The sequence below is a fragment of the Paenibacillus radicis (ex Xue et al. 2023) genome (assembly GCF_024722015.1).
In the GTDB taxonomy this organism is placed as follows: domain Bacteria; phylum Bacillota; class Bacilli; order Paenibacillales; family NBRC-103111; genus Paenibacillus_S.
Genome location: NZ_JANQBD010000022.1, coordinates 115,344 through 170,046, shown reverse-complemented (window position 1 = coordinate 170,046; position 54,703 = coordinate 115,344). Strand labels below are relative to the sequence as shown.

Annotated in this window: 50 protein-coding genes and 1 pseudogene (1 of these 51 running past the window's edge); 39 read left to right on the top strand and 12 right to left on the bottom strand. The window is 44.7% G+C overall.

What is annotated here, in order from left to right; translation table 11 throughout:
• Positions 1 to 1,420: 1,420 nt before the first annotated feature.
• On the bottom strand, positions 1,421 to 1,600 hold the full coding sequence (locus NV381_RS27060; RefSeq protein WP_258216417.1) for a YjzC family protein: 180 nt from the start codon (positions 1,598 to 1,600) through the stop codon (positions 1,421 to 1,423).
• 243 nt (positions 1,601 to 1,843) lie between these two features.
• Between NV381_RS27060 and rpsF the strand changes: the two genes are divergently transcribed.
• The 12 genes from rpsF (at position 1,844) to NV381_RS27000 (ending at position 14,386) form a co-directional block, all read left to right on the top strand.
• Positions 1,844 to 2,128 carry a 30S ribosomal protein S6 gene (gene rpsF, locus NV381_RS27055; protein WP_258216416.1) on the top strand — a complete coding sequence of 95 codons (285 nt, stop codon included), beginning with the start codon at positions 1,844 to 1,846 and terminating at the stop codon, positions 2,126 to 2,128.
• Positions 2,129 to 2,169: 41 nt separating this feature from the next.
• On the top strand, positions 2,170 to 2,640 hold the full coding sequence (ssb, locus tag NV381_RS27050; RefSeq protein WP_171652947.1) for a single-stranded DNA-binding protein: 471 nt from the start codon (positions 2,170 to 2,172) through the stop codon (positions 2,638 to 2,640).
• Between the two features lie 21 nt (positions 2,641 to 2,661).
• The gene (rpsR, locus tag NV381_RS27045; protein ID WP_171652946.1) at positions 2,662 to 2,949 is read left to right on the top strand and encodes a 30S ribosomal protein S18; all 288 of its coding nucleotides are present in this window, start codon (positions 2,662 to 2,664) and stop codon (positions 2,947 to 2,949) included.
• 477 nt (positions 2,950 to 3,426) lie between these two features.
• Positions 3,427 to 6,033 carry an Ig-like domain-containing protein gene (locus NV381_RS27040; protein ID WP_258216415.1) on the top strand — a complete coding sequence of 869 codons (2,607 nt, stop codon included), beginning with the start codon at positions 3,427 to 3,429 and terminating at the stop codon, positions 6,031 to 6,033.
• A gap of 214 nt (positions 6,034 to 6,247) precedes the next feature.
• Positions 6,248 to 6,664: a CBS domain-containing protein gene (locus tag NV381_RS27035; RefSeq protein WP_258216414.1), complete on the top strand. Its 417-nt coding sequence runs from the start codon at positions 6,248 to 6,250 to the stop codon at positions 6,662 to 6,664.
• A gap of 20 nt (positions 6,665 to 6,684) precedes the next feature.
• Entirely contained in the window at positions 6,685 to 6,828 is a 144-nt protein-coding gene (locus NV381_RS27030) for a MazG-like family protein (protein ID WP_379374470.1), read from the top strand.
• 5 nt (positions 6,829 to 6,833) lie between these two features.
• Positions 6,834 to 7,760 carry a YybS family protein gene (locus NV381_RS27025; protein ID WP_258216413.1) on the top strand — a complete coding sequence of 309 codons (927 nt, stop codon included), beginning with the start codon at positions 6,834 to 6,836 and terminating at the stop codon, positions 7,758 to 7,760.
• 23 nt (positions 7,761 to 7,783) lie between these two features.
• The gene (locus NV381_RS27020; RefSeq protein WP_258216412.1) at positions 7,784 to 9,745 is read left to right on the top strand and encodes a DHH family phosphoesterase; all 1,962 of its coding nucleotides are present in this window, start codon (positions 7,784 to 7,786) and stop codon (positions 9,743 to 9,745) included.
• Entirely contained in the window at positions 9,742 to 10,188 is a 447-nt protein-coding gene (gene rplI / locus NV381_RS27015; protein ID WP_258216411.1) for a 50S ribosomal protein L9, read from the top strand. Before NV381_RS27020 ends, rplI begins: the two co-directional genes overlap by 4 nt.
• A gap of 107 nt (positions 10,189 to 10,295) precedes the next feature.
• Positions 10,296 to 11,633, top strand: coding sequence for a replicative DNA helicase (dnaB, locus tag NV381_RS27010; protein WP_171652988.1), 1,338 nt, complete (start codon positions 10,296 to 10,298; stop codon positions 11,631 to 11,633).
• Between the two features lie 366 nt (positions 11,634 to 11,999).
• A complete protein-coding gene (locus NV381_RS27005) occupies positions 12,000 to 13,286 on the top strand; it encodes an adenylosuccinate synthase (protein WP_258216410.1) in 1,287 nt (428 codons plus the stop codon).
• Between the two features lie 215 nt (positions 13,287 to 13,501).
• A complete protein-coding gene (locus tag NV381_RS27000; protein WP_258216409.1) occupies positions 13,502 to 14,386 on the top strand; it encodes a hypothetical protein in 885 nt (294 codons plus the stop codon).
• A gap of 5 nt (positions 14,387 to 14,391) precedes the next feature.
• On the opposite strand, the gene NV381_RS26995 is transcribed toward NV381_RS27000, so the two are convergent.
• Positions 14,392 to 14,649, bottom strand: coding sequence for a hypothetical protein (locus NV381_RS26995; protein ID WP_258216408.1), 258 nt, complete (start codon positions 14,647 to 14,649; stop codon positions 14,392 to 14,394).
• 188 nt (positions 14,650 to 14,837) lie between these two features.
• On the opposite strand from NV381_RS26995, the gene NV381_RS26990 reads away from it, so the two are divergent.
• From NV381_RS26990 to NV381_RS26965, 6 genes are all read left to right on the top strand, one after another.
• Positions 14,838 to 16,409, top strand: coding sequence for a M23 family metallopeptidase (locus NV381_RS26990; RefSeq protein ID WP_258216407.1), 1,572 nt, complete (start codon positions 14,838 to 14,840; stop codon positions 16,407 to 16,409).
• A 343-nt stretch (positions 16,410 to 16,752) separates the two neighbouring features.
• Entirely contained in the window at positions 16,753 to 17,475 is a 723-nt protein-coding gene (gene yycF, locus NV381_RS26985) for a response regulator YycF (protein WP_258216406.1), read from the top strand.
• Positions 17,476 to 17,478: 3 nt separating this feature from the next.
• The gene (gene walK / locus NV381_RS26980; RefSeq protein WP_258216405.1) at positions 17,479 to 19,314 is read left to right on the top strand and encodes a cell wall metabolism sensor histidine kinase WalK; all 1,836 of its coding nucleotides are present in this window, start codon (positions 17,479 to 17,481) and stop codon (positions 19,312 to 19,314) included.
• Entirely contained in the window at positions 19,311 to 20,609 is a 1,299-nt protein-coding gene (locus NV381_RS26975) for a YycH family regulatory protein (RefSeq protein ID WP_258216404.1), read from the top strand. Before walK ends, NV381_RS26975 begins: the two co-directional genes overlap by 4 nt.
• Before the next feature lie 36 nt (positions 20,610 to 20,645).
• Complete coding sequence (gene yycI, locus NV381_RS26970; RefSeq protein WP_258216403.1) at positions 20,646 to 21,386, top strand: two-component system regulatory protein YycI; 741 nt, start codon at positions 20,646 to 20,648, stop codon at positions 21,384 to 21,386.
• 87 nt (positions 21,387 to 21,473) lie between these two features.
• Positions 21,474 to 22,277, top strand: a complete 804-nt coding sequence (locus tag NV381_RS26965) for an MBL fold metallo-hydrolase (RefSeq protein ID WP_258216402.1) — start codon at positions 21,474 to 21,476, stop codon at positions 22,275 to 22,277.
• On the opposite strand, the gene NV381_RS26960 is transcribed toward NV381_RS26965, so the two are convergent.
• Positions 22,246 to 22,467: a hypothetical protein gene (locus tag NV381_RS26960; RefSeq protein WP_258216401.1), complete on the bottom strand. Its 222-nt coding sequence runs from the start codon at positions 22,465 to 22,467 to the stop codon at positions 22,246 to 22,248. The genes NV381_RS26965 and NV381_RS26960 overlap by 32 nt on opposite strands.
• 151 nt (positions 22,468 to 22,618) lie before the next feature.
• Here NV381_RS26960 and NV381_RS26955 point away from each other — a divergent pair, with 151 nt between their 5' ends.
• From NV381_RS26955 to rlmH, 3 genes are all read left to right on the top strand, one after another.
• On the top strand, positions 22,619 to 23,848 hold the full coding sequence (locus NV381_RS26955) for a S1C family serine protease (RefSeq protein ID WP_258216400.1): 1,230 nt from the start codon (positions 22,619 to 22,621) through the stop codon (positions 23,846 to 23,848).
• Positions 23,849 to 24,041: 193 nt separating this feature from the next.
• The gene (locus tag NV381_RS26950) at positions 24,042 to 24,209 is read left to right on the top strand and encodes a CxxH/CxxC protein (protein WP_258216399.1); all 168 of its coding nucleotides are present in this window, start codon (positions 24,042 to 24,044) and stop codon (positions 24,207 to 24,209) included.
• A gap of 91 nt (positions 24,210 to 24,300) precedes the next feature.
• The gene (rlmH, locus tag NV381_RS26945; protein ID WP_258216398.1) at positions 24,301 to 24,780 is read left to right on the top strand and encodes a 23S rRNA (pseudouridine(1915)-N(3))-methyltransferase RlmH; all 480 of its coding nucleotides are present in this window, start codon (positions 24,301 to 24,303) and stop codon (positions 24,778 to 24,780) included.
• Positions 24,781 to 25,364: 584 nt separating this feature from the next.
• On the opposite strand, the gene NV381_RS26940 is transcribed toward rlmH, so the two are convergent.
• The 4 genes from NV381_RS26940 to NV381_RS26925 all read right to left on the bottom strand — a co-directional run bounded on the left by NV381_RS26940 (position 25,365) and on the right by NV381_RS26925 (position 31,022).
• Positions 25,365 to 27,563 carry a PQQ-binding-like beta-propeller repeat protein gene (locus tag NV381_RS26940; RefSeq protein ID WP_258216397.1) on the bottom strand — a complete coding sequence of 733 codons (2,199 nt, stop codon included), beginning with the start codon at positions 27,561 to 27,563 and terminating at the stop codon, positions 25,365 to 25,367.
• Positions 27,564 to 27,819: 256 nt separating this feature from the next.
• Positions 27,820 to 27,948, bottom strand: coding sequence for a hypothetical protein (locus NV381_RS26935; protein ID WP_258216396.1), 129 nt, complete (start codon positions 27,946 to 27,948; stop codon positions 27,820 to 27,822).
• Positions 27,949 to 28,121: 173 nt separating this feature from the next.
• Positions 28,122 to 28,817, bottom strand: coding sequence for a copper amine oxidase N-terminal domain-containing protein (locus NV381_RS26930; protein ID WP_258216395.1), 696 nt, complete (start codon positions 28,815 to 28,817; stop codon positions 28,122 to 28,124).
• A 159-nt stretch (positions 28,818 to 28,976) separates the two neighbouring features.
• Positions 28,977 to 31,022, bottom strand: a complete 2,046-nt coding sequence (locus tag NV381_RS26925; protein ID WP_258216394.1) for a helix-turn-helix transcriptional regulator — start codon at positions 31,020 to 31,022, stop codon at positions 28,977 to 28,979.
• A gap of 242 nt (positions 31,023 to 31,264) precedes the next feature.
• Here NV381_RS26925 and NV381_RS26920 point away from each other — a divergent pair, with 242 nt between their 5' ends.
• The 7 genes from NV381_RS26920 (at position 31,265) to NV381_RS26890 (ending at position 41,085) form a co-directional block, all read left to right on the top strand.
• A complete protein-coding gene (locus NV381_RS26920) occupies positions 31,265 to 33,088 on the top strand; it encodes a sensor histidine kinase (protein WP_258216393.1) in 1,824 nt (607 codons plus the stop codon).
• A gap of 1 nt (position 33,089) precedes the next feature.
• Positions 33,090 to 34,154, top strand: a complete 1,065-nt coding sequence (locus tag NV381_RS26915; RefSeq protein WP_258216392.1) for a response regulator transcription factor — start codon at positions 33,090 to 33,092, stop codon at positions 34,152 to 34,154.
• A gap of 107 nt (positions 34,155 to 34,261) precedes the next feature.
• Positions 34,262 to 35,221, top strand: coding sequence for an ABC transporter permease (locus NV381_RS26910; protein ID WP_258216391.1), 960 nt, complete (start codon positions 34,262 to 34,264; stop codon positions 35,219 to 35,221).
• 4 nt (positions 35,222 to 35,225) lie between these two features.
• A complete protein-coding gene (locus tag NV381_RS26905) occupies positions 35,226 to 36,092 on the top strand; it encodes a carbohydrate ABC transporter permease (protein ID WP_258216390.1) in 867 nt (288 codons plus the stop codon).
• Positions 36,093 to 36,131: 39 nt separating this feature from the next.
• The gene (locus tag NV381_RS26900) at positions 36,132 to 37,691 is read left to right on the top strand and encodes an extracellular solute-binding protein (protein WP_258216389.1); all 1,560 of its coding nucleotides are present in this window, start codon (positions 36,132 to 36,134) and stop codon (positions 37,689 to 37,691) included.
• 8 nt (positions 37,692 to 37,699) lie between these two features.
• A complete protein-coding gene (gene argH, locus NV381_RS26895) occupies positions 37,700 to 39,214 on the top strand; it encodes an argininosuccinate lyase (RefSeq protein ID WP_258216423.1) in 1,515 nt (504 codons plus the stop codon).
• 491 nt (positions 39,215 to 39,705) lie between these two features.
• Entirely contained in the window at positions 39,706 to 41,085 is a 1,380-nt protein-coding gene (locus tag NV381_RS26890; RefSeq protein WP_258216388.1) for an FAD-binding oxidoreductase, read from the top strand.
• A 160-nt stretch (positions 41,086 to 41,245) separates the two neighbouring features.
• On the opposite strand, the gene NV381_RS26885 is transcribed toward NV381_RS26890, so the two are convergent.
• Complete coding sequence (locus tag NV381_RS26885) at positions 41,246 to 41,746, bottom strand: VOC family protein (protein WP_258216387.1); 501 nt, start codon at positions 41,744 to 41,746, stop codon at positions 41,246 to 41,248.
• Between the two features lie 94 nt (positions 41,747 to 41,840).
• Here NV381_RS26885 and NV381_RS26880 point away from each other — a divergent pair, with 94 nt between their 5' ends.
• The 5 genes from NV381_RS26880 to queF all read left to right on the top strand — a co-directional run bounded on the left by NV381_RS26880 (position 41,841) and on the right by queF (position 45,250).
• A complete protein-coding gene (locus NV381_RS26880; protein WP_258216386.1) occupies positions 41,841 to 42,773 on the top strand; it encodes a helix-turn-helix transcriptional regulator in 933 nt (310 codons plus the stop codon).
• A gap of 416 nt (positions 42,774 to 43,189) precedes the next feature.
• The gene (locus NV381_RS26875) at positions 43,190 to 43,696 is read left to right on the top strand and encodes a MerR family transcriptional regulator (RefSeq protein WP_258216385.1); all 507 of its coding nucleotides are present in this window, start codon (positions 43,190 to 43,192) and stop codon (positions 43,694 to 43,696) included.
• Positions 43,693 to 44,142 carry an SRPBCC family protein gene (locus tag NV381_RS26870; RefSeq protein WP_258216384.1) on the top strand — a complete coding sequence of 150 codons (450 nt, stop codon included), beginning with the start codon at positions 43,693 to 43,695 and terminating at the stop codon, positions 44,140 to 44,142. The genes NV381_RS26875 and NV381_RS26870 overlap by 4 nt, the downstream gene beginning before the upstream one ends.
• Positions 44,139 to 44,579 (top strand): SRPBCC family protein, encoded by a 441-nt coding sequence (locus NV381_RS26865; protein ID WP_258216383.1) that lies wholly within the window; start codon positions 44,139 to 44,141, stop codon positions 44,577 to 44,579. The genes NV381_RS26870 and NV381_RS26865 overlap by 4 nt, the downstream gene beginning before the upstream one ends.
• Positions 44,580 to 44,749: 170 nt before the next feature.
• Positions 44,750 to 45,250 (top strand): preQ(1) synthase, encoded by a 501-nt coding sequence (queF, locus tag NV381_RS26860; RefSeq protein WP_258216382.1) that lies wholly within the window; start codon positions 44,750 to 44,752, stop codon positions 45,248 to 45,250.
• 63 nt (positions 45,251 to 45,313) lie between these two features.
• Here queF and NV381_RS26855 read toward each other — a convergent pair whose 3' ends face one another.
• The 4 genes from NV381_RS26855 to NV381_RS26840 all read right to left on the bottom strand — a co-directional run bounded on the left by NV381_RS26855 (position 45,314) and on the right by NV381_RS26840 (position 49,810).
• A complete protein-coding gene (locus tag NV381_RS26855) occupies positions 45,314 to 47,266 on the bottom strand; it encodes an FtsX-like permease family protein (RefSeq protein WP_258216381.1) in 1,953 nt (650 codons plus the stop codon).
• Positions 47,256 to 48,017: an ABC transporter ATP-binding protein gene (locus tag NV381_RS26850; protein ID WP_258216380.1), complete on the bottom strand. Its 762-nt coding sequence runs from the start codon at positions 48,015 to 48,017 to the stop codon at positions 47,256 to 47,258. The genes NV381_RS26855 and NV381_RS26850 overlap by 11 nt, the downstream gene beginning before the upstream one ends.
• Before the next feature lie 100 nt (positions 48,018 to 48,117).
• The gene (locus NV381_RS26845; RefSeq protein ID WP_258216379.1) at positions 48,118 to 49,122 is read right to left on the bottom strand and encodes a sensor histidine kinase; all 1,005 of its coding nucleotides are present in this window, start codon (positions 49,120 to 49,122) and stop codon (positions 48,118 to 48,120) included.
• A complete protein-coding gene (locus NV381_RS26840; protein ID WP_258216378.1) occupies positions 49,115 to 49,810 on the bottom strand; it encodes a response regulator transcription factor in 696 nt (231 codons plus the stop codon). Before NV381_RS26840 ends, NV381_RS26845 begins: the two co-directional genes overlap by 8 nt.
• Positions 49,811 to 50,022: 212 nt before the next feature.
• Here NV381_RS26840 and NV381_RS26835 point away from each other — a divergent pair, with 212 nt between their 5' ends.
• The 6 genes and pseudogenes from NV381_RS26835 to opp4B all read left to right on the top strand — a co-directional run.
• A complete protein-coding gene (locus NV381_RS26835) occupies positions 50,023 to 50,973 on the top strand; it encodes a D-2-hydroxyacid dehydrogenase (RefSeq protein ID WP_258216377.1) in 951 nt (316 codons plus the stop codon).
• Position 50,974: 1 nt separating this feature from the next.
• Positions 50,975 to 51,076: pseudogene (locus NV381_RS26830) on the top strand (PhnA domain-containing protein); the annotation flags it as partial.
• 1,105 nt (positions 51,077 to 52,181) lie between these two features.
• Positions 52,182 to 52,559: a response regulator transcription factor gene (locus NV381_RS26825; RefSeq protein ID WP_258216376.1), complete on the top strand. Its 378-nt coding sequence runs from the start codon at positions 52,182 to 52,184 to the stop codon at positions 52,557 to 52,559.
• Between the two features lie 121 nt (positions 52,560 to 52,680).
• Entirely contained in the window at positions 52,681 to 53,700 is a 1,020-nt protein-coding gene (locus NV381_RS26820; RefSeq protein ID WP_258216375.1) for an ABC transporter ATP-binding protein, read from the top strand.
• On the top strand, positions 53,687 to 54,613 hold the full coding sequence (locus NV381_RS26815; RefSeq protein WP_258216374.1) for an ABC transporter ATP-binding protein: 927 nt from the start codon (positions 53,687 to 53,689) through the stop codon (positions 54,611 to 54,613). The genes NV381_RS26820 and NV381_RS26815 overlap by 14 nt, the downstream gene beginning before the upstream one ends.
• Before the next feature lie 39 nt (positions 54,614 to 54,652).
• Positions 54,653 to 54,703, top strand: the 5' end (the start) of a protein-coding gene (opp4B, locus tag NV381_RS26810; RefSeq protein ID WP_258216373.1) for an oligopeptide ABC transporter permease. The gene runs 918 nt beyond the window's last position; 51 of the gene's 969 nt are visible here — the first part of the coding sequence; the start codon lies at positions 54,653 to 54,655; the stop codon falls past the right edge of the window.

Genomic DNA, 54,703 nt, shown 5'->3' with positions numbered 1-54,703 from the left:
TGACCGATAGGTTAGGCGCAGCAAAGAAAGAGGTAGCAGAAGGCAGTAAAGTAGAACTGTAAGAGGGAACGGGTGTGGGATGGAGGAGCGATAGCGTCCGCCTTTGAAGCTTGTGTTCCTCCCGCTGCAAGCCTTCCATTCAAAGGAACACGACTTCAACAGCGGCCGGAATCCCATACCCGATTCCCTCCCCACGCACAAACGTAGATTGTACACCGAGGACGCCGCAAGGCGTTTTTCTTAAGGAATAAGGGTTAGCTGGAATGATTTTGGTAAGAACTCGAGAAGCAGCGCGTAGTTTCAACAAGTCGTCAGGCGGGGGGAACAGGGATGCGCTATTTGGATATGCACACGTAAACATTCAAGTGAAACGGAAGTACGATCACTTATTTGCTTGAAATAAGGGCAATTCGGCAGCTTATAGACGAAATAACGGATCGTAGTTCCGTAGAATGATGAATTCGAAGGAATGTAAGACAAATAGAGGAATGACGTTCCGTAAGAGGAAATTATGAGCTAGAGGGTTGCACATGCACACAAGAAAACCGCCAGGAAACAATTTTCCCTGACGGTTTTCTTAAGGGACGAGAAAGTATAAGTTTGAGGGGTTCACCCAGTACTACAAAGAGATGCATGGCTTTGGAATACCGGATCGAAGAACGGTTAGGGAATAAGGAAGTAAGGTAAAGCACAGAGTAGAACAAAAGAGGGCATGGGTGTGGGGTGGAGGAGCGATAGCGTCCGCCCTGGTCGTCACCTCCGGTGACTGCTCGGGTATGCAACCTACCTTTGAAGCTCGTGTTCCCACCGCTGCAAGCCTATAATTCGAGGGAACACGAGCTTCAACAGCGACCGGAATCCCACATCCATCCCTCCCCACGTACAAACGAAAGGGTACACCAAGGACGCCGCAAGGCGTTTTTCTTATAATATCAGATTCCATAAGGTTTCAGGAAAGCTGAACTGAGTAAAGTCTGATTTTGCAAGAAAACCTGCCGCTATTCTTTATCGAAATCGAAAGCGCTTAGAGTGGAAGCTGTTCTTATAAAACCGTTAAAGATCCATTCAAATAAGATCACAAAACGATCAGTGAGACCTGGTTCTTCTCCGTACAGTGAAACGATCGACTACATAGCCTATTAACGCCCAAGACGCAATGGTGAGGACATATAGCAGTGCTGCATTGACATTTGTATAAGAAAAGAAAGGGTAGAACCACGCTGGTACACTGAGCGCGTAAAATATAAGGTAGATGGGTTCTGAATCGTGACCAATGTAATGCATAAGGCAAAGGGCTGCGCCGAGTGCCGTGCAGAACAGGGTGGCTGTATATCGCATGGTAGTGGCTCCTTTTTGTAAGTGAAGTTAGAGCCCTCTCAGGGGCTTAAGCTTGGGCTTTGCCCATGAGAGGGAGGAGAGGCTAGTATTTACGTTTCCATTTGCGGTTGTGGTTGGAGGTATCCGGGAATGTTTCACCTTTTTTCAAAGTAATGATAGTAGGATCGTTGATTCCCATATGGAAGGCATTTTCCCCCATTTCCATGTACTCGCCATCGTTGGGAGCTTTGTCACCTGGTCTAAATTGACTCCATTCGCCCATTTCTAGTCACCTCCTGTTATGAAGTGTAATGTTAGTTTTCCCCAAGGAGAGAAATGCATGAGCATAAATATTTACCATTAAAGGAGCTGACAAGTAAGGTGGAATTTAAAACTTGTTATTGGGCAGCAGTTTTGCTATAGTATTATAGTGCGAGTTTTGATAACCAAGTATTACTCGCTCCTTGCTCCGTTCGGTGATATGCCGTACACAGTGGAGCCGTTTAGTCCAAAAGGAGGTGAAACCATGCGCAAATATGAAATCATGTACATTATTCGTCCGGATCTTGAACAAGAAGTTGTTCAATCTACGGTAGAAAAATTTCAAAACATCATCAACAACGGTGGAGAAATTACGAAGCATGATGTTATGGGTAAGCGTCGTCTTGCGTATGAGATCAACAAGATCCGTGATGGTCATTACGTGTTAGTTCATTTCAACGCTAACAATGATGTTATTACTGAGCTTGACCGTGTAATGAAGATTTCTGATGAAATCATTCGTTACCTGATCGTTAAAGATGTAGCTTAAGGCATCAAATGCCGTAATTGACATGCTGGGAGGGTTTAAGGTTGCTAAATCGTGTGATTCTGATTGGAAGGCTTACTCGTGACCCTGAATTGCGCTATACACCTGCAGGAGTTGCCGTAACTACATTTTCGTTGGCCGTGGATCGTCCTTTCACGAACCAGCAAAAGGAACGGGAAGCAGACTTTATCAATATTGTAACATGGCGTCAGCTTGCTGAAACATGTGCCAATTACTTGCGTAAAGGACGCCTGGCTGCAGTTGAAGGCAGGATTCAAGTTCGTAACTACGATAATAACGAGGGTCGCCGCGTATATGTGACAGAAGTTATTGCCGATAATGTTCGTTTCTTGGAATCTGCAAATAGCGGCGGTGGTGCGAATGCAAGCCGTGAAGATGGAATGGGTGGCGGCGGTAACAGCCAACAACGTAACAGCGGACCACGAGACAATCAAGATCCGTTCCAGGATGATGGAAAACCGATTGATATTTCCGATGATGATTTGCCATTTTAACGTAGAAAGGACTGAATAACGATGGGATTCCAAAGAAGAGATAATAACAGCGAAGACCGTGGCGAACGCAAGTTTGGCGGCCGTAAGGGCGGCAAAGGCGGAAAGCGCCGTAAAGTTTGTTACTTCACTGTGAATAAAATTACTCACATTGACTATAAAGACATCGAAACGTTGAAGAAGTTTATCAGCGAGCGTGGTAAGATTCTTCCCCGCCGTGTAACAGGAACTTCGGCTAAATACCAACGTGCCTTGACGATTGCGATCAAACGCTCACGTCAAATCGCGTTGCTGCCATACACAACGGAATAGTAACGTAATAAGGAGACAACCGGTTGGGTTTATACCAACCGGTTGTTTTTTTATATCAGACTTTAAAAGTTACCAGCGGGGCTGAACAAATCTAATATTACAAGAAAAGCCACCGCTTAGACATGGATGTATCTTCATCGAGAGTGCTGGTATGAGCCATATGCAGAAAAACAGAGAGACAACGGAATTAGCTATTCCGTTATCTCTCTGTTTTTTTGAGTTTTCCAAGTGGTAACGGAATATACACTTCCTCTATTGTCTTTCTTTTCGTGGACACAGCAAGCTATTAATAGGAGAAAAGGGGGATTGAACTCATCGTAGTCATTGACTTAATGTTATTAATAAAATTATATTAGTGGTAGTATAAATTTTTTCGACAATATAACCGATATTTAGTAGACGACCTATTTAGATGGATGAAAGTGCGCAATCAAGTATGAATTTAACTAGAGATCCATACAACGGAGGTAAGAGTTTATGTTTAGATTTACCCGAATAATGCTATTATTAACTATTATTCTAGTAGCTACAAGCAATTTGACCCGTACGAATGTGTTTGCCGCTGATGAGATTTCAAGCCTAGTGCTGAATAAAAATGAAGTTTCACTGGAAGTCGGGGCAACTACGAATTTAACAGCTACAGCCGTATTCGTATCTAATTCAACTGAGAATGTAACCGTGAAAACAGATTGGGTTTCCAAGGCTGAGGATGTTGCAACTGTATATGCAGGTGTAGTGACCGGTAAAAAGGAAGGCACGGCTGTTCTTACTGCCACTTATTTAGGGAAAACCGTCTTTGTAAATGTAACAGTAACGAAGCGTGTAAAAACAATGACAAAGGACAAACAGTCGATAGACTTAAGGCTCGGAGGAACTGAAAATATCAGTCTTACAGCTTATTATGATGACGGAACCGATCAGATCGTTACAACAAAAGCGGATTGGACAAGCAATAACAATTCGGTTGCAACAGTGACTAACGGCTTGGTTAAAGGTCTTAGCTCAGGAACGGCGATTATTACAGCTAAATATAACAATCAAACATTGAGCTTGCCGGTTAATGTAGAAATAGTGAAGCGTATTGATGCCAAGAAATCACAAGTATCCTTATTGTTAAAGGGAGAAGAGAAAGTTGAATTGATTGCTACATATCCTAACGGGGATAAAGTGGATGTAGCGGACAAAGCAGAATGGGAAACAGACAAAGGGACTGTAGCTGATGTATTGAACGGGGTAATTACGGGCTATGGACCAGGTAAAGCGACAATAACAGCATCTTATGGTACTCAAACAACAACGATTAAGGTTGATGTAGATAATGCTATCAAGCTCGATATCGATAAACAAAATGTTTTCATGAAAAAGAATGGTAAAGAGGCACTTAAGCTTTTTGCGACCTATGCGAATACTGGAAATGGGGCACCTGAAGATATTACTGAACGTGCAGAGTGGACATCAAGCAATGAAAATATCGTTTATGTCTACAAAGGAAATTTAACTGCAAATTCTATTGGCGAAGCTACAATTACCGCTAAATTCGGGGAAAAAACGATCACAACGGTAGTTGATGTAGATGTGCCTAGAAGATTGGAATTAGATAAGGAGGTCTATTCTCTACAAGTAGGAACTCCTGGGCAACTAAAGCTGTATGCTACATATGCGGATGGCTCAACAAATAACGATGTTACTGATAGTGCGGAATGGTCAGTAGATAATGATGCCATCGCATTTGTCACAAAAGGGAAAATTACGACCTATAAGTCAGGCGAAACCAAGGTTACGGCTACTTATGGTGGGAAAAGCATAACTGCCAAAGTGCTAGTGGATATTCCAACTTCACTAGAATTATCGAAGAAGACCGTTAACTTCCAGGTGGGAGCTTCTGAACAAATTACTCTTTATGCGGTTTATCCGGATGAGAGAGGCAAAGTGGATATAACAAGCAAGGCTGAATGGCTCTCTAGTTCAGTTGAAACGGCTAGTGTAAATAACGGTAACATAACGGGAATTGCAACAGGAGCCGCGTCGGTCTCTGCGAAATATGGAACAAAGACGGCAACAGTTAAAGTATCGGTGGGCGTTATAGATAGCCTGACTACTACGGAGAAAACCAATGTGGTCATGAAAAAAGGTGGTAATCAGCAGCTTGTCGTTACGGCTAAATATACAGACAGCACCACCAAAGAGGTAACAACAGAAGCTGAATGGACCAGCTCTAATCTGAAGGTTGCAACAGTGGAAGATGGTAAGGTTACGGCAATTGGTTCAGGTGAAACACAAGTTACGGCTACAGTAGGTAATAAATCGATCACGTTTAGTGTGCAAGTGGACACGGCTAATAAATTGGTCGCCAATATTCCATATTTGATTTTTGATTTAGGCGAAGTGAAACAAATTACGCTGTCCGCAACTGATTCATTAGATGCATCCCATGATGTTACTAGCGAGGCGGAATGGAAATCAAGCAATCCTCTTATTGCGCAAGTGTCGAATTCAGGGGTAGTAACTCCTGTTACACGCGGCAAGGTTACTATTACAGCAACCTATGGAGGAAAAAGCATCACCATTCCTGTTGAAATAGGAGTTGTTCAAAAGCTGGAGGTCGATCAACGTTTTATCGCAATGAAAACGGGGCAATCGGTTCAAGTTAGATTGACAGCGACACTTTCGGATGGAAGCACCAAAGATGTTACGGAGGATGCGGCATGGAAAACCTCCAATTACAAAATTGCGGATGTCATTGGTGGCTTATTGACAACCACTGCTCCTGGAAAACTAACCTTGTCAGCCAATTTTGGCGGTAAAACAATTACAGTCCCAGTAGAAATTGGCACACTTAAATATTTAAAAACCAATGTGGTGAAGCTGGATCTCAAAGAAGGCGAAGCCGGAGAAATCCAGGCCATTGCCACTTATACGGATGGGTTTGAAGAGGATGTAACCAAGCCTGCGATGTGGACCAGCTCCAATATTATGATCGCAGATGTAAAAGACGGGATTATAAAAGCTACTGGAAAAGGAACGGCTACAATAACGGTGAGCTTTTCTAACTTGAAGACTAAGGTCAGCGTTACTATTAAGTAGCAGTTATATTAGCTTTGTATAAGAATAGGACAGCTGAGCTTCGTGCATCAGCTGTCTTTTTATCTGATTAGAACCCGGTTAATGGGGATGAGCCGGGTTCTTTATTTTAGTACAATAAAAGGATATACAGTTGTATATCTTCCTTGGGAATCATAGTGTATTATGAAGTAGGGTAAAGGTAGTATGGAATTATTACTTCGAAAGGGTGGCTTAGGTGAATATTGCTTTTTTTCTTGTTCCTAAAGAAGACGTTATTTATTTATCTCCTAATTCTACAATGCGCCAGGCGCTGGAACGTATGGAATATCACCGCTATTCGGCGGTTCCTCTTGTTAACGAGGATGGCAAATATGTGGGTACGATTACGGAAGGGGATCTTTTGTGGAAATTAAAGCATTCCCCCGAGATAGGTTTTGACAACGCACATAAAGTCCATCTCCGGGATGTGGCTCAGCATATGGCTATAAAGCCTGTACGTATTGACCAGCAAATGCAGGATTTAATTACATTGGCGACCAATCAAAACTATGTGCCTGTAATTGATGACAGTGAGGTATTTATTGGAATTATCCGTAGAAGAGAGATCATTGATTATTGCTTCAAGCTGTGGCAAGCCGAACAAAAGGTTTAAAATTGTGGTATAATTAACTAATGGCTCGAAAGATAGACATCTCATTTCGCAGTTTAGATGAAGCAATTTTGGAAAAAATGAAGAAGCATAAAGCTGAAGGTCACCAATTGGAACAATGGTATGGCGATATATCTGCTTTGGAAGAACATATGCGTAAGAGGTGAATGTGTTGGGGAAAGGTTCCGCAAAAAGTATGCTTGGCTGGAGCTTGCTGACTGTTGTTTTGCTCCTGTCGATTTTATCACCATTAAATATCATTACATTAAGCTTGTTGATGATTCCTGTACTGGTACAATACGTCAAGCTTGAGACGAAACGATTTCTGATCTATTATGGTATCAGCTTGGCTGCTCTCTATGTTGCAGCTTCCGTTCTCATAACGGGCTGGGTAGGTGTGGTGCTAATAGCCATTTCCCTGTTCTTTCTGCCACCGGTTATTCAAATGGGTAATTTGTATAAGAAACGCGCCCCGGCTAGAACGGTTTTGACCATTGGTACTATAACAATGCTTGCTGAAATGCTGCTGAGTATATTGGTTGCTTACATGTTCGGACTGAATCTGATTAGCAAAATGAAGCAGTTTATGCTAGAGGTTCTGGAAACAATGCCTGCGCAGCTAAGAAGTATGATAGCAATCGATCCGGATACGCTGGTACAATTAATGAGCCAGATGCTTCCGTTTTATATGATTGTATCTTCTCTGTTCCTTATCGTGGTAACGCATTGGTTAGCCAGAAAGCTGTTGAATCGCTCGGGTGAATCTATACCGGCGTTCAAACCTATACGTGATTGGATGCTGCCGAGGTCATTCGTCTGGTATTACGTAATTGCTCTGTTCATGGAGTTTTTTGTAAGGGATTCAAATTCGATCTTCTTTACGTTGCTGTTAAACTTATTACCGCTGCTTACGGCTGTGTTTGCTATACAAGCAATAGCGTTTCTATTCTATGTAGCCCATTCGAAGCAATGGAACCGGACGCTGCCTATCATCGGCATTATAGCTTTGTTGATTTTTCCGCCGGCTTACTTTATGTTCAGTCTGCTTGGTGTGTTTGATGTAGCGTTCCCGATCCGTGAACGCATGACTGGAAAATAATGTATGGATTAGGGGCGAGATGAATGCCGAAGTTCCTGCTAAAGCGTTGGCACGGCTTGCATATCGTATGGATATTTGCTTTAATACTCATTTTGATTTTTATATTGCTTATGTATCAATGGGTAATCAGTGTGATTGCCCTGTTTCTATGCGGGATATTGGCGTATTTTACTTTGAAGGCAGAGCAGGCGTTCCGCAAGGAATTGAACCATTATGTAGCTACACTGTCCCATCGAATCAAACGTGCCGGAACGGATGTTATTCACGAGCTTCCGTTAGGGATTCTGCTCTATAATGAAGAGAAGGTTATCGAATGGCATAATCCATTTGTGGCGAAGATGCTCAGTAAGGAATCATTGATAGGCGAGCAGTTGTTGGAGCTTTTCCCTTCTTTGAAGTCACGTAAGGAGAAGGATCTGAAGCTGGAAATTGCGATCGGCAAAAACTTGTACATGGTGCAGCTTAAGCAGGATGAAAGATTGTTGTATTTTACGGATATAACGGCTTTCAAACAATTATCGATACGCTATGAAGAAGGCAAGCTTGCTATAGGGATCGTCACCATGGATAATCTGGACGAGGCTACTCAGGGAATGGATGACCAAACCCGAAGCATTATGATGGCTAGAGTAACTGGAGAAATTACAGAGTGGGCTCTGAAAAATAACGTGTACTTACGCCGGACAGCATCTGACCGTTACCTGATTTTAATGGATCAGAAGGGTTTGAAGGCATTGGAGCAGTCGCGTTTTGAGATATTGGACGAGGTACGAGACTTAACTATTGAGCATAAGCTGCCACTTACACTTAGTATCGGGATTGCTTCCGGCAGTGATTCATTAACGGAGCTTGGGCAGCTGGCGCAAACGAGCTTGGACATGGCATTAGGCCGTGGCGGCGATCAGGTTGCTGTAAAGATTGGAGAGAGGCTGTCTTTCTATGGCGGACGTTCTAACGCTGTTGAGAAAAGGACAAGGGTACGTGCAAGGGTTATCTCTCATGCGCTGCGCGATCTGATCAAAGAATGCGATAAAGTTATTATTATGGGCCACCGGTATCCGGACATGGATGCAATCGGAGCAGCAATTGGAGTATTGAAGGCGGTACATGTAAGCAATAAAGAAGGATATATAGTGCTGGAAGGAGTTAATCCTTCGATTCAAAAGCTGATGGATACGATCTCTGAGGACGAGAAGCTTAATCGTTGGTTCATTACGCCGGAGCAGGCTATGCAGATTACGAACCAACGAACGCTTGCGGTTGTTGTGGACACGCATAAGGCATCTATGGTGGCTGAGCCCAAGCTGCTGCAGCTGACGCAGCGCAAGTTCATAGTTGACCATCACCGCCGAGGTGAGGAGTTCATCCAGGATGCGACGCTTGTGTACATGGAGCCTTATGCCTCCTCTACCTGTGAACTCGTGACGGAGCTGCTGCAGTATTTCAACGACCGTTTAACGATGGGAGTGTTAGAGGCAACGGCTCTGTTGGCGGGAATAGTAGTGGATACGAAAAGCTTCAGCTTGGCTACTGGCGCAAGAACATTTGAAGCTGCATCTTTCCTTCGCCGCAATGGTGCGGATTCATCGCTCGTACAGCGACTGCTCAAGGAAGATCTGAATGCATTTATCCAAAAGTCTGAGGTTATTAAAAACGCGGTTGTTATTTATGATCACATCGCGCTTGCTGTAACTGAACCAAATCGCAAATATTCTCAGTTGCTCATTGCGCAGGTTGCTGATACATTGTTAACTATGACAGGTATAATGGCTTCTTTCGTCATTAGCGAACGCCCGGATGGCTTAATCGGTATTAGTGCCCGGTCACTAGGGCAAATGAATGCTCAGGTTGTTATGGAACGAATGGGAGGCGGAGGGCATTTAACTAATGCGGCTACCCAATTCGAAGGAACGATTTCAGAGGCGACACAAAGATTGAAACAAATACTAAGTGAGATGCACGCAGAGGAGGGGCTTTTCGAATGAAAGTTATTTTATTGAAGGATGTTAAAGGACAAGGCAAGAAGGGCGATGTTAAAGAGGTTTCTGAAGGATATGCAACGAATTTCCTATTCCCTAAACAATTGGCCGCGGCGGCGAGCGAGTCGTCTGTTAAAATGATAGACAATCAGAAAAAGGCAGAGCAAAGGAAAAAGGATCAAGAGAAGGAAGAGGCCGTAGAGCTTGGCAAGAAGCTGGGGGCTCTGACCGTCGAGCTGAAGGCTAAATCAGGCAAGGATGGACGTTTATTCGGAGCTATTCCTAGCAAGCAGGTAGCTGAAGAGCTGGAGAAGCAGCAGAAGATTAAGCTGGACAAACGGAAGATCCTTATGGAGGATCCGATTCGTACACTAGGCGTGACTGAGGTTGGTGTAAAGCTTCACCCTGAGGTTACTGCGAAGCTAAAGATTCACGTTACCGAAGAGTAATCTTTAAGAAGACAGTTAGTGCATGCTCTAAAATCTATTAGATTAGGCTTACGATGTAAGTTTCGCTAAACCGGAACTCTTAGGAGGAGACGAACTTGAACGAAGGTATGTTTACAGATCGCATCCCTCCGCAAAATTTGGAAGCCGAGCAGGCCGTGCTCGGCGCTATTTTGCTTGACAGCGAGTCACTCGTAACCGCGATGGAACGCATTTCAAGCGATGACTTCTATCGCACATCGCATCAACGCATCTTCGAGTCGATGATTGAGCTGGCGGAGGAGAATGAGCCGATTGACTTGATCACGCTGACCGCGCGACTGCAAAATAAGCAGGAGCTGGAGGAAATAGGCGGGATTAAATATTTGTCGGAGCTCGCGAATGCGGTGCCGACAGCGGCGAATATCAACTACTATGCGCAGATCGTCGAGGAGAAGTCGATGCTGCGGCGGTTAATTCGCGCCGCAACGAATATCGTAACGGAAGGGTACTCCAGTACCGACGAGATCGGTGATTTGCTGGGTGATGCGGAGAAGCGCATCCTTGAGATTTCGCAGCGCCGTTCGAACACTGGATTTATCGCCATCCGCGATGTGTTAATGGAGGTATTCGACAAGGTCGAATTTCTCTATAACAATAAAGGTGGAACAACAGGAATTAAATCAGGGTTTCTTGATTTGGATAAAATGACCGCTGGCTTCCAGCGGTCAGACTTGATTATTGTGGCGGCGCGTCCTTCTGTTGGTAAGACAGCGTTCGCCCTGAACATCGCACAAAATGTTGGAGTACGTGAGAAGCAAACGGTCGCCATCTTCAGTCTGGAGATGGGTGCCCCGCAGCTTGTACAGCGGATGATTTGCGCAGAAGCGAATGTAGACGCCACTCGTATGCGGACTGGCTTTCTGGAGCAGGACGATTGGGAGAAGCTGACGATGGCAATTGGCGCCTTGTCAGAGGCGAACATCTATATCGATGATTCTCCTTCAGTAACGGTGGCTGATATCCGCGCCAAATGCCGCAGGCTGAAGCAGGAGAGAGGCCTCGGGATGATTCTGATCGATTATTTGCAGCTGATTCATGGACGTGGCAAAGGGGATAACCGTCAGCAGGAGGTATCCGAAATTTCACGTACCTTGAAGCAAATTGCCCGTGAGCTGGATGTTCCGGTAATTGCCTTGTCTCAGCTTAGCCGGGGTGTAGAGCAGCGGCAGGATAAACGGCCGATGATGTCCGACTTACGGGAATCCGGTTCGATCGAGCAAGATGCGGACATTGTAGCTTTCTTGTATCGTGATGACTATTACGATAAAGAATCGGAGAAAAAAAATATAATTGAAATTATTATAGCTAAGCAGCGTAACGGACCGGTAGGTACGGTGGAGCTGGCTTTCTTGAAAAATTTCAATAAGTTTGTTGGTTTGGACAGGACGCATCAAGAGGTAGGATAGCGCAGATATCCCCTTCTTGCTACTTATAGCTTGCTAGACTAGGCAAGATCAATACAGCCTAATAAAGAGGTTAACAGAGGGAATGTGGATGAGAATGAACGGGCATCCACATTCCGGTGCTGCTACAGAATCACGGGTCCTTTATTTCGCTTAGGCGGAACAAAGGACTTATTCTGGTGCAAGAGTTAGCTTGAACAGGGCTTTTTCATAGAATTCATAACATGTACAAATTCCGAACGTTAAAAGATAGGCCCTAAGTATTGTTCGTTTTTATTGACTTTGCATTGTGGTACTGCTAAACTATTCATGGTGCTTTAGGCCTTTTGACTAATTATAGGTGAGTTTCACCTGATGGGGGTTATGTAGATGTCGACGGTAGTGGTTGTCGGAACCCAATGGGGCGATGAAGGTAAAGGGAAAATAACGGATTTTCTCGCTGAATCTGCTGAAGTGGTGGCGCGTTATCAAGGCGGTAACAATGCCGGCCATACCATTTTGATTGATGATAAGAAATACAAATTAACAATGATTCCATCGGGCATTTTTTACACGGATAAAGTCTGCGTAATCGGTAACGGTATGGTAATTAATCCAGGTGCGCTGCTCGAAGAAATTCAATACATTCATGATAATGGTTTTACAACAACGAATTTGCGTATCAGTGACCGGGCTCATGTTATTATGCCTTACCATCTGCTGTTGGATGGACTGGAAGAAGAGCGCAAAGGTGACAATAAAATTGGAACGACCCGCAAAGGGATCGGTCCTTGCTATATGGATAAAGCAGCTAGAAGCGGTATCCGGATCGCTGATCTGATGGATGCTGAGGAGTTCAAACGTCGGGTGCGTCAAGTCGTTGCCGAGAAAAATGTACTTATCGAGCAAGTATATGGCTCCAAGGGCTTGGATGCAGAAACTGTGATTGAAGAATATCTCGGTTATGCAGACCGGATTCGTCCTTATGTTACGGATACTTCCGTAATTCTTAACGATCTGATCGATGCCGGGAAGAAAGTGCTGTTCGAAGGCGCTCAAGGCGTTATGTTGGATATCGACCAAGGTACGTATCCTTATGTAACTTCATCCAATCCTTCTGCCGGTGGTGTATGTATCGGTTCCGGAGTAGGCCCGTCGAAAATTCGTCAAGTTATCGGGGTAGCCAAAGCTTACACAACTCGTGTTGGCGATGGTCCTTTCCCTACAGAGCTTCATAATGATACTGGAAGCTGGATTCGTGAAAAGGGACATGAGTACGGCACTGTTACTGGCAGACCGCGTCGTGTAGGTTGGTTTGACAGCGTTGTTGTGCGTCATGCTCGTCGGGTCAGCGGTATTACAGGTTTATCCCTGAACTCGCTGGACGTATTAGCGGGTCTGGAAACAGTGAAAATTTGCACAGCTTACAAAATGGGCGACAAAATCATCGAGCATTATCCTGCGAGCTTGAACTTGTTGGCACAATGCGAAGCGGTGTACGAGGAGCTGCCGGGCTGGAGCGAGGATATCACAGGAGTACGCAAGCTAGAGGATCTGCCGACAAACGCACGCCGTTATGTTGAGCGTGTATCTGAGCTGACCGGCATTCCGATTGCTATCTTCTCAGTAGGACGTAACCGTGAGCAAACAAATCTTGTAAATCCGATTTACAGCTAATTGTTGCTGTTAAGCTGAACGCTTTATAAATGACAAATAACCTCTCACAAGCCAGAAAGTTGGGGCTTGGAGAGGTTATTTTTTTGTTGATCATGAAGGGAATAGGTGTCGAAACCCGGCTGTTCTTTTTCCAGACAATGGTTGGTTTGCGCTAAAATCGTCAATACTGTGGGGAGAAGCTGCAAACATGAGGACTATGGGAGTTGAGGCACATAATGAAAACAATGGAATGGCTGTCCAAGCTTATAATAAGCGCTATAATTACTTCAATGATTTGTGTGGCGTCGACTTTTTGGGTTGTCAACACGTATGTGGATATGATTCTGGAGCAGTATAATTTAAAATCAGCTGTTAATACGACTCCGGATTGGTCTAAATTTATGCAGCATGCCAGCAAGCAGTTGGGGGCGTTTCGTCTGTTCGGTAATGAGGCGGGGGCGGTAGACCCAAGCGGCCGTTCGGGCAAAAAGGGCGCAGAGACGCTGCCTGTATTTGGTGAACAACCCGGGACTGGCTTGAGCGGGACCGATATGACGAATAGTGGTGGAGAAAGCGGGAAATCGGGCTCTGAGCAGCCGCCTAGCACGGGAAGTACATCCCAGAGAAAGCCGCCCGAGGACGCTGTAGCCGTATTTGGCCATCAAAACACAATGACAGAGGGATCAAACCGGGAAGCGGGAAGCAGCACAAGAGGGACGGCCAGCAGCACATCTTCAAGAGGTATTGGATCCGATGCAGGCAATACGGCTAAGAAGGATAGTAGGACAAGTGCGGAAATCGGCGGATCTGTAAAGAAAGAGAGCAGCAGTAGTGCCACTTCAGGTGGAACAGCAGCGGTTAATGGTTTGGAAGCAGGAGAAAAAGTCGTGGTTTCAGGCGAAGAGTTTACGAAGAAAAAAGAGCAGCTTTCGACAAACGATAAAACCAAAATTTTTAATCTGCTCGTCAAGAGGCTACCACAAAATGAAATACAGCATATTTCGAAGCTAATGGAGGATGGTATTACCGCCAGTGAGCTTAAGGAAATTGAACAGCTGCTGCAAACGTACATGAAGCCGGAAGAATACTCCCAGCTTCTAGGTATGATCAAGCAGCAATAACCGAATTACATATAATTCCCCCCGAATCTCGATATGGTATCCTCCGCTTGGCGGAATCGTGATGACTCTACAACGACCTGCATAATGAAGCCGGATCCGGCTTCCAGCGTGCTGCTGGTCAGATTAGGCATCATGGATTCCGCTTCATTTGTTGTGTCACTATTTGCGGTCAGCCTAATATCAATAGCACCTTGCTCCCGTAAAACCGTGGCCGCTCGATCCATTTCTGTCCAGTTATTAAAGACGGCTGTTATGTTCTCCATTGTTTAACTTCACACTCCTGCCACGAAAATTGGCTGTTTATAGCAGCCACTCGTGAATAATGTTGAAAAAAATAGTGAGGTTGTGGTAAATTAGTGAAGGAGTCTTTTTTTCACAATGTTTATTGTCCCTATTTTTAGGTGTTTTTATGTATTTTTTCCCGTAAAAAACGACTTAAAAGGAGTAGAACATGACAGTTTTCAAAGGAATGGGTTGGGCTAAGAAGCTGCTGGACAAGTCTAAGCAGAAGCTTTCCAAAATCCAATTACAAAAATTGACTGCCAAGATGAGGGTCAAGCCTGCAGCACTAACTAAAGAGCAGCTAACAGCATCCACGCAAAAAGCCTATAAAGCAGTTATTTTACATAAATGGAATATTGCCAAGACGGTGTCCGTACTTAGTGTGGTTACAGCAGTCGTGTGGAGCGGAAATGTTTATGTAAAAGCAAATATGGCACAAATCGTTCATGTTTCAATCAATGGGCAAGAGGCTGGAACGGTGAAGGACAAGTCCTCGGTCGAGCAGTTTGTGGCCGCCAAATCTAAGGAATTAATCGAAAGTAATTCAGATATTCACGTAGTAGTTAAGACCCCTGAAGTCACCTTTACGGATGAAAGGGTTTTCATGGTTGAAACTAGCGATCAGCAAGTTATGAGTAAGCTAGGCAACGCTATTTTTGCTCAACCGGTAGGCACTGAGCTTGTTATCGATGGGAAACCTGTCGGGATTTTAAAGGATCAAGCTACAGCGAGTCTCATGCTGGACCAGATCAAATCGAGCGTGGTCGAGAAAAAGAAGGATTCGGGTAAAGTAAGAGTATTGTCAGCAACCCCTTCTGAGCCTATAGGGGAAGTAGAACTGCAGAAGGTAGATTTCGTGCAGCAGGTAGAGTTGAAGGATATTCCAATCCAACCTCAAGATATGGTGAATCCGGAAGAGTTGAGGAAGAAGCTGGAAACCGGTGATGTGCAGCCAATCAAATACGTGGTGGAAAAAGGAGATTGCGTCTCCTGCATTGCCAAAAAGTTTAATATTCCTAAACAGTTAATTTATCAGAACAATCCATGGATTGTAGATGATATGATCAAAGCGGGGCAGCAGCTTGATTTGACAGTTCTGCAGCCAACTCTAGCGGTTCGGACCGTAGAGAAATTAATAGAGCAGCAAGAGATTCAGTATGAGACGGAATACCAGAAAGATGACAGCATGCGTCTCGGAACCGATCAAACGTTGAAGGCCGGCAAGAACGGTCTGAAGAAAGTAATGATACTTGTAACCAAGATTAACGGTCTGATGATTGAAGAAACGGTTCAAAATGAGGAAATTATTCAAGAGCCGGTAAAAGCGGTAGTCCGTAAAGGAACGAAGGTTATCAAGGGCGAAGGTTCAGGGAAGTTTGCATGGCCGGTAGTATCGTCTTCGATTAGCAGTACTTTCGGATATCGTTGGGGCGCATTACATAAGGGTGTCGATCTAACTTCTTCGAACAAGAACATCATGGCCTCAGATAATGGAAAAGTGGTTTATGCAGGAAACAAGGGTGACGGTTACGGAAACATGATTATTCTTGATCACCTAAATGGCTACAAGACACTGTACGGACATTTGAGCAAAATTGATGTTACAGTGGGCAAGATTGTTGAAAAGGGTGAAAAGATTGGCTTTATGGGAAGTACCGGGGACTCAACTGGAGTTCATTTGCACTTCGAGGTTCAACGAAGCGACACGCCGGAGAATCCTTTGAAATATTTGAATCGTTAGCACTTATACTTATTATTGATATACCTATAGAAAAGAGACATGAACGATGCAGAAGGCTGCCGTTCATGTCTCTTTTGTTACATATAGAATTTATATGTTTCGGGGCTCCCCGCAAAGTATCTGAATCAACTTCGAAGCAAGACCCCACTTTGTGGGGATATTTTATTACCTCAAAAGTATTTGGATTCTACCGTGGAGATTCATATGACTTATGGGGGACTTTTGTATTGGGAATGTGCTAAAATAGAAGGATAGTTGATAAGGTGCGATAACGTAAAATAGCCCCTAGAGAACTACCAAGCAGCTATACCATGTCAAGCACTTACAGGCGGTGATCGTAGGGATGGCGAAAATACTGGTTGTCGATGATGAGCAGCCGATTGCGGATATATTAAAGTTTAATTTGGAAAAGGAAGGCCATGAGGTAATCTGCGCTTATGATGGCGGTAAGGCAGTAGAGCTGGCCTTTAAAGAAGAACCGGATCTGATTCTGCTTGATCTGATGCTTCCGGTGAAGGATGGAATGGATGTGTGCCGGGAAGTACGCGTCAAGCTGAATACGCCGATTATTATGCTGACGGCTAAGGATAGTGAGATCGATAAAGTACTGGGACTTGAGCTGGGTGCTGATGATTACGTGACCAAGCCCTTCGGTACCCGGGAGCTGCTGGCCAGGGTGAAGGCCCATTTGCGCAGGCAGACGAAGGCACAGACTATGCCAGCTGTAGAAACGGAAGTGGCAGCCAGGCAGGGTATCCGGATTCAGGGACTATTTATCGACAGTGACATGTATATGGTGTATAAGGACGAGGTGCCGCTTGATTTGACGCATCGGGAATTCGAACTTGTGCAGTACATGGCCAAGAACAGCGGGAAGGTTATGACCCGTGAGCATTTGCTGCAGGCCGTGTGGGGCTTCGAGTATTTCGGAGATGTGCGGACGGTAGATGTGACCATTCGCAGGCTTCGTGAGAAGCTGGAGGATGATCCAAGCAGGCCGGAGTATATTTTAACCCGCAGAGGACTTGGTTATATGATGCGCAACACGAAGACCGGGGGCTTCTAAAACATGAAAGGGATTCGTTTCTTTCAGTCGATTCAGTCGAAGCTGATCACGATTTATGTATTGCTGATTCTGATTGCGATGCAATTCATTGGAGTTTATTTCATCCGGACATTGGAGAGTTATTTCAAGACGGATTTCATCGATTCGCATAACAAGCAGGCGCAGCTTCTCGCGCAGTTCGTGGAGCCGTATTTATCCGTGAACAGCGAGGAAAATAAAGGTGAGCCACGTAAAACGTATAGTGATTTGAATGATGTGGTCAACAATTTGTTTGCAATTAGCAACGCTGAGATTCAGGTCATTGACGCGAATGGTCTTGTCTTGTCGACTTCAATGGTGAGCCACCAGGCGATTGTGGGGCAGAAGAATACACAAACCGAGGTTAACCGGGCGCTTCAGGGGATAAAGGATAACCAACGAATGTTTACCGATTTTGACGGCATGCGCAAGATGATTATTGCCAAGCCGATCGGTTCCGGGGTAAAGGTTAATGGAGCGGTGTATATCATTGCTTCCATGGAAGAGCTGTACAACACGATGAACCGGATCAATCAGTTTTTGTTGACGGGAACATTGTTTGCATTAGGATTAACAGTCGTGCTTGGAGTGATGCTGTCTGCGACCATTACGAATCCAATCAAAGCGATTACGCGACAGGCCACGGCCGTAGCGGAAGGGCGATTTAACGCTCAGGTACCGGTGCTGGGGCGCGACGAGATCGGGCAGTTGGGGCAGACATTCAACTTTATGATGGAGCGGCTAAAGGATGCTTTGTCGCTCAACGAGGAAGAGAAGGAAAGACTCGCTTCGATTCTGTCGAATATGAACGACGGGCTGATTGCTACGGATGACGATGGAAAGGTGATCGTTATCAACCGGCGCGCGAAGCAGATTCTGCAGTTGAACGAGGATACGACTCTCGGCAAGCCGCTTCCCTTGGTGCTCGGCATAACGCGAGAAGAGATGCGGAAGCTTGAAATAGGCGAGTATCCTTCGCTGCTGCTGCGCTTTGATCATGATGAAGAGGAGCAGCTGTCGGTTAAGCTGACCTTCACGACGATCTACAGCAAAGGTAAAGGCTCGGCCGGCACCATAGCGGTACTGCAGGATGTTACCGATCAGGAGAAGCTGGAGGAGTCCAGGCGCGAGTTCGTAGCTAACGTGTCTCATGAGCTGCGGACGCCGCTCACGACGATTAAGAGCTATCTGGAGGCGCTGGAGGATGGCGCTTTGGAAGATCCTCAGCTTTCGGCTAAGTTCGTCAGCGTAACCCGTAACGAAACGGAGCGAATGATCCGGCTCGTTACAGACCTGTTGCAGCTGTCGAGGCTGGATTCGAGGCAGGCAGTTATCAGCAGGGAGCTAACGGATGTTGCGGAGATGCTGGATGAGGTTGCGGACCGCTTCTCGTTCCAATTAGAGCAGCGTTCCATCGACATCGCCATTCAGGTGGCGCCCGAGGTAGGAGAGATTGTACTGGATCGTGACCGGATTGATCAGGTATTGGACAACCTAGTATCCAATGCAATCAAATATACGGCGGATAGTGGACTTATCTCGATAGGAGCTCACCGGGCGGAGCCGCAGCTGCTCGAAATTTCGGTGCAAGATAACGGAATGGGCATTCCCAAGAAGGATTTAAGCCGTATATTCGAACGTTTTTATCGAGTGGATAAAGCCCGCTCGCGCAGTATGGGAGGGACAGGCTTAGGCTTGTCGATTGCCCGGGAAATAGTAAGGGCGCATGGCGGAACGATTATGCTGGAATCGGAATTGGGTCAAGGCACGAAGGTTACCTTCACGCTGCCTTACGCTTTGAATGAGGAGGCTGTGGTATGATCGAGAAGCTGAAGTCAGTTGTACTGGTGCTGCTTGTCGGACTCAGCTTGCTGCAAAGCTACTATTTATCGTACAGCTCACCCAAGTTCGACCCGTTAGTCCAGGAGGAGTATGTAAAGACGGAGCCGATTGGAACACAGGCGATGTTAGAGGAGCTGTTATTCCCAGACCAGGTAGTGCTGCATTTGGGCAATCAACAGCATACGGTGCTGTATCCGGCTACAGATCCCTATAAGAGGGTTGTAGAAAATGTGAAGCAGCGCTCGTTGGAAGGCTTTCGCAAAACTACGCCCGCGGTATTAGGCTTGAATTGGGATGAGATCCGTAATAAGCAGCAGGGGATCGAGGTACGTTTTCGAGATGGTATCCCGATTAATGTGCTGCAGAGGGTCATGCAGTTAAAGGGAGAGCTCCCTCCGGACAATGATGTTATTACAAGGGTTTGGATTTTTACGAAGGAGTCCAAAGATGATGTGCGGACAGTCCTGTTTACGGACACTTTCAACACCATGTATGAGGTAGTAAAGTCAGATATATCGGCTAAAGATATTGAACGGTTCGTTTCGTTGGAAGGTATTTTACCAAAAGAAGAGATAGTCCCCTATAAATTGGCGGGTGATGATTATTATTTACCTTTAAAGCCAATTGATTTCCCGACAGTTAGAATGCCCTTCACCCAGTATACGGTTGACCAGTTGAAGCGAAGCTTTTTCGTAGATCCTGCGATAACAAGAAAGCTGTCTGAGCGAGATGGCTCAGAGATTTATACGGATACGAAGCGGGGACTGAAGCTTAAGAACGACCAGCGGTGGATGACTTATACTGATCCGATAGCTCCAGTGGACAGTAAGGAGGATTTGCGTGATAACCTGCTGTCAGCGGTGCAGTTTGTGAACCAGCATGGCGGATGGAATGGCAAATACGCTGTTTATAAAGTTCCTCAGAAGCTGCTTCCGTCTAATCAGGCGTTTGTTTTCCGTCAATATTACATGTCGCTTCCGATTATGAACCAGCGCAGCGATAATATAGGTTTTATCAAAATTGTTATGCAAAAAGGAATTGTAGCCAGCTATGAACGCTCTATGATCATACCGGACCTGTCGAAGTTGAGCAGTAAAGAGTTGACTTTGAGCAGCGGCGAGATTCTAGATGCCAAGCTGAATCAATATAGCAAGAAAAGCTCTGTAATATCCGTGTTCCCGGGGTATCGTCCTGTAATTGGGGAGCAAACGATGGACTTGGTGCCGGTATGGACGGTAGAGCTTCGAGATGGCACGTATGAGTTTTTGGAATAAATGGATCAGGGGATCAGAAGGAAGGGAGGGTTGCCTATGGATTGGGGGCGAGCCAAAACGATCTTGATTCTGTCGTTCTTATTGCTAAATTTAGTGCTGGGCTTCCAGTTATGGACAACCCGCTCGGATCTTCTGGAATTTGACGCCAACACAGCCAGTGCTACTGAGGAAATTCAAAGGCTGCTCAAAAGCAAAAACATTCAAGTGTCAGCTGAAATGCCTAAGGAAGTACCCCGCTTGCAGGAGATTGAAGTGCGTTTTGACGAAAAGATGAAATCGGATAAGCAAATTACGTTGGATGCTCCCTTTAAATACAGTCCGCTGATGAGCAAAGGATCAACGAAGGATGCGGCGGTAAAAGCGTCTATTCCTTATATGGAAAATTATCAATATGATCCAGTGCTGAGTACGAACGGTACCTATGTGTTTCACCAGCTGTATCGGTCACTTCCGATGTTTGAGGTGAAGCTCGAGCTCATTGAGCAAAATGGGATGGTTGCAGCGTACCGTCAAGAGTATGTCGAGGTTACATCAGAAGGAGACCAAAAGGAGCAAAAGGTAATATCGCCTTATACGGTTTTGAGAAGCTTAATTGAAACTTATTTTCCGAGTGGAACGGTAGTCAGCAGCATCAAGCTGGGGTATCATGGACAAGATTACAATACCCAAACAAGGTTTATGGTGCCGTATTGGCGGGTTGCATTAGGCAATGGCGATATTTATTATGTACATGCGCTGAACGGGGCCGTAGAGCCTCCTCAGAAAAATAAAAAGTAAGCTGCATTACCAGGGGCTGTCTGACGAGCTGATTTTCGTAAATATCGCTTGTTGGGCAGATCCCAAGGTCAGATGGGAGTTATACGGATGGGAATTCGATTCAGTGTTTTGGCCAGCGGGTCTACGGGGAACGCAATGGTGGTGGCGACAGCAGAGAGCAAGGTGCTGATTGATGCCGGATTGAGTGCCAAGAAAGTAGACCAGCTGTTGAAGGAAAAGGATATGTCGGCCTCGGAGCTGGATGCTATTCTGGTGACACATGAGCATGCCGATCATATAAAAGGGCTCGGAGCGATGGCTCGGAAGTACGATCTGCCTGTCTACGCTAATGAGAAGACGTGGGCTGCGCTGGATAAGCAGATTGGTGAGATCGCTGAGGACAAGCGCTGTGTGATGGATACCGGTGACTTCCGGAATTTTGGCGAGCTGCGAGTTGAATCTTACGGAATTTCGCATGATGCTGCGGAGCCGGTCGGCTATTGTTTCTATGAAGGCGATCAAAAGCTGAGCTTAGCAACCGACCTCGGTTATATGAGCTCCAAGGTTAAGGAGCAAATCCGCGATAGCGATGTACTTGTCCTGGAATCGAACCATGATATTGAGATGCTCCGTATGGGCAAGTATCCGTGGAACATTAAACGCCGGATTCTAAGTGACTTGGGCCATTTATCGAATGAAGCGGCAGGTATCGGGCTATGTGATGTAATGACATCCAGGACGAAGCGGGTATATTTGGCTCATTTGAGCCGTGATCATAATTTAATGGATTTGGCCAGACTGACCGTGAATAATATGGTAGAGGATCGTCTCTCGGCTGATGATCATCGGGCTAAACTTATGGATACATACTATGACCGTGCTACAGAGTGGGATCGGCTGGATGAGGAGTAGGCGAGAAGGAAGCGTCCAATTGAGCAGACATTGAAGCGATATCTTGAGCGGTGATGATTTCCTTCTCCACCAGCAGCTCGATTAGAGCACTCACCAGCAGCGAGTTCTGGTAATGGGCGTTTTTCAGGTCGGCCAGCTTGGCGATTAAATCTACTTGCTCCAAATGGTTGGAAATGCGGTTATGATTCATGATAGGGTCATCCTTTCGGCTTTCGGAAGTGGATTCTATACTCTTATTCTAGTCTTTTAGTGGATAAAACATTCCTGTTTGTTTTAAAAGTTTTTGAGATTGCTAGTGGCAAAGGGCTCTGCCTGACGGGGCGGGAAAGGGAGCGGAGACGATGAGTCTGTTCGATGATGATTTTTATTCCACAAAAGTATCCCGCAAAATGGAATGGTCGGCTGGGGGAAGCCGGATAGGACAAGGGATTAGAGGACAGCTGCCCGGATGGCTGCTGCCAGCCTTGGGAGGCGCAGTGGTTACGCTAGGCTTAGTGGTGATGTTTGGCACGGGCGGGTCCGGTAATGCTGGTATGTCATTGGCAGCCTCATCTGCAAGTGCAGGCGCCCCCGGTATTAAGCCTGATGCACAGCAGCTTAGCAGCGATTCAGTGGTTCGTGCCGCCGAAAAGGTAGGACCCACGGTAATCAGCATTATCGGCTCTCATAAGGAAGGCGAGAAGGAAAATGCGCGAGGCGGCTCCATGGGCCTGGGTTCGGGTGTTATGTTTCAAAAGGTTGGAGATAAAATTCGCATTGTCACGAATAACCATGTAGTGGAGGGCTTTGGCCAGCTAGACGTCGTTACAACGACTGGAGAGCGGAAGAAGGCTACATTGGTAGGACGTGATCAAATGACCGATTTGGCCGTTCTGGAGGTCGATGGCGCCGGGATTAAGGTGTTGGCTGAGTTTGGGGATTCGGACACTCTGAAGGCCGGTGAGACGGCGATTGCTGTGGGCAATCCGCTTGGACTAGGCTACGCCCCAACCGTCACCAAAGGCATCATCAGCTGGCCCAAACGGGTAATTCCCGTTTCATTAGGTCAGCAGGGCGATTTTGATTGGGAGATGGAGGTTATCCAGACGGATGCGGCTATCAATCAAGGAAACAGTGGTGGAGCACTGGTCAATCTCGAAGGCAAAGTAGTGGGCATCAACACGCTGAAGGTGGCCGATATGGGGGTGGAAGGACTTGGCTTTGCCATTCCTATTAATTCGGTGAAGCAAATTATTGAGGGCTTGATCACTGACCATAAAATTAAAAGGCCGTATTTGGGCGTTGTAACACAAGATTTACAATCTTTTACGGGAACGGAAGTATTAAAGCTGCCCACTAATGTGAAAACTGGTATTATTGTTCTTGATGTGACAGGGCCGGCCAAGGAAGCAGGCTTAAAAACGAATGATGTCATTGTGGAGCTGGACAGTAAGCCGGTTAATAGTACGATGGAGCTCCGCAAATATATATACAGCCAGAAGAAAATAGGCGATAAAATCGTCGTCACCTATTACCGCGGCGGAAAAAAGGCTACGGTAACCTTAACTACAGCAGAGTTAAAAGATCGGTAGAAGCAAATTTTTAGTACCAAAAGAGAACAAGATTGTGAGTATGGATCAGAAATATGCGCGACTGCTAGATACAAGTTGCAAAATGATAGGCAGGCTTGGTAGATAAATAGAGTACGCAGATAAGCGCTTGTGAATACAGAATTGTAAGGTTGAAGGATCATAAATAGAGTTTAAAGTGGAGTGGGGTCAAGTTATGCATGTTGTTTGCAAGGATCATCTAGAGCTAGCCATTGATCAGTTTGTTGATGAATACGAGGATGCACCGGATATTGTTGATTTGGAGGAAGTGCGTTTCTCCGCATGGGAGCCGCCGGCTCATTGTGAACGCTGCTTGGAGCGGGCAAGATTCTTGGTAGTGTAGAAGGAAGAACAGAGAGGGCCGTACGTTGGCCTTCTTTTTGTTTGGTTGGGAACTAGATAGAGTGTTGGTTGAAGAAAGGTGGAGCTATGCGATGCATATTCAGATTGTTGGGGTAGGGAAGTTGAAGGAGGCGTATCTCGTGCAGGGGATAGCCGAATATGTGAAGCGCCTTGGGCCTTATGCCAAGGTGCATATCGTTGAGGTGCCCGATGAGCGGGCACCGGAATCCATGAGCGCCGCGGAGGAGGCGCTCGTAAAGCAGCGCGAGGGCGAACGCATCCTCGCGCAGATCAAGAGCGACGCCTACGTCGTGGCGCTCGCTCTTGACGGCAAGCCGCTATCGAGCGACGAGCTCGCGCGGCATGTGGAGGGCCTGGCCACGTACGGGCGCAGCCACGTGGCCTTTGTGATCGGGGGCTCGCTAGGCTTAGCCCCCGCGGTGTTGGCGCGCGCCGAGCTGAAGCTCTCATTCGGGCGCATGACTTTGCCGCACCAGCTAATGCGGCTGGTGCTGGTGGAGCAGGTTTACCGCGCGTTTAAGATCATGCGCGGGGAACCATATCATAAATAACGGCTAAATTCTCTCTGGGAAAGTCTATGCTTTCTTGCTGGGAAGCGGATGAGAAACCATGGATGTTTTGTATGAAGGAGTAACGCCAGATAATTGTTGAAATTTGAGGGGGCTATCTTAACCATTTTATCTTCCACATCACCCATTTAATTCCAATCATTTTGGCTTGTTCTCTTTTCACAATCCCATTACTATGGGCTTTCGTAATTCAGGTTTAAATACCATCTCACCGTTAGTAAAATGATCGCTGATTCATATTGCTTCCATTTAAATACATGTAAGTTACTCCATCTCATGACTTCATATCAATTTAGGTTATCATGAACCAAAGCTTTGCACTACAACCGTTTTCCGGATTCGTCTTTGGGCTGCCATAAATCTCCTTTCAAAACAAACGATACACCCCGGTTAAACAAGCGTTGATCGGCTCCAAATTGACCGCCGCATAAGCGGTTCCAGAAGAGCTGGCAATAATTGCGGCAACAAATACTACAATCATAACCATTCTCTTATTCTTAAAATTCATCTTCAATCACTTTCATAATGTATTCAGATCCATTCTAAAGAAAGAAGCGCTTCAAAATTCACTTTTTTACTTTCAGCATGTTCATTATGGAGGTTACCGACTCGGCGCGGGTCGACAATTCGTCTGGCTTGAACTTATTGTCGATGATGTAGCCGAGGATGCCGTTCCGTTCGGCTGAAGCGGCATTGCTTTTCGCATAATCCGGAATATCCGCGTTATCCAGAAACCCTGACACTACATCGTCCGTGATCGGCAAGTTCGCCGCTCGAACGACCATGGTGATCATCTCGGAGTGATCGATCGTCTTGTTTGGCCGAAATGTGCCGTCGGGATAGCCATTGATGATGCCGAGTTCTACGCACTGTGCGATCTGCTCAAGTGCCCACGCACCGATCGTATCCTTGTCCTCGAAGGTTAGCGCTGTGCCTTTGCCGGAAGGCTTCAGCGCGTTCGTCAGCAGTACGGCAAACTCGGCGCGTGTAACGCTGCGATCCGGTTTGAAGGTGCCGTCGGGATAGCCTTCCACGATTCCCTTGCTCACCGCCTGGACAATATTTTCTTTCATCCAGTGTCCGTCGATGTCCGACAGTTGGACGTTCGGGACAGGCATATCTCCAGGGGCGGCAGCATTGCCGGGTGCAGGAGCATTGCCGGGTGCAGGAGCATTGCCGGGCGCAGGAGCATTGCCGGGTGCAGGAGCATTGCCGGGTGCAGGAGCATTGCCGGGTGCGGGCGCATTGCCCGGTGCAGGCGCATTGCCCGGTGCGGGCGCATTGCCGGGTGCGGGCGCATTGCCCGGCGCAGGCGCATTGTTCGCTTCGATTACGGTCACAACGCTTTGTTTGTAGTATCCTCCGCTCTCTGCAGTTGCCGTTATGGAAGTCTTACCCGGCGAGATGCCAGTCACTTTACCTTTATTGTCCACCGCGGCGATGCGGTCGTTGCTGCTGGACCACTCTATGTCTTTAAATGTAGCGTCGTCAGGCTTAACTATCGCCTGCAGTGTCTCGCTTTGTCCGGTTTTCAATGTGAGTTCGATTTTATTAAGGCTTACCCCGCTTACGAATACCGCTCCGACAGCGTAAATATTTTTGTCCCATGATCCTATATATACGGCTCCGTCGGGGCCGATTGTCGGAGAAGATCTGAACATTCCTTCCGTTGGGATTGCCCCCATTTCGAACCCCCATTTTTTCGTGCCGTTCGGATTGATCGCATACAGCTTCCTGTCATCAGAACCGACATAGATGATGCCGTCTGCGCCGACCGCCGGGGAGGATACAACATAACTTCCAGTCAAATATTCCCACTTTTTCGTGCCGTCTGGCTTGATCGCATACAGCTTCTTGTCAACAGAACCGACATAGATGGTGCCGTCTGCGCCGATCGCCGGTTTGGAGACGATAAAGTCTCTTGTTGCGAATTCCCATTTTTTCGTGCCGTCCGGCTTGATCGCATATAGCTTACTGTCAAGATTACCAATATAGATGGTACCGTCTGCACCGATCGCCACCGTGGAGGTGTTGACATCGCTTCCCAATGCAAAATGCACATCGCCTCCCATTGCAAAATGCCATTTTTGTGTTCCGTCCGGCATGATCGCATACAGCCACTTGCCTCCACCGACATAGATGGTGCCGTCTGCACCGATCGCCGGTGTGGAGAATGTAGACCCTCCTGTTACAAACTCCCATTTCTTCGTGCCGTCCGGCATGATCGCATACAACTTATTTGCAGTACCAGAACCGATATAAATGGTACCGTCTGCACCGATCGTTGGAGAGGAGGACACAATGCCTCCTGTTACGAACTCCCATTTCTTCGTGCCGTCCGGCTTGATTGCATAGAGCTTCTCATCCGAGGATCCGACATAGATGGTACCGTCTGCACCAATCGTTGGAGAGGAGTGCACTTTGCCTCCTGTTACGAACTCCCATTTCTTCGTTGGTTTTTTCGTGCCGTCCGGCATGATCGCATAGAGCTTGTAATCGTCAGATCCCACATAGACGGTGCCGTCTGCGCCGATCGCCGGTGTGGATTCTATCCTTCCTCCTGTTGCAAACTCCCATCTTTTCACGCCGTTTGAGCTTTTGTAAATAAAGGACTTGTAAATATCCGGATTTACCTTACTATCCAGGTTCAAATTAATTCCTGTGTTTAAATCAACAGCAATCGCCGTTGCGGAATGGTATGGAAACAGACCGGCCAGCAGCAAAACAAAAGAGAGCAAAGCATGAACTGATTTCTTGTTCTTCATAGAAAAGTTCCTTTCTATTCAAATTTGACCTGCGGAACGGATTTTTCTCCCTAGACGCAGCACGAAAATAGCGTTAAATGCCCATTGCATCGGTACGTATCCTGCATGTTATCTCTCGCATCGATTCGAGCATGAATTTCCATATCACTGATTTCAAAGAACGTTAACTCTAATCTCCTTCAGATCTATCCTAAAGGATGGATCGTTTCCAATGCGCTTCAAGTTTATAGAAGTTAATGTGCTGCGTAATATTTAATCAACTAAACCAACTGATAACGAAACGATTAATATGGACTTCTGCATACGTACGCGGAAGCGGCAAAATGGTGCACAAAAACAAAATAAATGCAAAAAACAGTATAAGCGGTTTTTTGGCTGCACCCATTTAGCCCCCCTCCTCTTTCGATTTGAATTGTCATGAGCATTCCAAAATCCTTCTTCTATCACCCTATGCTGTCTGTGCTGTGAAACAGGCCATAGATACCGGAGATATGAAAAAACCCCACTGACCAAGGGAACACAGCATTCCGCATGATCAAAAGGGGTACAATCTTCTACTCATTTCACAAAGCTGTCTTTCAGAACATAAAGCAGAGGATAGTCGCTTAAATTTGAGTTGTAGCCATAATAGGGATGTATTTCCGCATATTGGCTGCCCTTCAGATCAACATTTACTTCTTTAACTTCACCCTCCACGAGACTAATTTCATCAGACAGCTGCTGCTTAGCCCCATTGTATACTTTCATTTTCATAGTGGCTTTGGCAACGACTATGAGATGCAGGGTGCTGTATTTTTGGCCAAAGTCGATTTTTAGGCTATAATTTTCGCCAGGGCTTGCTGAGAATGCAAAAGCTTCATTGTACTGCTTTCCACCGAAAATGAGCTGCTTTTTGTCAATTACATCAAAAAATTTCGCCGCGGAATATTCCGTTTTCATCTGTTTACTATACAAGGAGACATTTTTGCCCTCACCAAGCGAAATCATTTTTTCCGCATCATTGTACGATACAGGAATATTCAGAACGTTGGCGACAACACGAAGAGGCAGATAGGTTGTTCCTTCGTAAGTAATCGGTAAAACCTCGTTGCCGTTATCGTCCGTCGGGCGCCAATTCTCGCCGTCTTTGAGAAACTTCACCTCCCCGTTTAAATATGCTTGAATGGCGGTAAGATTGCTGGCAGCGTATGCTCCTGTTGCAAGGCAGAACACTGCTGTTATGAGGAGCAGCAGCACCACGCTTTTTCGTTTCATCTTCTTCCTCCTAACAAAATAAGTTCAACGCCTCTTCATAGTATCACGGCGAATTATCGCTGCATATTGTCCGAAAGAAGTAGTAAAGTTGTAGAAATATCTCAATCTGGTCCATGAAATGAAACAAGTCCCAACGGAATATCCGTCGAGACTTGTTTCTTAGTTCTTATTCGAGTTGATCAGGTATTTGTTTATCAACTGCACTCTTTTTTTAACGTCAAGCTTTTTAAAGATGTTACTAACATGCTTCTTTACTGTTGTTTCTCTGAGAAATAGAAGCTCGGCAATTTCAAGGTTGGAGCAGCCTTTAACGATAAGCTCAATTACACCCTTTTCTTTAGGGGTTAGAAGATATTGGGCCGCGTCTTCTCCATTCTTTTCTTCCAGAATCCCAAAAGAATCGATCATTTTATCCAAGTATTGCTGCAGCTTGTTGCCTCTTGTATCGATAACGAACAACGGAGTCGGTATCTTATTATCATAATCAAAGTGAACCACATCCTTTGTCATTTCGCACCCCAAGCTTTGTAAAATGGAAGAAGCGAAGGGATACGGCGGCGGGGCTGCTACAACGTAGCCGCAATCCAGCATATGAGTGATAAAAGTGAACCCCATGGACTGAAGCATAGATACATCGGACGAGTCGTAGACATCTAGCGTCTTGACAAAATAACCTGCTCTCAAATGTTTGGAAACCCTCAGTTCCTTAAGCTCGGATTCCGACAAGCTGTTGAAATACGCTGAGGATAGCGGCTTGGATAGTAAATAATCCACTGTATGCTCATTAATAGGGATAATAACCGATAGGCCGCAAACCGTCCCTTGCGAGTCTCGTGTCAGCTTTACCGAATTCGGATCCAGATCGTATAATTCCCCCAGATGAATATGCTTTAACCCGTAGAGGCTATATTCACGTGTAATCATATAGACTAACTGATCTTTGGTGTCCGGGTCTGTAAGCTTGATTTGTACGTCCTTCGCGTAGAGATAACGATTCTCGATGTACCGTTCGGCCTCAGCCCTGTTCGAGGAATTAAGCGGCTCCGAGCTGTAGGATACGGATTGCTGATAAAAGGCAGATTGAATCAACCGATTTCCAATATAATAAAACAACTCCGTATTCTCCCAGGCAACTGATCTCTTTCGTGCTGATTTTTTAATTCTTTCGTAATAGTATAGAACGCATCGTTTCCAGAGTCTGTTGTAGCTATCCGGCATCCGCAGCCGCAATTCATAGCTGATCGCATCCCGCAATAAATCATGAAGCAGCCATCCTTGACCCACTCGCTGTATAAAAGAGAGTCCTACTAGACTCTGAAACGTTTCTGTTGCTATCTCTTTCTCCATGACATAACTCAATATTTCTTGATTAAAATATCGTAAGACAGCTGCCGCCTCTACCCACGCACGCATTTCAGGGCCAGGAACCTCGGTTAGCCAGTTCTGAACAATGTATGTAAAAAATCCACTGCCATCCGCGACAGCAGCTTGCTGAACATTCTGGGCTATTGTCGTCGATACAAGCAGCGCCAAGGTCAAGGGATGCCCCTTTGTTTGGCTCCATATGCGTGGAATCATCTCTTCCTGCTCAATACCCGACAATTCCAAGTATTGCTTGACAGAATAATAATCCAGATCAGCAAGCGGCATCCGATGAATAAACTGCCGCCATGCAGGCGAGGAAAGCCATAATCCCTGTAATGGGATTCTACCGGAAATAATAACAATAATTTCCGGTTTTAGATAAGCCAGGAACTTATCGCGCAACCAATGTTCCATATCCCCAATTCCTTCGAATGTATCCACTGCAAGAACCACTTTTTTATGGGCTGCCGCTTCCAGAACCACGCCAAGACAAGTTTCTGTTAATTGACTTAAATCCACAGTTTGCTCTATTTTCTGAACAGGATGACGAAGCATGCGTAACAGATGCAGGCAGAATTCAGAGGGGCTCCTGGGAGATACTCGACTGTCCAATAAGATGAATTCGACATGAACCTGTTCTGAAAGTCGACGAAATTCATTCAACAAATAACTCTTCCCCACTCCGCCGGTTCCGTAAAGATTAAGAATTTTCCCATCCGAGCTGTCGGCTGTTATCATTTCTAGAAACAGCTTGACTTCCTTGTCTCTACCTACGAGATAATGCTGTTCAATAGGATCAATTCTATTCACTATCCTTCGATAAGGAACCTCTTCCAGCATGGCAAATGTCACCTCTCAACAAATTAATCATAGCGAGTTGTTCGATCCATTCAGTATCATTTATATTATAATGCATATTGTTTGTTTTTAAGTAGTTTCTTTTGGTTGTGGTCGAAGTTTCGGCCTGCCCGGTTTTATCGAGAAGGCGGAAGTCTTCGATTATGAATATCTTCGGCGTGTGATACAATGTGTGTGTGTTTGCGTGCCGGTAGACCATTGATGAATTGTTGGAGTGAGCCTAGATGAACTTATCCACGTACAAAATAAAAACAATACGCGTTAAACTGATTTTAATATTTACGGTTTTTTTCCTGTTACCCTTTATACTTTTTGGTTCCATTTGGTATCAGCGGTCGACTCAGTTGATCGAAGAAAACGCTATCGCATCCGCACAGAAATCCATCCAGCAGGCTAATAGCTATCTAACTTATTATTTTGGTGATTTGGAACGAATCACGCTTCCTTACATTACCCATCCACTCATTGAAGCTTTTATGAAGATTACCCCGGATGAGGTTTATCAAAGGTTTTCAATAACAACGCAAATTCAGAATCAGATCATTAATCAAGTTATCTATGGAAAGAAAGAAGTCTATGGTCTCTCCATCATTTCCGAGAACGGTATAGTCGTTTCCAATCTAGCCGACACGATGGAAGGGTGGGGAAACCGTGATTTGATTCAGCTTGAACCAAGGGATGATCGAAACATCAAATTCAATCATATCCATTGGGAAAACGGGATTCCTATTTTAACGATAAGCAGGAAATTTACGGATACTAATACATACAGCACAAAGGGATTGATGCTCATCGATCTTCGTTTAAACGTAATATCAGCGTTTATTAGCAAGATCGGCTCGAGTCAAACGGGCTTTACATGGATTGCGGATGGGGAAGGCAGTGTTGTGCTTCACCCTGACCCTAGCCGAATCGGCGATGCCGTACCAGACTGGTATAACGAACACATTCGTAAAATGAAACAAGGATCGCTGATTGTAGAGGATTCAGGGGTTAAAAAACTGATCGTTTTTGAACATTCTCCTTTAACGGAATGGACACTTGTATCCGAGGTTCCGCTTACCGAATTGACCGGAGACTTGTTTGCGCTACGAAATATTACGTTACTCATCTTGATAGCTGTTACCCTCGTTTCGCTATTTTTTATCGGGGGATTTGCACTCAGTCTCACGAATTCGCTTTCAAACTTGAAAAGACTGATGAAAAGGGCGGGAAGCGGGGAAATGTTTGTCCGGGCGCACGTTCCACCGGGAAAACAGGATGAACTCAACGAGTTATACGATAGTTTCAATCAAATGGTCGAAAAGCTGCAAAGATCGATCGATGAGGTGCATGCTTCCGAATTACGGGAAAAGGAGCTTATGATCAAACAACGGGAAATAATGCTGAAATCTATGCAGGCGCAAATCAATCCCCATTTTCTATACAACACCTTAGAGGTAATAAATTCTTATGCTATTTTGGAGAATGTAATGCCGATCAGTCGGATGGCTATTTCGCTTGCGTCCTTGTTTCGTTACAGTATTACAAGTGGAGATGAAAGGTTATCGTTGTATGAGGAAATGCAACATATACAAACCTATTTTGAAATTCAAAAAGAGAGGTTTGAGTTTTTAACCGTTAAAATGCAATTCTCATGGGATGATCTGCGTCAGGTTCAAGCGTTACGCCTCACCCTTCAGCCTCTTGTTGAAAATGTGTTTCGACATGCCTACGAGAAGCATGAGCGTTATCCTGAGTTTGTTGCTCTAAGGGGGGAAAGAACTGCGTTGGGATACCACCTATTTATTATTGATAGAGGGGGAGGAATGGTATCCTCTGACATGGAGAAGTTGAACCAGGCGTTCCAGTCGGTAAAAGATACCGAATATCATTTGCCGGGAAGAGATCAGGATGAGGAGAATCGATGGGGAAATGTAGGTTTATGGAACGTTCACCAACGTTTGCGTTTGAGCTTTGGCGAACCTTACGGTATTCATATTTTGAAATCGACCGAGAAGGGTACATGGATTGAAGTTCATTTGCCAGTTATAAATGGAGGGACATAGGATGCTGAAAGCCATTATTACAGACGATGAAACCATAATTAAGAAAAGCTTGAAGATGATTATAGAAAGAACCAACCTGTTCGAGGTTATAGGGGCTTTTACCAATGGCCGGGATGCACTGGAATTTATGCAGGCGAATCCGGTGGACCTGCTTATTACTGATATCCGTATGCCGGTGATGGATGGTTTGAATTTAATCTCTGCGTTGCGTGAAATGGGCAATAAAGCTGATGTGATTATATTAACCGGATATGGGGAATTCGAATATGCCCAAAGAGCGATTCGTTATGGAGTCACCGATTATTTACTCAAGCCCGTTGTGCTGGAACAACTGCAGAAAATGCTGGAACAAATCGCATCAAAACGAAAACAACAAATGATGCTGCAAGCTTGGCGCCAGGAGTCACTATGGTATTGCAGGCAGCAGGGGAAACGCTTGGCTCTGTTATTACGAGACATGGACGGTGCTGCAATTGATTCTCTGCTTGATGCAGTGTACGACTATATTTCCCGCAATAATAGTGAGCATCTGGAAATCTACAAAACGTTCTATGTCGACTTTTTAACGTGTACCCGCAATGAACTTGTGGAAAGTTTGCCTGACTTTAAGGAAACCTTACATTTGACGTTTACGAAAGAAGGTGTGCTGGAAGAACTGAAAGGCCAAGCGCGCAGGCAGATCGGCGAGTGGATGCAGCAGATTGCGGCTGTCAGAAATCATGGGATAGCTCTGATTGTGAAGAAAGCGTTAGTGTATATTCAAGCACACATCTTTGATGAGGATTTATCGCTGCTGTCCATAGCTAATGAATTGAATTTATCGGTTTCCTATACAAGTGAATGTATCAAAGAGGCGGTCGGCGTGAGTTTCACTCAATATGTTATTAATGTTCGGATGGAGCAGGCTAAAGTATGGCTGGCGGACTCGTCGTGCAAGATGTACGAGGTTGCGTTTAAGTGCGGATATGCTGACTATGCTCATTTTACCAAAATGTTCAAGAAGCATTATGGATATTCACCGAAGGAATATCGGAAGCGCCTCAATGGGTCTTTCTTGAGCGAGTAGTCGGCGAAAAAATGACAACTTTGGCCTCGTAAAACACATGTACCTTCCTCAGTAAATGCGTTTACAATTAAGTTACATACGAGAGGAGAGAGGAAGGAGGTTGAACGATGAGTGAAGGTGCAGATGTAAATGCTGCCATGTCAGTTAGGTTATCACAGCAAGATTTGCGTAAAAGATCTTATTTTCTGAAAAATTGGCAAATTTACACTATGATTATGCCAGGCTTATTATTTTTTGTCATTTTTAAGTACATACCTTTAACCGGTAGTATTATCGCATTTCAGAATTATAATCCTTTTGGAGGAATGCTTGGCAGTGAGTTTGTCGGATTTGAGCATTTTGTGCGGCTATTTAGCTATCCGGAGTTTTACCGGGTGCTTCGTAATACACTGCTCATCAGCTTGTACCAATTAATTTTCGGTTTTCCTGCACCGCTCATACTAGCTTTGCTGTTGAATGAAGTACGGAAAGTCATGGTCAAGCGTGTATTGCAAACGGTTTTATACGTTCCGCATTTTTTGTCTTGGGTTATTTTGGGCGGTATGGTGATGAGCTTGTTGTCTCCAGACATGGGTCTGATCAATCAGGTTTTGGCTGTTTTCGGGATGGATAAAATATTTTTTATGCAAATGCCTGAATATTTCCGAAGTATTGTCGTTGTTTCGGGGGTTTGGAAGGAAGCCGGCTGGGGGACGATTATTTACTTAGCTGCTCTGACTGGCATCAACCCGGAGTTGTATGAAGCGGCGGAAGTCGATGGTGCAGGAAAGCTGCGTCAAGTGTTCAGCGTCACCATACCGGCTTTAATGCCAACGATTATGGTGCTGCTTCTGTTGAAAATCGGCCATATCTTGGATTTGGGCTTCGAGCAAATCTATATCTTGCTGAACCCTCTCGTGCGTGAGACCGGTGATATCTTGGACACTTACATTTACGAGGTAGGGCTTCTTGGAGGACAGTACAGTTATACAACTGCAATTGGACTGTTTAAATCGGTTGTCGGACTAGTTCTTATCTTGGGAGCAAATACAATCAGTAAAAAGGCAACAGGAGATTCTATTTTTTAGGGGGATGGAGGCTGTGAAAAGAGTTAGTCAAGCTCGAAAATGGTTTGAAATCGGCAATTATTTATTTCTCTCGCTCGCTTCATTAGCGGTATTACTTCCATTCCTGAATATTGTAGCAGGATCCTTTAGTGGAGGAAATGCGATTTTGCAGGGAATGGTCACTCTATTGCCGGTGAACTTTACATTGGAGAACTACTGGGCAATTATTAAAAACGTGGGTTTTTGGAAGTCCTTCAGTATAACCGTTTATATTACCGTTTTGGGCACAGCCTTAAACCTGGTATTTACGTCCCTCATGGCCTATGGATTGGCTCGCAAGGATTTAAAGGGAAGATCAACGATTCTTCTGATTGTCTTGTTCACAATGATTTTTACAGCTCCAATCATTCCTTCTTACTTGCTGGTCAAGTCATTAGGGATGCTGAACACATTGTGGTCACTCATGGTGCCATCGCTGATCAGCGGCTTTAACCTTCTGATTATGATCTCTTTCTTTCAAAATATCCCGGATGGTCTGACCGAGGCTGCTAAAATCGATGGATCCAATGAATACCGTACTTTTTGGAGCATTGTACTGCCCTTGTCTATGCCGGTTATGACAACAATAGGCATGTTTTATGCCGTCGGACACTGGAATGGTTATTTTGCCGCCATGATGTACTTGCGTGACACCGGGTTGTTTCCGCTGCAAGTCAAATTGAGACAACTGGTGGTGCAGGAAAATGCCGGAGATGTTCTTACCTCATTATCGTCGGCTGAAGGTATTAAGATGGCAACGATTATTGTAGCAACTGTACCAGTGATGCTGATTTACCCGTTCATTCAGAAGCATTTTGTCAAGGGTGCCATGATCGGATCGGTGAAAGGCTAGTATTTATGTCTATTGGAGAATGTTAAGGGGGATATATTCATGAAAAAGAAAGCGATTGCACTAATGGTATGTATTTCTTTACCGGGAAGTTTATTGGCAGCATGTTCAGGCAAGGATGACAAAAAACCGGCCGCAGTGACTGGCCCAATCACTCCGCCAACAGTAAAGCTCGTCATGAGCGATCGTAATATGCCGTATGTCACCTCATCACCTAATATTAACGAAGATAAATATATAAAAAGGATGCGGGAGCTGTCGAAAACGGATGTTCGGTTAGAACCTGTTGCCCAGGCTGAATATTCCAAAAAGCTGAATCTGATGTTTGCATCAGGCGATCTTCCGGATGCGATCCAGGTTATTAATGGAATTGCTTCTTCTGAAGTGGCTGCTGCTCTGAACAATGGGGCCTTTTATGACTTGAACGAATTAATTGATAAATATACTCCCGATTTAAAAAAGAAAATTGGAAAAAGCCTTTGGGAATCTTCACTTGTTAGCAAGGACGGGAAAATATATGCTGTTCCTGGTGAAGCACCAACACCGAATAATCGAATTGTATACATACGTAAAGATTGGCTGGATAAGCTCGGACTGCAGGTGCCCAAGACGATAGAGGAATATTTGAATGTACTGCGTGCTTTTAGGGACAAAGATCCGAACGGCAACGGCAAGGCAGACGAAATTCCGTTTACAGGCCGGAAAAATTTTGATTTCGCCTATTTTTTCTTCGGTGCCTATGATGTTATCCCAGATGGATGGAAATATGAAAATAATCAATTGGTACCCAACTTCATTCGTCCGCAAATGAAAGAAGCGTTAAAACTGCATCAACAAATGTACAATGAAAAATTGATGGACAATGAAATTTTTGTGAATCTGCCGGCTGATTGGGACAGTAAAGTAAGAGGTAACCGGGTGGGTGTCTGGGTGCATTCTGCGGAAGGACCTGACCAATGGGTTGTATCAATGAAGAAAGCCGATCCAAACGCGGAGATCTTAAATATTACTGCTCCCACCGGACCGGATGGCAAGGGCGGAAACTTGATTGGGTCAACCGTAAACCCACTCTCTGCTTGGGTTATTCCGAAGTCCAACAAACATCCGGAACACGTATTAAAGTACCTTGAATGGTTCTATTCCGATGATGCTCAGAAATTTTTGAATTACGGGCTTGAAGGCGATGATTTTAACATGGAAAACGGAAAGGTGGTATACAAACCATTGAGTACGAAAGCCGATGCGGATCGGGACGATTTCCATATTAAATTTTTAAGATTAATTGGGCCTAGTTACATTCATAACCAGGAGTATATGAAGAGCCGTGCAAATGGCGAATATGTTACAAGCGCGCTTAAAATCGCTACCAGCGAGGGCCGGATCAATGATGGGCTGGATATGCCTCTTCCTCCAACACAAGTATCTAGACCCGAGCTTCAATTCACAGGGCTTTGGATGGAAACGGCTGCTAAAATCATTACAGGGCGGGATCCGCTTGATAGCTTCGATAAATTTGTAGAAGATTGGAAAAAACGCGGTGGAGACAAGGCAATTCAGGAAGCTACGGATTGGTATAAACAAAATAGGATGGGAACGAAATGAATACTGTGATGAATTATAGAGAACGAATCATACAAAGCGAAGGCCGAACATTTCCCGGAAAAACGTATACGGAGGTTGTTCTTTCTCCTTCATATGACGAAGCCAAAAAGCATTTTCTAGACCCGATGATGGCGATTCATAAGGCTCATCTCATTATGCTGACGGAAAAACGACTAATTTCACCCGAGGAGGGAAAGCGGATTGCCGAGGCTATCAGAAGCCTAGATTTGCAGTCTATTCGCGAATCGGACTACTCCGGTGAAGTTGAAGATCTGTTTTTTCAGGTTGAACGAGAACTGCTTAATCAAGCTGGCGATATAGCCGGGAATCTACATATAGCGCGCAGTCGAAACGATATGGGTATTACTATGTGTAGACTGACACTTCGTGATAAAGTGCAGACTGCAATATCTTCTGTATTATTTTTGAAAGAGCATTTGCTGGAGTTTGCAAATGAACATGTCGAGACGCTAATGATCGGGTATACCCATACGCAGCAGGCTCAGCCTACTACGTTAGCCCACTACATCATGGCAGTCGTCGATTCATTAAGTAGGGATATGCGCCGACTTATGAGCGCATATCACCAGCTCAATCAAAGCCCGATGGGGGCTGCAGCGATTACAACTTCCGGGTTCAACATCGATAGGGAGCGGGTGATGGAGCTCCTCGGTTTTGACGGATTGATTGAAAATTCTTATGATGCCATTGCGGGAGCGGATTATATCGCGGAGGTCATGACCGTTACTCAGATTACTGCAATTTCCCTCGGACGTTTCGTTCAGGATTTGTTGCTATGGAGTACCCAAGAGTTTGATGTGCTGAGGGTTTCTGATCCTTACGTCCAAACGAGCTCTATCATGCCTCAAAAACGAAATCCGGTATCCTTGGAGCATTCACGCGCCTTATTATCGAGTTGTATAGGCAATACCCAAACGGCGCTCACGATGATTCACAACACGCCTTTTGGGGATATTAACGATACAGAGGATGACATGCAGCCGTTTGCTTGGAGAAGCCTAGGTTTACTGGATAAAGTGTGCAGGCTTTTGGCTTGCGTAATTGGGACCGCAGAGGTGAACAAAGAGAAGCTGCGTGAGCGGGCTAAGGGAAGTTTCGCTAATATCACCGAGCTTGCGGATGAATTGGTTAGAACGGAGGCTATATCCTTCCGCAAAGCACATCATATTGCCAGCAGAGTCGTTAAGAATGCAATATCACAAGGGATCGCCGCTCATGAAGTCACACTGAACCTTGTCAACGAAGCGGCTCAAGAGGTTATCGGCAGACCGCTGCTGCTTGACGAGGCCAAGCTTCGGCAATCACTCGATCCGGAATATTTTGTAACAGTACGTTCGCTGCCTGGTGGCCCGAATCCGGACGAGATGAGAAGGATGATTGCCCTTCGAAGAAACCAGCAGGACGAGCATCAGGCTTGGCTGAAGGATGCCAAAGAGAAATCCCAACAGTCGCAGTATCATTTGGATTCCGTATTGGAGCAATGGTGCGAACATAACGTCTAGAAGCACTTAAGGACAATCAAGTAGACAATAAATAGATACGCGAGAGTTTTAGATCGCTAATAATCTAAGGGAAGTAGCGAACAGGGTTTTCACCAGCGTCTTAGCGGTAGTCTCCAAATGCCCCAGTAAAGGGGCTATTTTTTTGAAATAATTCACCATTCCATACTTGCAAGACCCATGGGTTCCATCTACCTGGATTAAGCGCCGTCTTTAATCAGTTCCGCAGCCTATTCGATTCCAACAACAGCAGGAATTTCATATTCACGGGCTCTTCACGCCGCAGTATTCTTTTTCCGACAAGGATGGAAAAGCAAAAGTATCTAGGGGGTACAACTATGGCTCCTGAACGGTGCTATTAGTATTTTTAAGTATCATAAGTGACGGTGAACTATTTTACGATACAAACAAGGCATTTGCCGTTACTAGGTCAAGTGTCCCTACATAAGTTGATGAGAAAGGCTTATGCCATGAACAGGGATGGTGTAAAGTGGATGACACAAAACCGAAAAAAGACAGGTACACGATTAACCGGGAGAATCGTATTTCCGGGCAATCCGTCATATAATGCGGCCAGAATGGAGTTCAATAGGCGCTTTTCCAAATTTCCAAAGGTCATTGTTTTTTGCAGACGAACTCAGGATGTGATCAACGCAGTCAAATGGGCTCGTGAGCGGGGTGTACGGCTGCGAGTGCGCAGCGGGCGGCACAGCTATGAAGGTTTTTCGGCTGTAAATGGCGGTATTATTATCGATGTAAGCGAGATGAATAAGGTTAAGGTTGATCGAAAAAATAGGGTGGCCATTATACAGACGGGAAATCCACTTGCCCGTGTGTACAAAAAGCTGTGGAATAAGCGAGTGGCACTTCCGGCTGGGACAGCGCCCGACGTAGGCGTGGCCGGGCTTACCCTGGGAGGCGGCATTGGACTTCTGTCCCGCAAATATGGACTTACGTGCGATAGCTTGAAACAAGTGAAGATGGTCGTAGCTTCGGGGCGGTATGGAGCAAAGACGATTGTGGCAAACAAGAGGAAACATTCCGATCTATTGTGGGCATCACGAGGCGGCGGGGGAGGCAACTTTGGCATTGCTACAGCCTGTACTTTTCGGGTTAGACCCATTTCAACGGTTTCTATATACAGCGTCACTTGGAAATGGGGTGATTTGGAGAAGGTGTTACCGGTTTGGCAGCGCTGGGCCCCGTCTGTCACGAACCGCTTAACCTCAACCATTGAGGTAGCTGCCAAGAAGGTGGGAACTATTGAATCTACCGGGCAATTACTTGGCGGTGCAGAGGAGCTGCGTCGATTGATTAGACCGCTCTTGCGAGCAGGCACTCCGGTGAAGGTGCGGGTGAAGACAGTGCCTTTTATTGAAGCAACCAAATTTTTTGCCGAATCGGATCTGAATTTGGAGCCGAAATTTAAAATAAGCGGGGCTTACGGGTTTCAACCTTTGCCTCGTGAAGGAGTAAGAATTATACGTTACTTTTTATCCAAAGCACCCAACAGGCATTCTACCGTGTGGAGTCAAAGCTTAGGTGGTGCAGGAAGCGCGGTGAGTCGAGTATCGCCTACGGCAACGGCCTATCCTCATCGGAAAGCTGAGACCATCTACGAACTGTCAGCACGCTGGAGGAACAACGGGGAGCAGCAGCGGAATATTCAGTGGGTGAAAAGGTTCCGCAGAGCGTTACGTCCCTTTGTTAAGGGGGATTATGTGAACTTTCCCGATTTGCAGATTAAGAACTGGCCCAAGGCGTATTATGGCGTGAACTTTGGCAGATTGAAGCAGGTGAAACGAAAGTACGATCCTCATAATGTGTTTCGTTTTGCTCAAAGTATTCCAGTGGGTAAACGGGTCAGAAAATGATATACTCGCACCAGAACTAATTGAAGCAAAGGAGCTGACGGCGGCAGCTCCTTTAGCATTTTTCGCGGATGCCGCCGTTAAGCTGAACCGTATCATAAGTGACGGCGAAAAATGTCTGCGAAAATCCTCTTAACTCTTGATGATGTCGTGCTAAATGACTTCAGCTATTTCTCACATCCGTCAATAATGGATTAAAGCTCTTCTGCGCATATTCCATAGCATCGATATACTCTTGCTGTTTTGACCGCTCCATCATTTCTTCAGGACTAACGTCCTCTATTTTAGATGTTATCCACCATATATTACCAAATGGATCAACCACTCTTCCACCTCGTTCCCCCCATGCCTGGGTTATCACTTTCGTCATGGATGTAGCGCCGGCCTTTATGGCCTGAGCATAAATTTCATCGCTGTCACCCACGTACAGACGAATAAAGCAAGGAAACGGCGGCCATTCGGCAGGAGAATCGAACATTAGAATTTTTGAATCGCCGATGCGTACCTCTGCATGCCCTATGCTTCCGTCAGCATTGTATACCCGGCCAAGTTCCTGTGCATAAAATGCGGAAGACAAAAAGGCAATCAATTTTTCTGTGCTTTTTGTAGTGATCCAAGGTGTAATAGTACGGTTCTCAGTTTGCAGCATTTGGTCCTCGTTCATTCGGCCCAACCTCCAATGATTGAATTCGATTTGATTATATCATGGAAAACTTGACAACATTATGTCATAGTTTAAGGACAGAGGGAGTGATAGGATGAAGATCGACCGATTAATCTCCATTATTATGCTTCTCATGCAACGCAGAAAAATGGATGCTAAAGAGTTGGCTACAATTTTGGAAGTTACTACTCGTACGATTTACCGGGACGTTGAAGCTATCAATCAGGCGGGTATTCCGATCATAACCTACCCTGGACGTCGGGGCGGCATTGGTATTCTGGAAGAATATAAAGTAGATAAAAAGCTTTTCACAAACAAGGACATTCGCACGATGCTTATTGGCTTGTTAGTCGTTCAATCTGTATTAAAAGACGAGCAATCCAAAAATGCCATTATCAAAGTTAAAGGAATGGTACCTAGTAATCAATTGTCGTTGGTTGAAAGGCAAACGAAACAAATCGTCATTGACCTGACGCCATGGTATGTAGACGCTCGGTTGGAGCAATTTCTAGAATGTGTGCAAAAAGCTTTGGATCAGCAGAAAATATTACGTTTTGAATATTGCAACGCACAGGGAAGGTCGTCCAACCGGGAAGTCGAGCCGTACCGACTTATTCATAAGGGAAATCATTGGTACTTGCAAGGCTTTTGTCGGATAAAGCAGGAGTTTCGAACATTTAGAGTTTACCGGATATCTAATATTTCTCTATCAGACACAACATTTGTCCCGAGCAATTTTGAAATCGATGAGATGGATGCATCATTCTCCAAAGAAGTTTCATGGATAAACGTTCAAATCAGATTTAATGAGAATATTAAAAAGACGATTATAGATTTTTATGGTGAAGATTGTATTGTTTCTTATACAGGTGGCTGGTATATTGCAACAATTCCATTGGAAAATAACGAGCAAGGTTATGACTCCTTATTAAGGTTTACCAATCACTGTGAATGTTTGAGCCCTTCGCATATTAGAGAACATTTAATTGAAAAAGCGGCCAGTATTTTGTCTTTATATGGACGATAGACAGACAGCGCGGAGAATCGTACACAAGTGACGATAAAAATTTTTATATTTACGCGGCGTTTCTCCGCTCCAAAACAGTCGATGCTGCTCTTCTGGGAAAAATTTAAGAAGGGACGAAAAATAATGTGTTAGTTTCAATTGATTACCAGCCGTCCTCTGCCGTATCGCGGAAGTGTATTCCTAGCCGGATAAAGTTAATCGCTGAATCTACTTGAAGCAGCCCCCAACCGCTGTCACTATTATAGCCTGATATACCCAAATCCTTTGCAGTTCAAATATAAAGAAAGTCGTCGTCCAGCTGCCCTTTTGGAATATACTTAGGCTTCAGCTCACGATTTCACTTGCACCTTACGTAACGTAACGTTTTATAATAGAGCTACCGGTATATAGCTAGTGCCAAAGAGTGGAGATGGTTAATGAAAAGACATTGGAAGGTCGGGGATCTCGCCAAGCTGACAGGGCTTACCGTACGAACCTTGCGTTTCTATGATCAGATCGGTTTGTTCTCGCCATCCGGGCAGACGGAATCCGGCCATAGGCTGTACAGTGAATCGGACTTGTCACGCTTGCATCAGATTTTATCGCTTAAAGAGCTGGGCTTATCTCTCGAGGAGATTAAGTCGGCCTTAACTGGCGGGCAAATCAGTCCGCTTGAGATCGTAAACTTGCAGATAGGCCGAATCAAAGAGCAGATCAGACTGCAGCAGAAACTATTGGAGCAGCTCGGACATGTATCCAAGCTTATGCAGGGAAAGGCGGAATTAACGCTTGAAGATTTCACAAGCCTCCTGCAAGCGATGAAAATGCGTTTTGAGAAGCCGGTCATTGAGCGGCAAGCGAGTTGGGAACGCCATTTGGATGCATTGGGAGACTTTCTTACAGAAGAGAGCGGAATACCGAAACCTAAGGAGGAAAAACAATGAACGAACGATTCGTCAAACATGCAACCTTCGTCGTAGAGCGGACTTATGCCGCTTCGCCGGAGCGGGTTTATCACGCCTGGGCAGACCCGATTGCCAAAGCCAAGTGGTTTTCGAAGCCGGAGATCTTCGACTTTCGGGTCGGTGGACGAGAATACAGCAGCGGTGGGCCGCCGGAAGGGCCGATCTTTACCTTCGACGCCAGCTACCAGGAGCTTGTTCCAGAGCAGCGCATTGTCTATACGTACACCCTGGATGCGGGTGGCACACGCATCTCCGTCTCGAACACAACGGTAGAGCTTATCAAGCTGGATGGAGGAACGAAGCTGATTTTCACGGAGCAAGGTGCGTTCTTTGACGGACACGATACGCCGGAAATACGGGAACACGGTACAAATGTCATGTTGGACGCACTAGGCAAGGTATTAGAAGGGGAGATTGGAGAATGACAACAGGTGAGAATGAAATTATTTCCTCACGTGAGTTCGATGTTCCGCGGGAGCTTGTGTTTCGAGCTTGGACAACCCCCGAATTGCTAGCCCGATGGTGGGGTCCGAAGGGCTTCACGAATACTTTTCATGAGATCGATATAAGGCCCGGCGGCACGTGGCGCTTAACCATGCACGGACCGAATGGTTTGGATTACCCCAATCTCAGCGTCTTTGTGGAGATCGTGCCGCTGGAGAGGATCGTGCTGGATCATTTGTCCGGCCACGAATTTCGGGTTACAGCGACATTCGAGGACCTGAACGGCCGTACGAGGGTTACCTTTCGCCAGCTTTTCAAAGATACAGCGGAGTTCGAAAAGGTCAAGCCGTATTGCGTTGAAGGCAATGAGCAGAACTTCGACCGGCTGGGCAATCTGCTGGTGGAAATGGTTTCCTAGATCTTGACCTTTCTCCAGGTATTCTATATCATAGGAAGATAATAAACCCGTACTCGAACGGGAGAGGTTCATAGCTGATACCCTCTATAAAAAACTATGGATACATGACGATATGCCATGTCCATACTGGACGTGGCTTTTTTATGATGCATTTTACAAGGGGGTTAATTATGTCTGGACGCAGCCATGAAGAGGGTTTAAAGGATTTAACGCTATTGGGCAATCAGCATACGCAGTATTCTTTCAATTATGCGCCTGAGGTATTGGAGGCCGTAGATAATCTTCACTCGAATCGCGACTATTTTGTAAAGTTTAATTGTCCGGAGTTTACTAGTTTATGTCCATTGACACATCAGCCTGATTTTGCAACGATGTACATTTCGTATGTCCCAGATCAAAAAATTGTCGAGAGCAAATCACTGAAGTTATATCTTTTCAGCTTCAGAAACCATGGAGATTTCCATGAGGATTGCGTCAATATTATCATGAACGATTTAATTAAATTACTCGATCCAAGGTATATTGAGGTTTGGGGGAAATTCACACCACGTGGAGGGATTTCTATTGATCCGTGGTGCAATTATGGCAAGCCTAATACTAAGTATGAAGAGATGGCCCATTTTCGTTTGATGAATCATGATCTTTACCCTGAAAAAGTGGATAACCGATAAAAAAAGAAGATGAAATGACACAACTCCAGAACCTTAGGGTCTGGAGTTTGTGTTGTTTTCATATTAGAGTGCCTCTTTAATCACCTTTTTATAATAATAGACGGATAGTATCCCGAAAATCGAGTACAGCGCGGTATAAAGGATCATAACCATAATCATCGGTGTCCATAGCTCTGTTCCGAAGAAGAACCAGCCGGATTGGACTGCAAAATAGCTATGGAGTAATCCTACTACTAAAGGGATTCCGAAATTAAAGATTTGTTTGGCCTGAATGCCTTGCAACAAATCTCCTTGCGTGAAGCCAAGCTTTCTTAGAATGGTATAGCTGGACTTTTCATCTTCACTTTCATCCATTTGTTTAAAATAAAGAATACATCCGGATGTAATCAGAAAGGTTAATCCCAGGAAACCAACGATAAACATGATGAGGCCCATATTTTGTTTCTGATTGTTGCTCATTTCTAGTTGTGAGTCATGGGCTCTAGTACTGCTAAAACCCATTTCACGGAAAAGCTCATTGGCTTTTTTAACGTTAGCTTTATCTTTAATTTCAATTCCGATATAAACGAAAGAGGCTTTTTGAATGGATGGATTTAGATCTTTTTTCAAACGGTCGAATATAGTTTCGTTTACAATGGCAACCGGCAAGCCTCCACTCGTAAAATAACCTGACACAGGGGAATCGATATCTGACCTCTTATATTGCTGCGGAATGACCTCATACTGACCCTTCAGTTCAATAGATCCAGAGTCTTTCATAGCCATGAATTTCTGCAGTACTCCACTTGATCTTGTAAATAGGGTCTGATCTGCTGAAAGATGGATATTATCGAGGGCTTGTTCACTAATCACAGGCAGGATCATATCCGTTGGGTTGAAATTCGAATTCAATGCCCCCACATTAGTATCCATGATCTTCTCTACATTGACAGCTGCCTGAATGACTTCGACGATTTTATCGGTATACAAAATGGAATTTGCTTGTAACGCTTCTTTAAATTGCTCTGCATCCTGGAGCTTGGTCATTGAGAAATCTGCAGGAACATACATTTCAGCTGACTTTTCTGCGGAGTAATAGGAGATATAGCTTAAGGATAATAATCCAATGGCAAGTCCGGAAACGGTAGTAATGATGGTTAGTAACACGGCATTCGACTTCATCCGAAACATAATAGAGGAAAGCGACAATACTTCATTAATGTTTAAGTAACCTTGCTTCCTTTTCCGAATGATATTAAATATAAAGCTGACAGAACCTTTGTAGAAAAGATAAGTTCCGATGATGACGGATCCTAGAATAATGACCATAGCAGAGAATAGTTGATTTATCGTGGTGAAGTCTCCACTGAATAATTTGGATGACATATAATAGCCAAGAATGATCAATATAATTCCAATAATCCCGATGATCATTTCCAGGAAGGATACCTTTTTCACTTTTCCTTCAGTCATGGAAGTCACTCTGAATAAGGATAAAATACTCTGTCTTTGTATGAATGCGTAATTCATCAACATAATAAAAAGATAAATAATAAAGAAGACTATTAGCGTCTGGATGAGTGCTTGGTAAGAAAAATACAGCGTTGCAATAGCATCGACACCTATCGTTTTAAACAGAATCATAATAATTAATTTTGAACCGGAAAATCCTACAAAGATCCCTAACATCAAGGATCCAAAATACAGGATGAAGTTCTCAGCAGTCAGGATTCGGAATATCCTGTTTTTGGTCATCCCTATTAATTGAAACAAGCCGATTTCTTTACTGCGCCGTTTAATAAAGATGTTATTTGCATATAAAAGAAATATAGAAACAATAGCGACAAGTAAGACGGATGCGGCTTTAATGGATGCGGCCCCTTTAACAGACCCTTTTGCCGGATCCATGGAGGGGTCATATTGTAGGGTGACAAATGCGAAATAAAGGGCGGAGCTGAAGATTAAGGCAAACACATAGAGGTAATAATTTTTCAAATTTTTCCTCAGATTGCGAAACATGAGTTGATTAATACTCATTCTGCACCCCGCCTAACACACCTTGGGTTCTCATGATATCTTTAAAAAAGGTTTGTCTCGTTTCTTCCCCTTTATTTAACTGCGTATAGATTTGCCCATCCTTTATAAAGATCACTCTACCGCAATAACTAGCTGCTACCGGATCGTGAGTAACCATGATTATGGTTGCGTTTCTTCTCTGATTTAATTCACTGAGTTTGTTTAATAGATCCGAAGCTGATTTAGAATCAAGTGCACCTGTAGGCTCGTCTGCGAAAATAATGCTTGGTTCATGAATAAAAGCCCGTGCAGCAGAGGTACGCTGCTTTTGTCCCCCCGAAATTTCATTGGGATACTTATGTTGCAGATCAACAATCCCGAGTTCTGTAGCAAGGGCTTGGAATCTCAGCTCAGCTTCTTTTCTCGGTGTCTTTGTAATCGATAACGGTAGAAGGATATTTTCTTTGACTGTTAGAGTATCTAATAAGTTATATTCTTGAAAAATAAAGCCTAAATGATTCTTTCGAAACTCGGCTAACTGTTTCTCCTTCATGCCCGAAATTTCGGTTCCTTCGATCTTAATGGTGCCGCTGCTGATCTTATCAATCGACGAGAGAACGTTGAGCAATGTCGTTTTACCTGAGCCTGATGCACCCATGATACTAACGAATTCACCTTTCTCGATCCGAATATCAAGACCACTTAATACGGATTGATTATTTAATTTATTGCCATAGCTTTTATGAATTTTATTTGCTTCCAGAATAACCATATCTGCACACTCCCTTTTCTCATTGATCTTATTATAAGAGAGCCTGCCATTCTTATCCTTCGATTGACCGAACAAAACAACAAAGCATGTGACATTGTTGTCACACGCCTGTGATACGAACAAATTCATTTTTTAGTGGAAAAGTTAAGGTGAATGTCGTTCCTTCTCCTATTGCTGATTTTACATCGACATGGATGAGCAACGATTGTGCTGCCTTTTTGGCTAAATATAACCCCATACCTGTTGCAGCGATGTCTTGATGCAGGGTCGTTGATGTAAAACCTTTATCGAATATGCGAGGCAAATCCTTGGGATCAATGCCACGGCCACTATCTTTCACCTCAAGGATAGTCTGACCCGCTAGCTGATAGCTTTTGATCAGGATGTCGGATGCGTGGCTATATTTCACGGCGTTGGTTAAGAGCTGTCTGAGGATAAATGCCAGCCATTTGGCATCGCTAAGTACTTCAGCTGCTTCTAACTGGATGTCAAAGCCTATCCCTTTTTGAATACACCAGGATTGTAAGGTTTTAATTTCATTGAATATGATCGTTTCTAGATCGGTATGTTCCATATACAAATCATTTTCAATAAACGGTATACGCCTTTGATGCAGCTGTTGATCGAGCAGGAGATGAATTCGCAGCCATTCATAAGTTAAATGGGTTTTCATCATTTCGTCGTCCAGGCGACCGATCATTAGATGCATGGCTGTCAACGGTGTTTTGACTTCATGAATCCAAGCCAATAAATCATCCTTCTCTTGCTCTAAGGCCATCAGATTTTGTGAAGCAGCCTTTTTCAGGAGGTCGACTTGGTTCGTCATACTGTTTTCAATAATGATTTCAAAAGGACTTTCCGGACTGGCTATGCTCGTTAAATCAAGATTGTTGTCCCGTTCTTCTAAGCTTTTGTAGAATCGGGTCTCCTTATGGTAGCGAATAACCAGGAAGATTGTAAAAAGGAGCATCGATAAAAAGACCAGATAGAGGATGGGGAGGAGCGGGATCGCCGAATCAATAAAAGCGATAAAGATGATAAGCATTTGCTGGAGTATAAATAGCATAATCCAGCTGCGTCTTTCCATGACATACTTTTTAATCAAACGAATTCGCCTCTTCTGCAGCCATATAGCCTTGCCCAACCTTCGTCTCAATAAAGCGTCCCAAGTCAAGCTCATCCAGCCTTTTTCGCAGACGATTTACATTAACGGTAAGGGTGTTATCGCTTATAAAACGTTTGTCATCCCATAAGCTATTGATAAGCTCCTCCCGGCTTACGACCTTATTCTTCTTCTCGATGAGTAATTTTAATATGAAAATTTCATTTTTTGTAAGCTCAATCGATCCGGCATCATTGGTAACTAAATTTTTCTCATAATCTACAGTTGCGCCACACCACGATTTGAGCTCGATGGGGTCCGTATTGTAATTGTACACGCGTCGAAGTATCGCTTGTATCTTGGCAATGAGTACATCGAAATGAAAGGGCTTCTGAATATAATCGTCAGCTCCGAGCTGCATGGACATGACAATATCCGTTGGATGATCGCGAGAGGATAAGAATATAATCGGAATATTGGAATGGGTTCGAATCATTCGGCACCAATGAAAGCCATCGAATTTAGGCAATTGAATATCAATAATGACCAAGTCGGGCTTGATATCTGTGAATTCTGGAATGACTTTACTGAAATCAGTAATCCCATACACATCATAAGACCACTGCGATAATCTATCCTTGATCTCATTAAATAGCGTTGTGTCATCTTCGATTAATAAGAGCTTGAACAACAGGTTTCACCACACTTTTAGATTCATTTACAATAATTGTATAGTAAAATCTTTGGGGATGCCACAGAGAGCATTTCTAAGCAGCGTGCAAGGTGGGGGAATAAGGAGAAAAGCCCCGATTAGCATCATTTCGTAATTTATTTGAATCTGACTTATAATGGAGTCGGAACTATATAAGATTCATTACCTTTTAAACATCAGGAGGAATAAGCTTGAACAAGGCCATGCCCAATATACTAGTGTATTACAACGAAGCTGAGAAATTTGCGGAATTCCTGAAGGAGCATGGCTGCACATCCGTGAAAACAGCCAAAACCCCGGAAGAGGCATTGTTACATTTACCTGGAACGGAGATCGTATTAAGCTGGAACTTTCCTTCGCATTTATTAGCGCAGCCTGAGGCTGCTTCTGTACAATGGGTACAATCCACCGGAGCGGGCATTGATAGCCTGGTCTCGGATCGAACCATTCCTCAGAATGTTGTGCTTACACGCATAGTTGATCAATTCGGCGGTATGATATCGGAATATGTATTTGCCTATTTATTATTACATTGCAAGGACATCCCAAGATTGTTGAGCGCACAGGCTAATCGTGAATGGGATAAATTCAGCCCCGGTTCCCTTGAGGGAAAGGTCATAGGGGTAGCAGGTCTCGGATCGATAGGCGTTGAAATTGTAAAAAAAGCCCGTGCTTTTCATATGAAGGTTCATGGTCTAAGCTTAAGCGGCAAAAATGCAGACATCGTAGACCGTCACTTTACAGCGGCGGATTGGAAGACGTTTGTCAGCGAATTGGATTATTTGATCCTAACATTACCGCTTACGAATGAAACCCGTCATGTAATCAATCGGGACATCCTATTGTCGATGAAATCGAATGCTTGTCTGGTGAACGTAGGCAGAGGATCGTTGATCGTAGAACGTGACATGTTGGAGGTGTTGAAGGAACAGCAGCATCTAACAGCGGTGTTGGACGTTTTTGAAAAAGAACCGTTGGACAAGGAAAATCCCTTATGGTCTTTGCCTAATGTGTATATAACCCCCCATTTGTCAGGTCCAAGCAAGGTTGACGAAGTAGGCCGCTTTTTTGTCGATAATCTTCGAAGATTTGTGCAAGGTTCTTCGCTGCAAGGAGTTGTGGATCGGGAACGGGGTTATTAATGTAAAAAATATACGTTTGATTGATGGAGATCATGATATTGATTGCAAAATCGACAGCTTTGGAGCTATGAAATTAAAATCTGAATTTGTTAAAAAGATATAATTGCCGGGTTTATACAAAGCAATAAGTCAGTTAAGGAGGCCCTTTGAATAGGAGGGGCTTTTTCTAAATATAAGAAAGTTTAAGTGCCTTACAGCACTAAAGTAAAATACCGTTTCTGATATAAGTTTGCCGAGGGTACCCTATTATCTCGCAAGACAAGCTGCCCTTAAGATTGAATGTATCTTCAATGAAAGAATTTCGATCAGAAAGCTGTTCGAAGGAATGAAAAATGAGCGAGTAACCTGCCTACCTTGCTTAGATTAGAGCTACATTAGAGCTTAAGATCTTGAATGCACCCCATGATCAAGGGGATTTTTATATGAATAGTGGCGATGAGCCCTGGAGGATTTTGTACGGAACGGATAGTTCCGTTATTCCGTCTGCCGCCTCCAATTTGGGGTGATAGCGGAAGTGGAAATTCCGTTATGTTGGCCCAATTGGAGCATTTATGCACAAAAACAGAGTGATAACGGAACTGGCAGTTCCTTTATCACTCTGTTTTTTGGACTTTTCAGGCGATAAAGGAACAATTACTTCCGCATTGCCCTCAACTTCCATGGATGCAGTACTGGCGTATGATTTAGATGCAGGGATCTCTTCGCTAAAAGTATAGCGAAGCTAACTGTACATGGAACACCTGCAGGGGAGTTCAGTGCTATCAATAACGGCTCGAAGACCGGCTTAGGGAAGTAAGGAAGCGGCGCAAAACACAGAGTAGAACCGTAAGAGGGAACGGGTGTGGGATGGAGGAGCGATAGCGTCCGCCTTTGAAGTTCGGGTTCCTACCGCTATAAAACATAAATTCAAAGGAACACGACTTCAACAGCGGTCGGAATCCCATACCCGATTCCCTCCCCACGCACAAACGTAGATTGTACACCAAGGACGCCGCAAGGCGTTTTTCTTGTTGTGCTGGAAAAGTGACTTAGGTCACATAAAATGGAAAATAGTGAAAAAAAAAGACCGGATTATTGCTCTACAAGTGAACTTCTTCATCTAGGATACATTATTTGATAACGGTATAATGGGGTTAGTTTAATTTTATATAGTATAGAATGAGTGCGGACGTAGAAAGAAATAAAAAGTTTGAGGGAGGCATGTACAAATGGTTCTTAATATTAGGGAACGCATTAGGCTGCATTCTTCTAGCATAAGTTATCGCATGAAGAACGGAGATAGTCATGATATTTTTGGCAGCGACTTTAAAAGCTTGAACGAACTTCCGATTCAGAAAATTGGTGCTACGATGCAAGATTTTTCAGATTATTATCAGCTGACTCAGCGAGAATCCGAAATTCTCATGCTGATTGTCGTATATGGCTTTGCTAATCGGGAAATTGCCGAAAGATGTGTGATTAGTGAAAAAACAGTTAAAAATCACCTTGCCAACATAATGAACAAAATTGGCATTAAATCGATGCGAAAATTAATTCCCCTGTTATTCAGTCACGTACTGTACTCACATGAAAAAACGAAATCCTAAGGATCTCACTCACGCAGTGGGATTTTTTTTGTGTTGAAAGGAATAGAATAAGATTCATAGAATTATTTAGAAAAGAATGTAATAGGGATAACCTTGTTGCGTGGGCAGAGGTGATGTTGGGTTGGCACAACCGATTTTACAAATTGAAAATTTGAGAGCCTCTTTCCGCATTCAAGATGAATACTTTACCGCGGTTAACGGTGTCACATTGTCCGTTCATCCCAATGAGGTGCTTGCCATCGTAGGCGAGTCAGGATGTGGGAAAAGCACGTTAGCTCTTTCCATTACAGGCCTGCATGAACCCAAGAAGACAAGACTGGAAGGGTCCATTCGATTCGAAGGAACCAACCTTCTAGCGTTAGATACTCATGAACTTAACCAAATTCGTGGAAGTAAAATAGGCATGATATTTCAAGACCCCCTTTCCGCTCTGAATCCGTTAATGACGGCCGGAAGGCAGATTGAGGAAAGTCTGGACTATCATACGAAGCTTTCTTCTTTAAACAAGCGGCAGCGTACATTAAGCTTATTGCGGCAAGTCGGAATTCCGAATCCCGATCAAGTATGCGACCGATATCCTCATGAGCTTTCCGGCGGTTTGAGACAACGAATCATGATTGCCATGGTAATTGCCTGTGAACCGCTTCTCATTATTGCCGATGAACCTACCACAGCGTTGGATGTTACGATTCAATCACAAATTATGACCTTATTAAGAGAACTTCAGCAGAAAATGAACACTGGCATTATGCTGATTACTCATAATTTGGGCGTTGTAGCTGAAATGGCCGACCGTGTGGCGGTCATGTATGCGGGCGAAATTGTTGAGTTAGCCGACGTCCATACATTATTTGCTCGACCGATGCATCCCTACACACGTTCTCTCCTGCATTCTATTCCTTCCCTGCAAACACCTCATGAGAAGCTTCACGTCATCCAAGGAATAGTTCCGTCTCTGCAAAAATTACCCGTGGCAGGGTGCCGATTTCAGTCACGTATTGACTGGATACCTGAGTCTGATCACGAAAAAAATCCGATTTTACGGGAAGTGGAGCCAGGGCACTGGGTACGCTGCACCTGCTACCAGCACTTCTATTTTCCGAACCATCCGATAGGAGACATGAAAAATGGCATTTCTTAAAGTGAACCATTTAAAAGTTCACTATCCCGTGCGCGGCGGTTTTTTTCGGCGTATCGTTAATCATGTGAAAGCGGTTGATGGTATTAGCTTTGAGCTTCAGCGTGGCGAAACCTATGGATTGGTAGGGGAGTCCGGAAGCGGCAAAACAACGGCTGGTCGAACGATCATAGGGCTGATTCAGGCGACATCCGGAGATATTTTCCTCGAGGGAAACAAGATCACCAACATCACGCGTCGTGAATTTTTCCATTATCGAAGAGATATCCAAATGGTCTTTCAAGACCCGTACTCCTCACTGAATCCAAGAAAACGGGTGTTGGATATTATTGCGGAGCCGCTTCGTAATTTTGAAAGACTTTCTCCGCAGGAGGAACGAAGAAAAGTACAGCAAGTTGTTGAAAAAGTAGGCTTGCATCCGGAATCGGTGTATAAATACCCTCATGAGTTTTCGGGCGGACAGCGGCAGCGGATAGGGATTGCGCGGGCGCTTACGCTGAACCCCAAACTAATTATTGCAGATGAACCTGTATCATCACTTGATGTGTCTGTGCAAGCCCAAGTGCTGAATTTCATGAAGGAAATTCAACAGGAATTTCAGCTGACCTACCTGCTGATTAGTCATGACTTGAGTATAGTTCGCCACATGTGTGATCGCGTCGGCATTATGTATGGGGGTCGATTGGTGGAAGAAGGAACACGTGAAGATATATTTGAAAATCCGCAGCATATTTATGCAAAAAGGCTGATTTCAGCAATCCCGAATGCTGATCCGCAGCAGCGGCAGGAGCAAATAAGACTTAGAAAGCAGATCGATCAGGATTATGAGCAGCTTAGCCATAAGTACTTTGACGATGAGGGGAAGGCATACCCGTTGAAACGGATTACGGAAACGCACTCTGCTGCCATCTTGTAGAGGTTGTTCACGCACTTGCAGAAACGGGGGTAATGGAAGATGTGGAAGTTTATTTTGCGGCGAATTGTCATTATGCTCCCCCAGTTGTTT

Bases quoted from the DNA above. Each gene is read 5' to 3' on its own strand.
- NV381_RS26875 (WP_258216385.1), top strand. From the start codon at position 43,190: ATGAAAAGACATTGGAAGGTCGGGGATCTCGCCAAGCTGACAGGGCTT.
- yycF (WP_258216406.1), top strand. From the start codon at position 16,753: ATGGCGAAAATACTGGTTGTCGATGATGAGCAGCCGATTGCGGATATA.
- NV381_RS27020 (WP_258216412.1), top strand. From the start codon at position 7,784: ATGCCGAAGTTCCTGCTAAAGCGTTGGCACGGCTTGCATATCGTATGG.
- NV381_RS27000 (WP_258216409.1), top strand. From the start codon at position 13,502: ATGAAAACAATGGAATGGCTGTCCAAGCTTATAATAAGCGCTATAATT.
- NV381_RS26965 (WP_258216402.1), top strand. From the start codon at position 21,474: ATGGGAATTCGATTCAGTGTTTTGGCCAGCGGGTCTACGGGGAACGCA.
- NV381_RS26870 (WP_258216384.1), top strand. From the start codon at position 43,693: ATGAACGAACGATTCGTCAAACATGCAACCTTCGTCGTAGAGCGGACT.
- rpsF (WP_258216416.1), top strand. From the start codon at position 1,844: ATGCGCAAATATGAAATCATGTACATTATTCGTCCGGATCTTGAACAA.
- rpsR (WP_171652946.1), top strand. From the start codon at position 2,662: ATGGGATTCCAAAGAAGAGATAATAACAGCGAAGACCGTGGCGAACGC.
- NV381_RS26960 (WP_258216401.1), bottom strand. From the start codon at position 22,467: ATGAATCATAACCGCATTTCCAACCATTTGGAGCAAGTAGATTTAATC.
- walK (WP_258216405.1), top strand. From the start codon at position 17,479: ATGAAAGGGATTCGTTTCTTTCAGTCGATTCAGTCGAAGCTGATCACG.
- NV381_RS26925 (WP_258216394.1), bottom strand. From the start codon at position 31,022: ATGCTGGAAGAGGTTCCTTATCGAAGGATAGTGAATAGAATTGATCCT.
- NV381_RS26880 (WP_258216386.1), top strand. From the start codon at position 41,841: ATGAAGATCGACCGATTAATCTCCATTATTATGCTTCTCATGCAACGC.
- NV381_RS26975 (WP_258216404.1), top strand. From the start codon at position 19,311: ATGATCGAGAAGCTGAAGTCAGTTGTACTGGTGCTGCTTGTCGGACTC.
- dnaB (WP_171652988.1), top strand. From the start codon at position 10,296: ATGTTTACAGATCGCATCCCTCCGCAAAATTTGGAAGCCGAGCAGGCC.
- NV381_RS26885 (WP_258216387.1), bottom strand. From the start codon at position 41,746: ATGAACGAGGACCAAATGCTGCAAACTGAGAACCGTACTATTACACCT.
- rlmH (WP_258216398.1), top strand. From the start codon at position 24,301: ATGCATATTCAGATTGTTGGGGTAGGGAAGTTGAAGGAGGCGTATCTC.
- NV381_RS26950 (WP_258216399.1), top strand. From the start codon at position 24,042: ATGCATGTTGTTTGCAAGGATCATCTAGAGCTAGCCATTGATCAGTTT.
- NV381_RS26890 (WP_258216388.1), top strand. From the start codon at position 39,706: ATGACACAAAACCGAAAAAAGACAGGTACACGATTAACCGGGAGAATC.
- NV381_RS26955 (WP_258216400.1), top strand. From the start codon at position 22,619: ATGAGTCTGTTCGATGATGATTTTTATTCCACAAAAGTATCCCGCAAA.
- NV381_RS26900 (WP_258216389.1), top strand. From the start codon at position 36,132: ATGAAAAAGAAAGCGATTGCACTAATGGTATGTATTTCTTTACCGGGA.
- NV381_RS26940 (WP_258216397.1), bottom strand. From the start codon at position 27,563: ATGAAGAACAAGAAATCAGTTCATGCTTTGCTCTCTTTTGTTTTGCTG.
- NV381_RS26815 (WP_258216374.1), top strand. From the start codon at position 53,687: ATGGCATTTCTTAAAGTGAACCATTTAAAAGTTCACTATCCCGTGCGC.
- NV381_RS26930 (WP_258216395.1), bottom strand. From the start codon at position 28,817: ATGAAACGAAAAAGCGTGGTGCTGCTGCTCCTCATAACAGCAGTGTTC.
- NV381_RS26910 (WP_258216391.1), top strand. From the start codon at position 34,262: ATGAGTGAAGGTGCAGATGTAAATGCTGCCATGTCAGTTAGGTTATCA.
- NV381_RS26915 (WP_258216392.1), top strand. From the start codon at position 33,090: ATGCTGAAAGCCATTATTACAGACGATGAAACCATAATTAAGAAAAGC.
- NV381_RS26855 (WP_258216381.1), bottom strand. From the start codon at position 47,266: ATGAGTATTAATCAACTCATGTTTCGCAATCTGAGGAAAAATTTGAAA.
- NV381_RS26935 (WP_258216396.1), bottom strand. From the start codon at position 27,948: ATGGGTGCAGCCAAAAAACCGCTTATACTGTTTTTTGCATTTATTTTG.
- NV381_RS26990 (WP_258216407.1), top strand. From the start codon at position 14,838: ATGACAGTTTTCAAAGGAATGGGTTGGGCTAAGAAGCTGCTGGACAAG.
- NV381_RS26865 (WP_258216383.1), top strand. From the start codon at position 44,139: ATGACAACAGGTGAGAATGAAATTATTTCCTCACGTGAGTTCGATGTT.
- NV381_RS26920 (WP_258216393.1), top strand. From the start codon at position 31,265: ATGAACTTATCCACGTACAAAATAAAAACAATACGCGTTAAACTGATT.
- NV381_RS27005 (WP_258216410.1), top strand. From the start codon at position 12,000: ATGTCGACGGTAGTGGTTGTCGGAACCCAATGGGGCGATGAAGGTAAA.
- NV381_RS27060 (WP_258216417.1), bottom strand. From the start codon at position 1,600: ATGGGCGAATGGAGTCAATTTAGACCAGGTGACAAAGCTCCCAACGAT.
- NV381_RS27030 (WP_379374470.1), top strand. From the start codon at position 6,685: ATGGCTCGAAAGATAGACATCTCATTTCGCAGTTTAGATGAAGCAATT.
- NV381_RS26825 (WP_258216376.1), top strand. From the start codon at position 52,182: ATGGTTCTTAATATTAGGGAACGCATTAGGCTGCATTCTTCTAGCATA.
- argH (WP_258216423.1), top strand. From the start codon at position 37,700: ATGAATTATAGAGAACGAATCATACAAAGCGAAGGCCGAACATTTCCC.
- NV381_RS27040 (WP_258216415.1), top strand. From the start codon at position 3,427: ATGTTTAGATTTACCCGAATAATGCTATTATTAACTATTATTCTAGTA.
- NV381_RS26850 (WP_258216380.1), bottom strand. From the start codon at position 48,017: ATGGTTATTCTGGAAGCAAATAAAATTCATAAAAGCTATGGCAATAAA.
- rplI (WP_258216411.1), top strand. From the start codon at position 9,742: ATGAAAGTTATTTTATTGAAGGATGTTAAAGGACAAGGCAAGAAGGGC.
- NV381_RS26905 (WP_258216390.1), top strand. From the start codon at position 35,226: ATGGAGGCTGTGAAAAGAGTTAGTCAAGCTCGAAAATGGTTTGAAATC.
- yycI (WP_258216403.1), top strand. From the start codon at position 20,646: ATGGATTGGGGGCGAGCCAAAACGATCTTGATTCTGTCGTTCTTATTG.
- queF (WP_258216382.1), top strand. From the start codon at position 44,750: ATGTCTGGACGCAGCCATGAAGAGGGTTTAAAGGATTTAACGCTATTG.
- NV381_RS26995 (WP_258216408.1), bottom strand. From the start codon at position 14,649: ATGGAGAACATAACAGCCGTCTTTAATAACTGGACAGAAATGGATCGA.